The following is a 57,671-nucleotide window of genomic DNA, read 5'->3' as shown; positions in this document are numbered from 1 at the left end:
CCTTGATCCATGCGCCGAAAGGCGGTCGTACATAAGAAGGGTAAATTCCGGAAGCTTCATAGATTCTGTTATTTGTTTTTTCAATTTCCAGTCTGGCTTTCTCCGCCGGTATCTTGTCAAGCTGTACATGATCCCAGGTGTGATTTCCGATAAGATGTCCGTCTTTTCGCATTTGCAGGAGTATGTCTTCGTTTCCTTCAATGTTCTCGCCTATCAGAAAGAAAGATGCCCTGATGTTTCTTTTTTTTAATCCATCCAGAAGCATGGGGGTATACCGGGCATTAGGACCGTCATCGAAGGTCAGTGCGATTCTGGGAGGTTCTTCGACGGGAAGCCCGGCGGTGGTGTCAGTTGAAAAATTCTCAGAAGCTGTAGCTTTTGCAGATGCCTGTTTTACAAGGGAAAGCATACCGGGACCTGCCAGTGAAGTAAGGAACTGTGTGCGTCTGTAAACAGAAGAAAAGAGCAGAAAAAAAATCATGCATAATATTTCAAAAAATATTAAAGTCCGCTTCATGCAAAGATACTCCTCATAAAAATATCTTTCTGATTCCGGAACACAGAGTATGAATATCTGTGTCAGAACGAAAGAAACAGCAGGTGGCAGATGTAATCATTACAGTATATGAAAAAAAGAAAGCAATTCATACCGATTTATTGTATAATAGATTCTGCAAAATATAGAAGAAAGAATTTACGGAGATTGAGATGAAAAAGAAACGGACAAAACTGCTGGTTTTCTTTGCACTGGCAGGCATTTTAGTGCTTTTTTATATGATAGGAGAGTCTTATTGTGAGGGACTGTCCGGGGGGAGTAGTCTGGAAGAGAAGAATGAGGTGATGTGTAAATATAAATACGATATGATCGTAGACAGTCCGAATTCTTCTTTCTGGCAAGCGGTTTATGATTGTGCACAGGAATGGGCGCAGAAGAATGATGCAATTCTTGAACTGAGAGGCAGTGGAAGAGAGAGCGATTACAGTAAGCTTGATTATATGAATATGAGTATTGCTTCAAATTCAGATGGGATTATCCTGCAGTACAGTGGGGAACAGGGCCTGGAAGAGAAGATAAATGAGGCTGTTCAGAAAGGAATTCCGGTTGTTACTGTAATGGGAGATGCAGTTCACAGCAAGCGTCAGAGTTTCGTGGGTGTCAGTGATTATCAGCTTGGAAGTGTCTATGGCGAAAAGGTAGCGGAATATGTGACTGAGGATACGGAAAGTATTCTTATTCTGTTGAAGAAAAATATTGATGATATGAACCAGAGCCAGATATATACACAGATCAGCAATGCAGCCCAGGCAAAGGCAGGCTCTTTGCAAAATATCCAGATAACAGGAAAAAATCTTCGCTTAACTGGAACCTTTGAGACAGAAGAAGCGGTAACAGATATTTTTCAGCAGAGAGATAAAGTACCCGATATTCTTGTGTGTATGGATGAAGAGACTACAGAATGTGCACGTCAGGCAGTGCTGGACTTTAATCTTGCAGGAAAGGTTACAATCATAGGATATTACAGTTCCGAAGATATTCTTACAGCAGTGGAAAAGGGAGTAATCTCTGTTACCTGTGATGTGGATACAGAGCAGCTTGGCAGATACAGTATAGAGGCTCTGACAGCATATCAGAAAGATGGAAGGACCAATTCTTATTATAATGTGGATATTAATTTTCTGGACAAGGATGTAGTACGGGAAATGAGAAGGAAGGGGGTGTCCGGATGAAGCAGCTGCGCTGGAAAGATTTTTCACTGGTCAGTAAAATCGTTATAGAGGTGGGTATGATCGCAGTCCTTCTTTTTGCCATGAATATGCTTTTTTATGTGCGGATCAATAATTCCATGCAAAAGATGGATAATGTTTATGCCAGTAATGCAGAGCTTACCGAACTTTCACAGGTATTTGAGAAGGTACAGGATAATATGTATAAGTATCTTAAGGTTAAGAGTTCTCAGACACTTCTTGATTATTATCAGAATGAGGCAAAATACAGAAATGAACTTGAGAAACTTAATGAAGATAATATCAATGATCCCGTAAAGCTTCTGGAACGGAATATCCGGAAAATGTCGGAAACATATCTGGACTGTACTGCGGAAACGGTATCTGCCAAACGAGGAAGGAACGTTGAGCAGTATAAGCGTAAATATGATGATGCAACAAAGCTTTACAGATATATCCAGTCATCTATTGACGAACTGAATAACCTGATGTTTCAGGAGAACTCCAGTACTTATGCAGTACTTCGTGCAGTGATGAGATATCTGGAGATAAGCAATTCAGTTATTATGATCATAATTGTAGCCGGTGGAATGCTTCTGCTCATCCAGGCCACCAGAAATATGTTTGTTCCCCTTTCCAATATGGCAGAGACAGCACAACTGGTAGGTCAGGGAAATTTCCATGTAAAGATGCACGATACAGATGCACAGGATGAACTGGGAACAGTAACCAGAGCGTTTAATACAATGGTAGAGAATCTTGATCTGTATATGGCAAGGACGAAAGCAAGTATGGAGAAAGAGCAGCAGATGATGGAGAGGGAGCTTCTTATGGAAAATCATCTGAAAGAAGCACAGCTGAAATATCTTCAGTCACAGATCAATCCGCACTTTCTGTTTAATTCCCTGAATGCAGGAGCACAGCTTGCAATGATGGAGGATGCAGAGCGGACCGGGATTTTTGTAGAGAAAATGGCGGATTTTTTTCGCTATAATGTAAAAAAAGGACAGGAAGACGCCACATTGGGAGAAGAACTGGAGGCTGTTGATAACTATATTTATATTCTGAATGTCCGGTTCGCCGGAGATATCCATTTCAGCAAGGAGGTGGATGAATCACTGGAGAATGTGCGTATGCCAAGTATGATCTTGCAGCCGGTTGTGGAAAATGCAGTCAATCATGGAATACGTGACATTGAATGGGAAGGAAAAATACATCTCACAGTTACAGGAGATGCAGATTATATACGTATCAGCGTGAAAGATAATGGAAAGGGAATGACGCAGGAACAGATAGAGGGTGTTCTGTCAGGAAACAGAGAGCGCAGAAATGAAGAAGGTGATTCTACAGGAATCGGTATGAATAATGTGATCAGTCGTCTGGAACTTTATTATGAGGAATCAGGGCTTATGGAGATTAACAGTGAAGGTGAAGGAAAAGGCACAGAAGCAGTAATCTATATACCTGTGCATGAAAACTAAGAGAAGTATTATGGGAGTGAGAGAAGATGTATAGAATTTTGCTGGCAGATGATGAAGGTATCATGCTGGAATCATTAAAGAAAATTATTGAAACTGAATATGGAAATGAATGTGAGATCCACTGTGCAAAGTCAGGCAGAGTTGTGGTGGAGATGGCACAGGCATATCCGCCGGATATCTGTTTTATGGATATCCAGATGCCGGGAATAAGCGGAATCCAGGCAATCAGGGAAATTCAGAAATTTAACAGCTCAGCAGTTTTTGTGATCATAACTGCATATGATAAGTTTAATTATGCAAAAGAAGCAGTGAACCTGGGAGTTCAGGAGTTTCTCACAAAGCCTGTAAATAAGAAAGTAATTCTGGAAACCTGCGCGAAGATGATGACAAAGGTAGATCAGATACGGCAGAAGAGAAGCGATGATCTCCTGATCAGAGAGAAACTGGAGACAGTGGTACCTATGATTGAGAGTGGATATATCAATAATATTCTTCTGCAGGATGATTTTGTTACTTATCAGGATAATTATACACAGCTTCTTGATATCCGTCAGAAATACGGTTATATGATGGTCATAGAATTTGGAGATTCTATGGAAAATGGGGTGCTCAGTAATGCAGTAGGTGCAAGTGTAAAGGCAAACAAATTTTATTCTACTTTTCGTGAAATCGCACAGGGATTCTTTGAATGCCTTGTAGGTCCTATTATGGGAAACAGGATCGTACTGCTTGTTCCTTATGAAAATGCGAAAGAAGATTACGAAGACAGAGTTGCAATTGTCACAAGAGCCAGAAATATGGTACATAAATTTGAAAACCGGATCGACAGTATGTTCCGCTGTGGAATAGGAAGGGTCAAAGAACTTGGAAGCGTGAAGGAATCTTTTAAGGAAGCGGTGGTCGCACTGAGAGAGAGCATCAGTCATGTAGTGCATATTGAGGATGTACCGGCGGCACAGAAATATGACGGGGAATATCCAAGAGACCTGGAAATCAGATATCAGAAGAGGATCCTTGAGAAGGATGCTGCGGGAGCGATGAACTGCGCAGAGGGATTTTTTGAATGGATGCACAGTCAGCAGACAGTCACAAGAGAAGACATTGAGATTAAAATCCTGGAGATGGTGATGAATGCGGAACGCAGGGCATTCTTTGCAGGAACTTTGAAATATAATGTTAACAGCAGGAGAAGCTATATCCGGGAGCTTCAGTCCTGTACGGATATAGAAAATCTGAAGAAGTGGTTTCTGGATAAGACGAGAGAAATCTGTACGAAACTGGAGAATTCCAAGGAAAAAGAAGCTGGCAGTATTATTGACAGAGCAAAGGAATATATCAATGAAAATTTCCGCAGGGATATTTCTCTGGATGATGTTTCAAGAGAGGTAGATATCAGTCCATATTATTTCAGTAAACTTTTTAAACAGGAAACAGGTAAGAACTTTATTGAATATCTTACAGAAATACGTCTGAAAAATGCCAGAGAACTTCTGCAGGATTCCAGACTTTCCATTAAGGAAATATGTGCACAGTCAGGATACAGTGATCCCAATTACTTCAGCAGGATTTTCAAGAAGTATGAAGGAGTTACGCCTAGTGAGTTCAGAGAGAGGTTAGGCTGATGAAATTATATAAGACAAAAAAGAATTGCGGAAAGCTGCTGCTTGGAATACTGGCATTTTGTACAGGGATGATACTGCTGACAGGATGTGGTTCCTCTTCAGAACAAAAACAGAATAAGAATGAAGAAACAGCAGAAGAGAATAAGGAAGAGGATAAGGTTCAGATCGGACTTACAGTGGATTCTTTTGTTATAGAAAGATGGATCCGCGACAGAGATGTATTTGTGGCGACTGCCAGAGAACTGGGAGCAGAGGTAAATGTGCAGGATGCAGGTGCAGATGTCAAAGAGCAGATCAGTCAGATTGAATACTTTATAAATAAGCAGGTGGATGTGATCGTTGTGATCGCAAGAGACTGTGGAGCACTTTCAGATGCCATACAGAAGGCACAGAGTGCGGGAATTCCGGTTATTTCCTATGACAGAATGGTCAATAATGCCAATACAGATTTGTACATTTCCTTTGATAACCGTAAGGTGGGTGAGATCATGGCACAGGCACTTGTCAATGCACTTCCTCAGGGAGGAGATGTCTTTATGATACAGGGATCCTCTTCAGATAATAATGTCCAGATGGTGAAACAGGGGTTTGATGATATGCTTGCAGACACAGATCTGCATGTGGTTTATGAAGCTAACTGTGATGGCTGGACAGCAGAACTGGCTGCCGGATATGTGGAGGAAGCCCTGGAAAAATATCCTCATGTTAAGGGAATTATGTGCGGAAATGATGACATTGCCAGTCAGGTCGTACAGGTACTGGCAGAGAATCAGCTTGCCGGAAATGTGGTTGTTGTAGGTCAGGATGGAGATCTTGCAGCTTGTCAGAGAATAGTAGAAGGAACACAGTATATGACTGCTTTTAAACCAATTGAAGATCTGGCAAGAAAAGCAGCGAAATATGCAGTGGAAATGGGTAGTGGAAAGGGAGTTGCAGAACTGGAAGATGTGACAGAAACAGTAAATGACGGAACTTATGAGATTCCTTCCTGCATCCTTGAACCAACTGCAGTGACAAAAGAGAATATAGATAAGGTGATCATTGAAGGAGGTTTCCACCGCAGAGATGAAGTTTATCTGAATGCGGATTACAGTTAAATAAAATATTCAGAGATTATCCGGCTGCTTTTACAGATGTAAGAGTAAATCAGTATATAGCATTATCTTGCAACAAAAATGTCCTGTCCTGTGCAGGGCATTTTTTGTTTTTCTTAAAATGTCTTGTTTCTTGCCAACCATGTCCAGATTGCCCTGTGCTATAGTAACGTTATCAAGAAAACGTGAGAAACGTAAAAAGAAATGGAGGATTTTTACAATGAGAAAGAAAGTCGTATCTGCAATTCTTTGTGCATCAATGGTAGCTGGAATGGTAGTTATCCCGGGAGTAGCTGTTAAAGCGGATGACAAGAAACTGATCGGTGTTACAATGCCTACAAAAGATCTTCAGAGATGGAATCAGGATGGCGAGAACATGAAGAAAGAGCTGGAAGCAGCCGGCTATGAAGTAGACCTTCAGTATGCATCCAACGATGTAAGCACACAGGTTTCACAGCTTGAGAATCAGGTTGCAAACGGATGTGATCTTCTGGTTGTGGCATCTATCGACGGAAGCAGTCTTGGTGAGCCACTGAAACAGGCTAAAGAAGCAGGAATCCCGGTTATTTCCTATGACCGTCTGCTTATGAACTCAGATGCAGTTACTTATTATGCAACATTTGATAATTACAAGGTAGGTCAGAAACAGGGCGAATATTTAGTAGATGCACTTGATCTCGACAATCAGGACGGACCGTTTAATATTGAGCTGTTCACAGGTGATCCTGGTGACAATAACTGTAACTTCTTCTTCGGCGGAGCAATGGATGTACTTCAGAAATATATTGACGAAGGTAAGCTGGTAGTTAAATCCGGACAGACAGAATTTGAGCAGGTTGCAACTGCTAACTGGGACAGTGCAAAGGCTCAGGACAGAATGGATACAATTATCGCAGGTAACTACTCAGACGGTTCAAATCTTGATGCAGTTCTCTGCTCCAATGACTCTACAGCACTTGGCGTAGAAAATGCTCTTGCAGCTTCCTACACAGGAGAATATCCGATCATCACAGGTCAGGACTGTGATACACCAAATGTTAAGAACCTTGTAGCAGGAAAACAGGCTATGTCCGTATTCAAGGATACACGTGCTCTTGCAACAGCAGTTGTTGGAATGGTTGATTCCATCATGAAAGGTGAAGAACCGGAAGTTAATGATACAGAATCCTATGATAACGGCACAGGTGTTATCCCGACATACCTTTGTGATCCGGTTGTTGTCACGGTTGACAATTACAAAGAAATGCTGATCGATTCCGGATATTATACAGAAGATCAGATTAAGTAATAAAAATTGATCATACAGGCGGGAATACCACCCGCCTGTGTTAATCTATAGCAATCCCAGAAAATAATGTAATTCAGTATTTCCTGGGATTGCTATAGGGCTGCCCGCCGCAGGCATGATTTATAAAAGGGAGGGAAACAAAATTGGCTAAGATACTTCTGGAAATGAAAAATATTACCAAAACTTTCCCAGGTGTAAAAGCACTGGATAACGTTAATCTTCAGGTGGAAGAGGGCGAGATCCACGCTCTGGTCGGTGAAAATGGAGCCGGTAAATCTACCCTGATGAATGTATTAAGTGGTATTTATCCGTATGGAACATACGATGGTAATATTATTTATAACGGTGAAATCTGTAAATTCAATACAATTAAAGACAGTGAAGAAAAAGGAATTGTAATCATTCACCAGGAACTGGCGCTGATCCCATATATGACGATCGGTGAAAATATGTATCTGGGTAATGAAAGAGGAAGTTCATTATCTATTAACTGGAATGAAACTTACGGAGAAGCAGATAAATATCTGAAAATAGTAGGACTTGAAGAATCCTCCAGAACTTTGATCAAGGATATTGGTGTAGGTAAACAGCAGCTGGTAGAAATCGCCAAGGCACTGGCAAAAAATGCCAAGCTTCTGATCCTGGACGAGCCGACAGCATCTTTAAATGAGGATGATTCTCAGGCTCTGCTGGAATTGCTTCTGAAGTTCAAAAAACAGGGAATGACATCTATTATCATTTCCCATAAACTAAATGAAATTTCCTATGTTGCGGATAAGATTACAGTTATCCGTGATGGATCTACTATCGAGACTTTGGATAAGAAAAAAGATGACTTTTCCGAGCAGCGTATTATTCAGGGTATGGTAGGTCGTGAGATGACAGATCGATTCCCGAAACGTCCGGATGTAAAGATCGGGGATGTTTCCATGGAGGTTAAGAACTGGAATGTCTATCATCCGCTGTACTCAGAGCGAAAAGTAGTAGATAATGTATCATTTAAGGTGCATAAGGGAGAAGTAGTAGGTATCTCCGGACTTATGGGTGCAGGACGTACAGAGCTTGCAATGAGTATTTTCGGAAAAAGTTATGGAACTAAGATTTCCGGTCAGGTATTCATGAACGGAAAAGAAGTGAAGCTGAATACTGTACAGGAAGCAATCGATAACAAGCTTGCTTATGTTACAGAGGACAGAAAAGGAAATGGTCTGATACTTTCCAAATCCATTAAGATGAATACTTCTCTTGCAAATATGAAGGGAGTCAGTAATGGAAAGGTTATTGACGCAGATAAAGAATATGCGGTGGCAGAGGATTACAGAAAGAAGTTGAAAACAAAATGTCCGTCTGTCGAGCAGAATGTAGGCAACTTAAGTGGTGGTAACCAGCAGAAAGTCCTTCTTGCAAAATGGATGTTTACAGAACCGGATATTCTGATCCTTGATGAGCCTACCCGTGGTATTGACGTAGGTGCGAAATACGAAATTTACTGTATTATCAACGATCTGGTAGCAGCAGGAAAATCTGTCATCATGATTTCTTCTGAACTTCCGGAAGTACTTGGAATGTCAGACAGAATCTATATCATGAATGAGGGCAAGTTCGTAGGTGAGGTCGGCAAAGAAGAGGCCACATCAGAACTGATCATGTCCAAGATCGTAAAATCAGGAAAAGGAGCGTAAAGAAGATGGAAAAAAAGATTAGTTTTTCAGAGATATTAAAGAAATATACCATGGTGCTTGTTCTTGTTCTGGTAGTCATCATGTTTGCTGTAAATACAAAGGGGGTTATGCTTCTTCCTCAGAATGTGAATAACCTTGTAGCCCAGAATGCGTATGTATTTATCCTTGCAACAGGTATGTTGTTCTGTATTCTGACTGGTGGTAATATTGACCTTTCTGTTGGTTCTGTTGTATGTTTTGTAGCAGCAGTTGGCGGTAAGATGATGGTTCTCAACAGTATGAACCCATATCTTACAATGCTGGTTATGTTGCTTACAGGTATTGCCATCGGTGCATGGCAGGGATTCTGGATTGCATATGTAAGAATCCCACCGTTTATTGTAACTCTGGCTGGTATGCTTGCGTTCCGTGGTCTTTCAAACGTAGTTTTACAGGGACAGACACTGGCACCAATGCCTGATTCTTACCTGGCACTGTTTAACAATTATATTCCGGATCCATTTGGAAAAGAGGGATTTAATCTTATCTGTTTTGTAGTTGGTATTATTGTCTGTATTGTATATGTGTTGCTTGTTCTGAAGAATCGTGCAGATCGTGTGAAGAAAGGGTACAGTGTAGATGCTTTTGGTGGCGTTGCAGTTAAGATGATTCTGATCTGTGCAGTTGTTATTGCTTTTATGTTCCGTCTGGCTCAGTATAAAGGTATTCCGAATTCTCTGATCTGGGTAGCTGTGATTATTGCAATCTATACATATATTGCTTCCAAGACAACTACAGGACGTTATTTCTATGCAGTTGGCGGTAATGAGAAGGCTACAAAGCTTTCCGGTATTAATACAAATAAGGTTTATTTCCTTGCTTATCTGAATATGGGTCTTCTGGCTGCTATTGCAGGTATGGTTACTATGGCCCGTCTGAATTCTGCCAATCCTCAGGCAGGTACAAACTTTGAGATGGATGCTATCGGTGCTTGTTTTATTGGTGGTGCTTCTGCTTATGGCGGAACCGGTACAGTTCCGGGGGTTATCATTGGTGCATTACTGATGGGTGTTCTGAACTTAGGTATGAGTATCATGGGTATTGACCAGAACCTGCAGAAGGTTGTTAAAGGTCTGGTTCTGCTGGCAGCGGTTATCTTTGATGTTGTTAGTAAGAGAAAATCTTTTATCGTAAAATAAAAATTGTATATTCATTCTTAAATGGAAATTTTTTGCAGGGCTTGCAGGGTGCAGGCCCTGTTTTTTTACCGAATCAAGTAAGTCTCCTGCTTTAATTGCGAATATCTGTTTGACTTGACAGGGGACGCGCAGAAAAATAGTGTGTTTGATGTGCGGTTTCGGCATCTAAGATATTCTAAGGCCAAGAAAATCTGCTAAAGGCATGAGCCGGCTTCTCAAACTCGCTCCGTCGCAGACTCCGCTCAGACAGTGATACAGCCGGCTCATAACGCAGATTTTTTTGACCTAAGAATATCTAAGATACCTGCAAATGCACATCAAACACACTATTTTTCTGCGCTGGCTGCTGGCGATTTTTGGGGTGTTGGATTGAGTAAAAATGGACGATAAAAATGGGTGGACGGAAAATTTGCTTGTGGAGGTAGAAGGATGGTCGTATAATGAGGGGGAATATTGTACGAAGTGAGGAGTGGGTTGTTATGAGATATAGTTCTGTGTTGGATTTGCATACACATACTTTGGTGAGTGGTCATGCATATTGTTCTCTGAGGGAGATGGCGAAAGCGGCCGCAGATAAGGGACTGGAGGTTCTGGGGATTACGGAGCATGCGCCTGCTATGCCGGGGACCTGTCATAAGTATTATTTTGAGAATCTGAAAATTGTGCCCAGGGAGATGTATGGGATTCAGTTGCTTCTGGGGTCTGAGGTGAATATTCTGGATGCACAGGGGACTGTGGATCTGGCGCAGCGGACGTTGGAGAGGATGGATGTGGTGATCGCCAGTCTGCATATGCCATGCATGAAGCCGGGATCTAAGCTGGAGAATACAGAAAGCTATCTGAATGTAATGAAGAATCCGTATGTAAATATTATCGGACATCCGGATGATGGGAGATATGAAATCGATTATGAGGCACTGGTTCAGGGTGCGAAGGAATATGGGAAGGTTTTGGAACTGAATAATCATTCTATGGATCCGGACTGTAACCGGCAGAATGCTGTGGAGAATGATACTGTGATGCTGAATCTGTGTAAGAAATATCAGGTTCCGGTGGTGATGGATAGTGATGCTCATTTTGACTTGCTGATTGGGGAGTTTGATCTGGCGAGAGATCTGCTGGAGAAACTGGATTTTCCGGAAGAGCTGGTTCTTAATCGGTCTGCGGATGCAATAAGGAAGTATGTGAATCGTAAGTTCTGATAAACTGAGAAGCAGTTATTTGGTGTAGAGCTGCGTCACAAAGAGGATGATTTTATCTGCCTTACTCTTCGAAAGAGGTTTTTGTGAGAAAATAAAAAAATCTGTAATTTCTTTTAGGTTAAAGGCTTGCTTCCTATAATTTAACGTGGTAAAATATCACTGTTAGAAATATAACACGGACATTTTAAAGACAAATGTCCGTCCAGTGAAGTACAGAGTTCTAAAAGGAGCATGAAAATGAGTAAAAAAATCAGAACAGAGGCTGTAGATCAGCTTTTTGAAGCGATTTTATGCCTGAAGGATAAAGAAGAGTGCTATACTTTTTTTGAGGATGTATGCACGATCAATGAACTTCTTTCCTTATCACAGCGTTTTGAGGTTGCCAAGATGCTGATGGACAAGAGAACCTATCTTGATATTTCGGAGAAAACCGGAGCTTCCACAGCAACGATCAGTCGTGTGAATCGTTCATTGAATTATGGAAATGACGGATATGAGATGGTTTTTTCAAGAATGGCAGAGAAGGAAACTAAAGGGGAATAAGATAGCGGAAGGCTGAATAAATGCAGTGCTATTGTGGGGCAGGTGAAGATCACCTGCCTTTTTTGTATAGGGAGTTTTCGGATAAAAGAGAAGTCCGATTATTCCTCTTCTGGGAGAGTGTTGTGCAGGCTGAGAAAATGCTGCGAAGGATCAATCTATAAAAGTCGAAAATGAATATTATATAGTCAAATATGCAAACTATGCGGATTGGTATAATGTTATAATTTTGTTTATGAAAGATAACTGGCTGTTGGCAATATCGTATAAGATATTTTTATGAAAAAAGTCATATATAAAGTATTTTGCTGGAAGTATTTTACAAATGCATGGCGAAATGTAATATTGCAGGCAGAGAGAACAGTTATAAAAAACAAATCATGAGGAGAACATAAGAGTATGAAGGCATTTGATTATTCACTGGTAAAAGATCCACAGTATTTCTGCGATAACCGAATGGAAGCTCATTCAGATCATGTATATTATAGAGATGGGAATGAAATGCAGGCTGCTGTGCAGGATGGGACAGAAACTTCTTTCCGTTACAGTCTGAACGGTTTATGGAAGTTTCATTATGCGCGTAATTACAAAAGTACAGTTCAGGGATTTGAGAAAGAGGACTACTGCTGTTATGACTGGGATGACATTCATGTACCTGCACATATCCAGATGGAAGGGTATGATGCACCGCAGTATGCCAATGTCCAGTATCCATGGGAAGGACATGAGGAAATTTATCCGGGTCAGATTCCTGAGAGATTTAATCCGGTTGCAAGCTATGTGAAATATTTTACAGTGCCGGAACATATGAAGGGAAAGAGGTTGTTTATTTCTTTCCAGGGAGCAGAGAGCGGGCTTGCATTGTGGCTGAATGGAGCCTTTGTTGGCTACAGTGAGGATTCTTTCACCCCATCTGAATTTGAACTGACAGATTATCTTAAAGATGGACAGAATAAGCTGGCAGCACAGGTATTCAAATGGACCTCTAGCAGCTGGTGCGAAGATCAGGACTTCTTCCGTTTCTCCGGAATTTACAGAGATGTGTATCTTTATACAGTTCCGGATACCCATGCATATGATCTCCAGATCCGTGCAATCCCGGAAGAGAATCTGGATGTAGCAGATCTTGAAATTAAGGTAAAGACATGGGGAAAAGGAAGCATTGCTTTCAGACTTGAGAAAGATGGAGAATGTGTGCTGGAAGAGAAAAAATCTCTTACAGAAGCTGGAAATGAAGAAGCCGATGCAGAGGCATTTTATATTCAGAAAACAAATAGCAGCAAGACTGTACAGAACAGTTTTGCATGGAAAATCAATAATCCAAAATTATGGAGTGCAGAAGATCCGCAGCTCTATGATCTTACAATTGAACTTTATGACGAAGCAGGAAATATTCAGGAAGTGATTCCTCAGAAGGTTGGATTCCGCCGTTTCGAGATGAAGAACGGCATTATGACTCTGAACGGAAAGCGTATCGTGTTTAAGGGCGTAAACCGTCATGAATTCAGTTCTGTCAGCGGCAGACATGTATCAGAGGAAGAACTCCGCAAGGATCTTCGCATTATGAAGCAGAATAATATCAATGCCATCCGTACCTGTCATTATCCGGATACATCACTGATCTATCAGCTTTGTGATGAATATGGTATTTATATGATCGATGAGACAAACCTGGAATCCCATGGTTCCTGGGATGTGGCGGAATTTACAAAGGATTATACTCATGTTGTTCCTCACAACAAACCGGAATGGCTGGATATGATGCTTGACCGTGCCAACTCCATGTATCAGAGAGACAAGAATCATCCGGCAATCCTGATCTGGTCCTGTGGAAATGAATCTTTTGGCGGAAAAGATATCTATGAAATGTCTCAGCTTTTCCGTAAGAATGACTCTACCCGTCTGGTACATTATGAGGGACTTTTCCATGACCGCAGTTATAATGATACCAGTGATATGGAAAGCCAGATGTATCCGTCTGTAGAAGCAATCAAAGAGTTTCTGGCAAAGGATGACAGTAAACCGTTTATCTGCTGTGAGTACACACATGCCATGGGAAATTCCTGCGGTGCCATGCACAAATATACTGACCTGACAGATACAGAGCCCAAATATCAGGGTGGATTTATCTGGGATTATATTGACCAGTCTATTTATAAGAAAGACCGCTATGGAAAAGAGTTCCAGGCATACGGCGGCGATTTCGGAGAACGCCCTACAGACTATAATTTCAGTGGTAACGGAATCGCATATGGCGGTGACAGAGAACCATCTCCGAAGATGCAGGAAGTGAAATTCAATTATCAGAATATTACAGCAGAGGTGACAGCTGATACAGTAAAAGTGCTTAACAAGAACCTCTTTGTAAATACAGATACTTTTGACTGTAAGGTAACACTTGCAAAGAATGGAAAAGTGATCCGTACAGAAGCACTGGAAACAGCAGTTGAGCCATTGAGTACGAAAGAATATAAACTGCCTTTTGGAAAGGCTGAAGCAGTCGGAGAATATACAGTTACTGTTTCCTTCCATCTGAAAGAGGAAAAAGTGTGGGCATCTGCAGGCCATGAGATCGCGTTTGGACAGTATGTATATCAGGTGAAAGAGGCTGTTTCGAATGGAAAATCAGATTCAGCAGAAACAGCAATTATAGCGGAAAAAGATGTATGTGTATCAGATGCGTTTGTAAAGAAACCACAGATCATCCGAAGCACACACAATATTGGTGTCCGCGGCGAGCACTTCGAAGTAATGTTCTCCGTCCTCAATGGTGGTCTGGTCTCCTACAAATATGCGGGCAAAGAGATGATCGAGGCAATCCCGAAACCAAACTTCTGGCGCGCACCAACAGACAATGACTGTGGAAATCTTATGCAGATGCGCTACGCACAGTGGAAAGTCGCCAGTATGTATTTAAGTCATAAAGAATACAGAAAAGGTGCATACGGTCCATCCAATTCACCACAGACAGAAGAAACAGACCACTCTGTAAAAGTAACTTTTACCTATCTGATGCCAACCACACCAGCCAGTGAGTGTCAGCTCACCTACGAAGTATTCGGAGATGGAAAAGTGAAGACAACTTTAACTTATGATCCTGTAAAAGAACTTGGTGATACGCCGGAATTTGGGGTGATTTTCAAATTCAATGCAGATTACGACAATGTTCAGTGGTATGGACTGGGCGAAGCTGAGACCTATGCAGACCGCAAAAAAGGTGCAAAACTGGGCATTTACCAGAATAAAGTTGTGGACAACATAGCAAGATACATGGTACCGCAGGAATGTGGAGCAAAAGAGGAAGTACGTTGGGCGAAAGTCACAGACCGCAAGGGCAGAGGAATGTACTTTGAAATGGATGGAGAATCAATGATGTTCTCTGCACTCCCATACACTCCACATGAGATGGAAAATGCTATGCATCCATACGAACTCCCACAGATTCATTACACAGTAGTACGCGTAGCCAAAGGCCAGATGGGAATCGGCGGTGACGACAGCTGGGGAGCATATACCCATCCGGAATATCTGCTGAATGCAGACGGAAAGATGGAATTCTCCTTTAGCTTTAAAGGAATTTAATATAGTTTATTAAAAAAGCCATTTTCAGTCAGAAGGTGGCTTTTTTAAATAATGCTAATAACATTTATTGAAAATAATTGGAACAGGATGTATGATTACAGAGAAAGAGTAAATCAAGTACATTGTTGCGTAAATAACTATGTTAATTGCGTAGACGAGCGAGTGGCACAGTTATTTCGATAGAGAATGATAACAATAATATTCGGATTCGACATACTGTACGAAGAGGGAGGAATTATCTTATGTATCAGGCAGATGAAAAACGTTATGAAACTATGAAATACCACCGCTGTGGTGCCAGTGGGCTGATGCTGCCGGAGTTATCTCTGGGGTTATGGCATAATTTCGGAGACACCGGTGTTTATGAGAATATGAAGCAGATGTGCTTCACAGCATTTGATAATGGAATTACACATTTTGACCTTGCAAACAACTATGGCCCACAGCCTGGAAGTGCGGAGGAAAATTTTGGGAAAATCCTGAGAGAGGAATTTTCTGCATACAGAGATGAGCTGATCGTCAGCACAAAGGCAGGCTATGATATGTGGCCGGGACCTTATGGAAACTGGGGAAGCCGCAAGTATCTGATCGCCAGTCTTGACCAGAGCCTGAAACGCCTTGGTCTGGATTATGTAGATATCTTCTATCATCACAGAATGGATCCGGAGACTCCTCTTGAGGAGACCATGGAGGCTCTTGCACAAATTGTCAGAAGCGGAAAGGCATTGTATGTTGGAATCTCCAACTATGATGGTGAGACAATGAAACGCGCTGCAGATATTCTGGAAGAACTGCATTGTCCGTTTATCATTAATCAGAACAGATATAATATCTTTAACCGTACCATCGAGACAAATGGCCTGAAACAGGCTGCAGCAGAGAGGAAAAAGGGAATTATTGCATTTAGCCCGTTATCCCAGGGAATGCTCACAGACCGATATCTGAATGGAATTCCAAAGGACAGCCGCGTCAACACAGACGGACGTTTTCTCCATGCAGATCAGTTCAGTGAGGAACGTCTTAACAGTATCCGCAGTCTGAATGCAATTGCAGCAGAGAGAGGGGAAAGTCTTGCTCAGATGGCACTGAAATGGATTCTCCGCGACGGAATCGTAACCAGCGTTCTCATCGGGGCATCCCGTCCACAGCAGATTCTTGAGAACCTGAAAGTGCTTGACAGTGCACCGTTTAGTGAAGAGGAATTAAAGAAGATTGATGAGTGTTCATTGGCATTATAATAAACATCCACTTGACAGACTGTTTTCTTAAATGATATGAAAGAGTAATGTAATCTGAATTGCATTATTTTCTGGAATTATCAGCGAATAACAGATATGCGGAAAGGAAAAATTATGATTATTTATCACGAAAGTTCAAAGACATTCCATTTATACAACAATGAAATCAGTTATATTATGTGTGTGCTTCCAAATGGACATCTTGGAAATCTCTATTTTGGGAAAAGAATCCATGACAGAGAAGATTTTTCACATCTTCTTGAGATGAAGCAGAGACCAATGACAGCCTGTGTTTATGAGGGAAACCGCAAATTTTCGCTGGAGCATCTGAAACTGGAATATCCGGTGTATGGCAGTTCTGATTACCGTTATCCGGCAGTGGAGATCCTTCAGGAAAACGGCAGCAGGATTTCTGATTTTACTTATGTAAGTTATACAATTGCAGCTGGAAAACCAAAACTTCAGGGACTTCCGGCTACATATACTGAGAAAGACGAAGAAGCCCAGACCTTATGTGTAAAATTGAAAGATGAAGTAATAGGAATTGTATTGGAATTGCTTTATACTATTTTTACACAGAGGGGAATCATCACCAGAAGTGCCAGATTTACAAACGAGGGTACATCATCAATACATCTGTTAAATGCAATGAGCCTCAATCTTGATCTACCGGACAAGGATTATGTGTGGATGCAGTTTTCAGGTGCATGGTCCAGAGAACGTCATGTGAAAGAACGCAGATTAGAGCAGGGAATCCAGTCTGTGGGAAGCATCAGAGGAAATTCTTCCCATGAACATAATCCCTTTATTGTGCTCCGACGTCCGTCGGCAACAGAAAATGCAGGAGAAGTGATGGGATTCAGCCTGATCTACAGCGGAAATCACAGAATGCAGGCAGAGGTGGATACTCATGATACAACCCGTATCACTGTGGGAATCAATCCGCAGAATTTTGACTGGAAGCTGGACTGTGGTGAGAGCTTTCAGACTCCGGAAGCAGTAGTAGTATTTTCTGATAAGGGTCTGAATGGAATGAGCCAGACTTTCCATAAATTATATCAGAAGAGACTGGCAAGAGGTTACTGGAGAGACCGTCCTAGGCCAATCCTTAACAATAACTGGGAAGCTACTTATTTTGATTTTACAGAGGACCGTCTGGTGGAAATTGCTGCAAAGGCGAAGGAATGTGGTGTTGAATTATTTGTGCTGGATGACGGATGGTTCGGTGCACGAAGCAACGATTATGCAGGACTTGGTGACTGGGCGGCAAACAGAGAGCGTCTTCCGCAGGGAATCAAGGGAATCGCAGACAGGATCGAAGAGATGGGTATGAAATTTGGTCTGTGGTTTGAGCCGGAGATGGTGAATAAGGATTCCGACCTTTACCGTGCACATCCGGACTGGATCCTGCAGACACCTCAGAGGCATTCCTGTCATGGCAGAAATCAGTATGTGCTGGACTTCTCCAGAAAAGAAGTGGTGGACTGTATTTATGAGATGATGTACAAAATCCTCTCAGAAGCAAAGGTTTCCTACATCAAATGGGATATGAACAGAAGTATTACGGAATGTTATTCAGCTGCACTTCCAGCAGACCGTCAGGGAGAAGTGTTCCACAGATATATTCTCGGAGTTTATGATCTGTATGAGCGGTTAAATACTGCATTTCCGCAGATTCTCTTTGAGTCCTGCGCAAGCGGTGGCGGACGTTTTGATCCGGGAATCCTTTATTATGCGCCACAGGGATGGACCAGTGATGATACAGATGCGGCAGAGCGTGTGAAAATCCAGTACGGCACAAGCATGTGTTATCCGGTAAGCTCCATGGGAAGTCATGTTTCTGTAGTACCAAACCATCAGTTAAACCGCAAAACTCCGTTACATACAAGAGCAAATGTAGCTTATTTTGGAACTTTCGGATATGAGCTGGATCTGAATAAACTGTCTGATGAGGAAATCAGTGAAGTAAAACAGCAGATTACCTTTATGAAAGAATATAGAGAACTGATCCAGTTTGGAACTTTTTACAGACTGAAGAGTCCTTTTGAGGGCAATGAAACTGTGTGGATGACAGTCAGCGAGGACAAAAAAACAGCGCTGGTATTCTGGTACAGGGAAAGAAATGTAGTAAACGCAGATTTTACCAGAGTGCGGCTTCATGGACTGGATCCGGATCTTATCTACAGAAATGAGTATAATGAAACAGAAAACTACGGGGATGAGCTGATGAATCTGGGACTGCTCACCACAGACTGTACAGCAGGTGAACCTACAAGTGAAGACGAACCATGCACAGACTATGAGTCCAGAATTTATGTTTTAACTGCAAAATAATAACCGAATCAGGTAAGCTCCTTATGGAGGTTGCGAAAAGCAATAGACAGAAATAAAAAATCAACAAAAAGCAGGCAGAACGATCACACGGGATCGTCTACCTGCTTTTCGTTAAATTTATCCATCATTTCTTTATGGGTCTTATAATTCTTCGGACTCATTCCAAACTTCTTCTTAAAAGCCTTGGAAAAAACAAGCTGGTCTTCATAGCCCACATTATTAGCAATCTCTTTAACAGACAGACTGGTACTGACCAGAAGACTGGCTGCTTTATGCATCTTATAATCAATGAGGAAGGTCTGTGCGGACATTCCAAGCTCTTTCTGAAAGGAACTGTTCAGATAGGCACGGCTGATTCCGATATTATCTGCAATATCAGAAATCCCGATTCCCTTTTGATACATATCTTTAATATATTCAATGGCAAGCTCCACGTAGACACTGGTGCTGTAGGCATATTTGGCATTTTTTTTGTTCTGTGCAGACTGCTTTTCATGAAAGCCGGCAAGCTCGGCTAACAACAGAATCAGATAAGCCTGGCGCCTTAGATCATTGGCTTTGGAAAGCTGCTTATGATTCAGCATATAATCGATGTGTTTCAGGATTATTTTCTGATCCGGTGCAGGAAGTACTAATTGATTTTTGGAAAATCCACATTCTTTTACCATTGAGTGAGCTCGGATTCCGCGAAAACCAATCCAGGCATAAGTCCAGGGATTGGTTTCATCAGCACCGTATGTGACTGGTTCATTTGGATAAATTACAAACATCTGTCCGGGAGTAAGGCTCCAGGTCTGACCTCTGGCAGAATAGAATCCGGTACCGTCCAGCACAAAATGGATGATGAACTCATCTCTTGGCATGGAACAGATATGTCCGGGCGGGCAGTGTTCTTTGCCCGTATGGATCAGACTGATATCAAGGGAGCCCTCTTTCAGGTTTTCAAGACAGCGGAAAGTAGCGCTGTCCGTATATTTTACATTTGGCATTTGGGTAATTCCTTTTTCTATTTTCTTTGATTGCAGATATTGTTGATATAAAGACATAAGGACTGATATCCTGCAAATACGCATAAATTCAAGTCGTTGTTGACATTTTACCATAAATTCAGCGCTTTTTCCATAACGATTATGACATAAATTCATTTCATTAGTCCATTTAAAAAAATAGACAAAAACGTATAATAAGAATCACAAGGAACACGTCGAAACGACGAATAAAGGAGGATGTATATGAGAAAAAACATGAAAAAACTCACAGTCGCAACAGTGATCGGTGCTATGACAGTTACTGCACTTGCACCAGTAAGCGCACAGGCGAAAGACAAAACTCTGACAGTTGCAATCTGGGATAACGGACAGAAAGCCGGACTTCAGGAGATCATGGATGAGTTTACAAAAGAGACCGGAATCAAAACTGAACTTCAGGTAGTAGAGTGGAGCAGCTACTGGACACTTCTTGAAGCAGGTGCATCAGGCGGAGACATGCCGGACGTATTCTGGATGCATTCCAATGAAGCTGTAAGATACATGTCCAATGATATCTTACTTGATCTGACAGACAAGATTGCAGACAGCGACAAACTGGAAATGGACAAATTCCCGAAAGATATCAAAGAAATGTATCAGTGGGACGGAAAAACATACGCAGTACCGAAGGACATCGATACAATTGCTATGTGGTACAACAAAGATATGTTTGATGAAGCAGGAATCGATTATCCGGACGGAAGCTGGACATGGGATGAATTCTATGACATTGCAGAAAAACTTACAAAAGAAGACGGAAGCCAGTATGGTTTCGCAGCAAACCCGTCTAACGAGCAGGATACATGGATGAATATTGTTTACTCCATGGGCGGACGTGTACTGACAGATGACAACAAATCCGGTTTTGATGATCCAAACACTATCAAAGCAATGGAATTCGTTGACAAATGCGTTAAAAATGTAATGCCTCCTGCATCTACAATGTCCGAAACAGGTACAGACGTACTCTTCGGATCTGGCAAGGTAGCTATGATTTCTCAGGGATCCTGGATGGTATCTGCTTTCAAAGACAACGATTACATCAAAGAGCACTGTGATGTGGCAAGACTTCCGAAAGATGCTGAAACAGGAGAGAGCGTATCTATTTACAATGGTCTTGGATGGGCAGCATCTGCAAACACAGATATGCCGGACGAAGCTTTCCAGCTTATTGAGTGGTTCGGTACAAAAGATATGCAGCAGAAACAGGCTGACCTTGGTGTAACAATGGCAGCTTACGAAGGAATGTCCGATGGATGGGTTAACAGTGTTGACTGCTTCAACTTACAGCCATACATGGATGCAATGGACAATATCGTATTCAGACCACACACAAATGCAACACTTGCATGGTGGAACCCAATGTGCGAAGAACTGAAGAAACCATGGAATGATGAAGAAAGCATGGATGATGCATGCAAGAATATCGTTACTATTATGAACGATGCCATCGCAGAAGAGTCCTATTAATTAATATTCAGCAAAACCATTCATAAAAAATAAGAAACAGGAAAGCTGCCGCAGAAAAGATTCCGATCATGTGGTAACCGCAGAAGTCACAACAGGTATGCAGATGTGCGGCAGTTTTCCGTTCAAATCAGCAACAGAATTTTACGATAAGAAGGAGTGAGAACCGTGGCAAATCCAAAAAAAGGTACCAGTCAGGCGCGGAATGAATTCATCTGGGGATGGGCGTTCATTCTTCCTACAATGCTTGGTCTGATCATCTTAAATATCTATCCGATTTTTAAGACCATTTATGAGAGCTTTTTCAAGACCGGAGATTTCGGTAAGGGAAATATCTTCATTGGTTTTGACAACTATGTAAAGCTGTTCCACGATGCGGAAGTATGGCAGGCATTATTAAATACATTTAAATATGCCATTGTGGAAGTTCCGTTTTCCATTGCTATCGCACTTGTACTGGCAGTTTTATTAAACCGTAAAATGAAAGGCCGTGCTGTTTACAGAACTATTTTCTTCCTGCCCATGGTTGCTGCTCCGGCTGCGATCGCCATGGTATGGAGATGGCTGTTTAACTCAGAATTCGGTCTTCTCAATCACATTTTTCACACAAAGATCAACTGGATCTCTGATCCGAAGATCGCAGTTTATGCGATCGCAGTGATCGGTGTATGGTCTATCATCGGCTACAATATGGTACTTTTCCTGTCAGGTCTGCAGGAAATCTCAAGAGATTATTATGAAGCAGCAAGCATTGACGGAGCAACCGGAATCAAACAGTTCTTCCACATTACAATCCCGCTGCTTTCACCGACCATCTTCTTTGTAATGGTTACCCGTGTCATCGGTGCCATGCAGGTATTCGACCTGATCTTCATGGTTATGGATAGAAACAGTCCTGCACTTTACAAAACACAGTCACTTGTTTACCTGTTCTACCAGAATTCCTTTGTACAGAATAACAAAGGTTATGGTTCAACAATCGTCGTACTTCTTCTGGTTGTAATTATGATCATGACAGTATTCCAGAATATTGCGCAGAAGAAGTGGGTTCATTATAACTAAGGAGGGATAATTATGTCAGCAAGAGATAAAGCAAACAGAGTTCTGATCCATGTTATCCTGATACTGGTATCTATTACCATGCTGGTTCCTTTCTTATGGATGATCCTGACAGCTTTCAAAACTATGACAGAGGCAACCTCTGTCAACCCGTTCGTAATCCTCCCGTCTACATGGAGATGGGACAGTTTTAGAGAAGTAAGCGCAAATATGGATTTCTTACATCTGTATATCAATACCTTACTTCTGATCCTGGGTCGTGTTGTATGTGCGGTTCTGACAGCAACACTGGCAGGCTATGCATTTGGACGTCTGAACTTCAGAGGTAAAAACCTGATGTTCTCTCTGGTACTTTTCCAGATGATGGTGCCTGGACAGATCTTTATTATCCCGCAGTACTTAATGGTAAGTAAAATGGGAATGCTCAATACCATTTTTGCCCTGGTATTTCCCGGTATTGTTACTGCATTTGGTACATTTCTCCTCAAACAGGCTTATATGGGACTTCCGAAAGATCTGGAAGAGGCAGCACGTCTTGACGGATGTAACATCGGTCAGACCTTCCTGTTCATCATGGCTCCTCTGACACGTTCTTCTATGGTGGCACTGGGAATCTTCACAGCAGTATTTGCATACAAAGATCTGATGTGGCCTCTGATCTGTAACAAAGATGTAATGCCTCTGTCAGCAGCACTTGCAAAAATGCAGGGACAGTACACCAACAATTATCCGCAGCTGATGGCAGCATCTCTGCTTGCATGTATCCCGATGATCGTACTGTATCTGATCTTCCAGAAGCAGTTCATCGAAGGTATTGCAACATCCGGTGGTAAGCTGTAAGTTAAAAAAATAAAAAGAAGAATCCGGGAGGTTCGGGACATTTCCCCTGAACTATACAGGCAGAATTTTGTTATACAACTGGAAAGAGAAGAATAACAGAAGGCTGCCTGAAACTGGATATCTGATTGCTGAATTATCTGTAAAGGTGAAAGTCAGGACAAAATCATTAAGATAGAAAAAGGAAGGGGTAATAAAAAATGAAACCAGGAAGTCTTTATGACAGGATATTTGGATTTTTAGGTCGGTTAATTGCATTGAATTTACTATGGATCGTGTGCTCTCTTCCTGTTATTACAGCAGGGGCATCCACCACTGCTTTGTATTATTGTACATTAAAACTCCACAAGGATGGAGATATCCGGGTATTTCATGATTTTTTTAAAAGCTTTAAGCAGAACTTCAAACAGTCAACTTTGATCTGGATCCTGATGGCAGCAGTTGCAGTATTTCTTTATATGGAGAAAGAATCGTTGGTAACTATGCCTGGTTCCATGCCACAGATTTTCAATTACGTGATTCTGGCGGTATGTATTCCGCTGATTGCCATTGCACTGTACATATTCCCGACAGTTGCAGCATTTGAAAACAAAACAATGACTTTGATCACAAACGCATTTTATTTTGCGGTTAAACATATAGGTTATGCGATAGCAGTGGCAGTGATCACGATACTGCCAATGACCATGACACTTGTAGATGCAAAACTTTTTCCGGTATATCTGCTGATTTGGCTGATGGTGGGATTTTCCCTGACAGCCTATGCAGATTCCTGGTTTATGTGGAAACTGTTCAAACCGTATTTCAAAGAGGACGAAGAAGAACATCACTATGTAGATACAGAACCGGATCAGTATGCTTTTTAACAAAAAAACAACAAAGAAATGAGAGGTACAGAGTATGGAATGGATTAAGTATCATGAGGCAGAAAAAGTATTTGACCTGAGAACAGAAAACAGCACCTATCAGATGCAGGTAAGAGAGTATGATACTCTGGTTCATCTGTATTATGGATGCCCGGTAGGGGATTCCCTGATTACGGACAGGATTGTATGTGTGGACAGAGGATTCTCCGGAAATCCGTATGAAGCAGGAAAAGACAAAACATTTTCCCTGGATACTCTGCCGCAGGAATATACAGCTTACGGAAACGGAGATTATCGTATCAATGGTCTGGAAGTAGAGCAGGCAGACGGCAGCGACACTGCAAATCTGAAATTTGAATCCTATGAGATCACAAAAGGAAAATACAGCCTGAAAGGTCTCCCTGCAATGTTTGCAAAAGAAGATGAGGCAGAGACATTGGAGATTGTCCTGGCAGACCGTGTCAGCGGACTGAAAGCACATCTTCTCTACAGTGTATTCCCACATCTGGATGTGATCACCAGAGCAGTTCGTCTGGAACAGACTGGTGAGACACCTGTTACAGTAAAGAAAGCAATGTCTATGGAAATGGATTTTGAATATAGAGAAATGGATGCAGTTCATTTCTATGGCAGACATAACGTAGAACGTCAGATGGAAAGAACACATCTGGGTCATGCAAACTGGTCTGTAGGAAGTATTCGCGGCACTTCCAGTCATCATCATAACCCATTTGTAATCCTCTGCGACAGAAGCACAGAAGAAACATATGGAAACTGCTATGGATATGCACTGGCTTACAGTGGAAACTTTACATTTGAGACAGAGGTAGATCAGGTAGGACATACCCGTGTGGTAATGGGAATCCATCCATATCATTTCGCATGGACACTGGAAAAAGGTGACACATTTGAAACTCCGGAAGTGATTATGTCATATTCCGCAGAAGGATTTGGAAAACTTTCTCGCATTTATCATGATGCATACAGAAACAACCTGATCCGCAGCAAATACGTAGAACAGCCAAGACCAATCCTCGTAAACAACTGGGAAGCTACCTATTTTGATTTTGATGCAGACAAACTGTATCATATTGCAGAAGAAGCCAGGAACATCGGCTTGGATATGTTTGTTCTGGACGATGGATGGTTTGGCAAAAGAGATAATGACTGGTGCGCACTTGGTGACTGGGAAGTAAATGAAGAGAAGATCAAAGGTGGACTTCCTGCACTTGCAGAGAGAATCCACGGACTTGGACTGAAATTCGGTCTCTGGGTAGAGCCGGAGATGATTTCCGAGGACAGTGATCTCTACAGAGAATATCCGGACTGGGCATTGAAGATTCCGGGACGTGCTATGAATCGGAGCAGACATCAGCTCAATCTGGACATTACCAGAAAAGAAGTCCGTGACCATATCATGAACCAGATTTTCAAAGTTCTGGATGCATGCAAGGCAGATTATGTAAAATGGGATATGAACCGCAGTGTAGACAACGTATTCTCCGCAGCACTTCCAAAAGAACGCCAGGGAGAGGTTTATCACAGATATGTACTTGCAGTATATGAAATGATGGAAAGCCTTGTGCAGAGATATCCAAATCTCCTGTTTGAATCCTGCTCAGGTGGCGGCGGAAGATTTGATGCAGGAATGCTCTATTATTCTCCGCAGATCTGGTGCAGCGATAACACTGATGCTATTGACAGACTGAAAATCCAGTACGGTACTTCTTTCGGATATCCGGTAAGTGCAATGGGGGCTCATGTCAGCGTATGCCCGAACCACCAGTCCGGCAGGATCACACCATTCGAGACAAGAGGAACGGTTGCATCATCCGGTACATTTGGCTATGAACTGGATCTGATGAAGATGTCCGAAGAAGACAAAAAGACAGCCAGAGAGCAGATTCTGAAATACAAAGAAATCGAGCATCTGGTACAGTCCGGAGATTACTATCGTCTGATAAATCCATTTGAAAACAACAACCATGTACTCTGGCAGTTCGTATCCAAGGACAAAAAAGAGACAGTTGTATGTGGCGTAAGACTCCACAGCGAAGCTAATCCGTATATCTATCTTTTCTATCCTCAGGGACTGGATGCAGATCTGCATTACGAAGACATTGCAACCGGAAAAGTATACACAGGCGCAGCACTGATGAAAGCAGGACTGCCATTACCACTGACAACAGGTGATTACCAGCCAATCAGATTTACATTTAAGGCAGTGGAGAAATAATTACCGAATCAAATAAGTTATCTGATTCAATTGTAGGTGACTGTTTGAACATAATAAAAAGATGAAAACCAGTAATTAAGTTTATTAATAGCAGATAAGCTTAGTTACTGGCTTTTTTTGTCCTTTGCCATCTATAGATATCAATCAATAAATAATCACAAAATTTTATATGATATATCTTTATAAGATGTTGTAGAATGATGTAAAATAGTCGTAGAATTATAAAAAACGAGGCAGGTAAAGAAAAATGAAAGAGAAAATCAAAAAAATGCCGGGAAGAATCAGAAATTATTTTTGCTCACATATGAGTGCGCAGGTTACAGTAACAGTAGTATTACTTCTGATTCTGGCAGGTCTGGTCCTTCAGATTTACGTAAAAAATCAATATTTTAATTATCTGCTCAGGAATACCAGATCAATGGAAGAATCCATGATTGAAACATCGACGATTAATATTGATGCAAATCTGAAGGATATCATCAGTGCTGCATGCAATGTAGGAGTTAATGAGACATTAAGAGTTCTGGTAGAAAACACGGAAGCAGACGGAATACTTCTGGCAAAAGAAAAACTGACATTGGGCAGCAGAATGGATGATATTGCTCATCAGATTGGAAGTGTTGTATCTATTGCGATTGTATCAGATGAAGGTCTGTGGCAGGAGTATGGGGTTTATTGGTACCAGACATCTTCAAAAGGAGTATGGGAAGATGGCAATCTGGATAAACTTCAGGAAATATATGAAAAGACCATGGCACTTCAGAAAGAGAAAGCAAATGTCAGGTACTATGTAGAGACAGATCCTGCTGTTCACAGTCAGTGGCCGCAGATAAGAATGGTACATATTGCAGTTCCGCTGATTGGAAAAACTTACAGTTATTCTCATGTGAAAAATGTAGCGGTCGTATCTTTCGATATGGGAGATATTCTGGAAAAAAGTGCTTTTGACAGAGTAGCTGATAAACCTCTTTCGATTGGATATATTGCAGATGAAAATAACAGAATCATTTACCATCCAAATGAAGAGTACGATGGAATGACAGTGGAAAGTTACAGAAAAACGCTGGACAGTACCGAGAATATCAGCAGATCATTAAAATATTTTGGATGGACAGCATATATTACCACGGATCTTGGAAAAATGCGTGCACAGGTTAACCAGATGTATACCAGAAGCATTTATGTATATCTGTTTTTGTTGTGTATCTGTGGATTTTTATGGCAGTTTACAATACGAAGAGTATTAAAACCAATTGATATTATACGGGATTCTATGCGAAATATTAAACTTTCCAAGAATCTTCCGAAGATAGAAGTAAAGGGAACCAATGAGATATGGCAGTTGGCTGGTTATTATAACGAAATGGCGGAAACTCTGGAACGACAGTACAAGGAAATACGTAGATATTATCGTGAAAAGAATCTTTCTATCCGTCAGAAAAATAAGGCAGAGAAAGAAGCTCTGGAATCACAGATCAATGCACATTTTCTCTGCAATACACTGACTGCGATCAATTATAATGCGATAGATAATGAAGATTATGAGGTAGCAGATCTTCTGAAAAAGCTTTCCAATATGCTTTCATATACATTCTCAAGGAAGCTTGTGTCAGTAAGTCTGGGGCAGGAACTGAGATGGGTAGAGCAGTATCTATATCTGCAGAAGTTCAGGCTTATGGATGTGTTTGACTACGAGATTGAATTTCAGGAAGAATACGGCGAATGGCCATGCTGTAAACTGTTTATTCAGCCATTTGTGGAGAATTCTATCCTTCATGGTTTTGAAGGAAGAGAAAGCGGGGGAATGATCCGTATTACGGGTCACATTGATGGATCCAGATTCCGTCTTTGCATTGAAGATAATGGATGTGGAATGAATGAAGATACAGAGAAACTGATGCAGCAGATTCTTATGGAAAAGCATACTTTGGATTTGGCAGGAACAGGAATCGGGATTCAGAATGTAGTGACAAGACTGCGAATGTATTATGGAGAAGAACTTTCTGTAGTTTTGGAATCAGAACCTGAAAAGGGGACAAAATTTACTTTCTGGCTTCCAATACCAGAGAATCCGGAGAAAGATATAGAGTAAATAAATGTAGCAAAAAAAGTAACAGAGGAGGTCTTTATACATTGAGAATTTTAATTGCAGAAGATGAGCAGAGAACCAGACAGGGATTAGTAAGGGTTTTGCAGAGCCTGGGGGATGAGTATGAGATTGTGGCACAGGCATCTAATGGAAAAGCAGCGCTGGAAATGATTCTGGAACAGAAGCCGGATGTGGTTTTTATTGACATTAAGATGCCATTTATGGATGGGCTTTCAGTAATAGAAGCTGCCAGAGCACAGGGAGTTAAGACTGAATTTGTAATTGTAAGTGCATATGCAGACTTTGATTTTGCCAAGCAGTCAATCTCTCTTGGTGTAACAGAGTATCTTTTGAAACCTCTTACAAGAGATGAGGCAGAGGCAGTACTGAAGAAAATTGAGAATAAGATCAGTGGAAAAAACAGTTATTCCCGCAGAAAATCCAGAAATCTGAGAGATAAGTATCCAGATGCGCATCCTATGATCCTGCAGGCTCTTGATATCATACAGAGTGGATTCGCCGGAAAAATAAGCCAGAAGAAACTGGCCGAAGATCTTGGACTGAGCCAGGAATATTTCAGTTATCTTTTTGGGAAAAATATCGGAGAAAATTTCAGTACTTTTCTCAGGGAGTATAGAATTGAACAGGCACAATATATGCTGAGGGAAGAAATCTGTGATCAGAGGGATGTTCCTTATCAGGTAGGATTTTCCGATTCCAAATACTTCAAAAAAGTCTTTCGCGAAGTGACTGGAAAGAGTCCGTCTGAATATCTGATGGAAATAAAAGAGTAAAAAGATAAGAAAAAGGAGTAAAAAATTAACAAACAAAAAGTAAAAAAACGGAAATATATGGAAAAAATTTAAAAAATCTTAAAATATTTCCTGAATCTTAAAATATTATCCGTGCAAATTTCCTTTTTCCGTAAAATCTTGGGTTATGCGCTGGAAAAAGTAATGGTAAAATATATACAACAAAACAACAGAGAGACGACTAAAAATTGTGCAACTAACCAAAACAAAATCCAACTAAGAAGGAAAAGGGAGGAAAAAACATGAAAAAAACATTATTTGCAGCAACAGTATTGGCGGCTTCGCTGATGGCAGCATCAACTGTACAGGCAGCTCCGCAGGAAGTTACAATGTGGCATTACTTTGATCAGAAACCAGAGCAGGAAATGCTTGCAGACATGGTTGAAGAATACAACTCTTTACAGGATGATATTCATATCAATGCAACATTTGTATCCAGAACAGAGTTAATGAACCAGTACACAGTTGGAGCACTTTCAGGAGAACTTCCTGATATCGGACAGGTAGACTCACCGGATATGGCATCTTATGTATCTCTTGGAGTATTTGAAGATATCACGGATGAACTTGACGCATGGGGAGAATTGGATCAGTTTTATGATGGACCATTAAGCTCCTGTAAAGACCCAGACGGAAAAGTTTATGGACTTCCTCAGAACAGCAACTGTCTTGCACTTGCATGCAATATGGACCTTCTGAAGGCTGCCGGATACGATCATATGCCAGAGAGCCTTGACGAGTTCAAAGAAATGGTTGCAGCAACAACGGATTCATCCAATGATGTATATGGATTTGCAATGTGTGCAGTATCTACAGAAGAGGGAACATTCCAGATTCTTCCATGGCTGAGATCTGTACAGAATGGAACAGGCGTAAATGTTGATGACATTACAGCTGATTCAGCAGTAAATGGATTACAGACACTCGGTGATTTTGTAGCAAACGGATATATGAGCAAAGAGTGTGTAAACTGGACTCAGGCAGATGCATGGAATCAGTTCTGCGCAGGAAAAGCGGCATTTGCAGAATGCGGAACATGGCATCTGGCACAGACAGATGCAATTAATGGAGCATTTGAATATGACTTTACGCTTCTGCCAACCGGTGACAAAGGAACATCTACATCTACAATCGGTGGTGAGAACTTTGGTATCTGTAAAGGAACAGAAAACAAAGAAGCATGCGTTAAATTTCTTGAGTGGCTCTGCTCACAGGAAAATGAAGCAAAATGGGCAGCTGTAGGCGGAAAGATTCCTACAAGACAGGATGCAACAGCAGAATACACATTTGAACAGGATGGATTCAAGGTATTTACAGATGAAATGAACTATGCTCAGGCGCGTGGACCGCACGCTGAATGGCCATCTATCTCTGAAGCAGTTTATACAGCAACACAGTCTGTGATCGTAGACGGAACATCTGCAAAAGACGCTCTTGAAACAGCAGCAGCTAAAATTAATCCAATCGTAGAAGAAACTCCTCTTCCTGAAAGCAACTAAAACTAACAAACAGAGAAGGATGTGGCTTTAATGGCAGCAAAGTCTAGGACTATGGCGCAGCAAAAGACAAAAGAAGCATACTGTTTCATTGTACCTGCATTTATTTATATGATCCTTGTGCTGGGATACCCGATCGTTTATAACATTATTCTCAGTCTTAAGGATGTAAATGTAAAGAACCTGAAATCAGGAACTTCCGTATTTGTCGGATTACAGAACTATATTGATTTATTCCATGATCCGACATTTCTTCTGGTTCTGCGCAATACATTTATTTTTACAATAGCTTGTCTTATTTTCCAGTTTACCATCGGATTTGCATTTGCGATGTTTTTCAATCAGAAATTTAAACTCGCAGGTCCGATCAGAGGTCTGATTCTTGTCAGCTATATGATGCCAATGGCAGTAACTGGTCTTCTTGGTAAAAATATCTTTTCCAATGCAGGTCTTATCAATGACCTGCTTGGAAAAATCGGAATCAGCGGTCCGGAATGGCTGGTTAACACCAGCACAGCTCTGATTGCAGTAATTATTATGAACTGCTGGGTAGGTATTCCGTTTAATATGCTCCTTCTTGTATCAGGACTTACAAGTATTTCACCGGATGTATACGAGAGCGCATCCATGGATGGAGCAAACTGGGGACAACGTTTTCTTTTTATAACTCTTCCCCTGATGAAAGAGTCAATTCTTGCAGTACTGATGTTAGGATTTATCTATACATTCCGTGCATTTGACCTGATGTATATCATGACAGCCGGAGGTCCGTTGAATTCAACAGATGTGCTGGGAACATATTCTTATATGTTATCATTTACACAGTTTAACTTTTCAAAAGGTGCGGCAGTTGCAATGGTACTGTTTGCATGCCTGTTCCTTATTGGTCTGTTCTATCTGAAACTGTTATCAAAAGAAGAGGAGGAAGGCTGATATGGATAATATGACAGGTGCTGAAAAGGCAAAAGAGATCAGAAATTCGATATTTGCACTTCTTATTGCATTTATCTTCTTATTTCCGATTTACTGGCTGATACAGATTTCATTTAAGTCAGATGCAGAAACATTTGGAAAGGTTCTTACCTATTTTCCACATGATTTCACCTTTGAACCGTGGCTGGAAAACTTAACAGATAAAACGTTTCTGATATCTTTGAAAAACAGTTTTCTTAATGGACTTTTGACAATGGCAATTGCTCTGGTACTCGGTGTCCCGGCAGCATATGGAATGGGAAGATACAGAGTAAAAGGTGGAAATGTTTTCCTTCTTACATTTCTGATTTCACAGATGCTTCCTCCATCCCTGACATTGACCCCAATGTATCTGATTTTCAGTAAATTGGGCTTTCTTGGAAATCATCTGACAGCTCCGGTTGCGATTGCAGCCAGTTCTATACCGTTTGTAATCGTAACATTGAGACCTTATTTCAGAAGTATTCCGGTATCATTGGATGAGGCCGCAAGACTGGATGGATGCGGATCGGTAAAAGCATTTCTTATGGTTATGCTTCCGGCAGTAAAAACAGGAATTATTACTATTATGGTTATTTCATTCCTGAACGGCTGGAATGATCTGGTATATTCAATGACATTTAATGTTGCAGAGATAATGAGACCTTTGACAGCGAATATTTATAAATTCCAGAGTGCATATGGTACAAGATGGAACTGTATCATGGCTTATGGTGCAATACTGGTACTTCCGGTAATTCTGATGTTTATTTTCTTACAGAAATATATTGTAGGCGGTCTTGTCGCAGGTGCGGTAAAAGACTGATAAAATAAAGCTATTATTTATATTATAAACAAGTTCAGCGGATTAGAACAAAACAGATAAAACTGCAGTTCCAATTCGCTGAAACTCCATTAAGAATGAAAAGGAGAAGGCAGAAATGGCAAATCAGGAAGAAGTAAGAGACGTATATGGGTATTTTGAGCAAAAAGGAAATGCGCTGTGCTACCGTTATGAGGCTGAACGGGTAAGAATTGAGCCGTGGGGTGCTGACAGCCTTCGTGTACGTGCATGGAAAACCGCAGAGATGGATCCGGCAGACTGGGCATTGATCAAACCAGAGAAGGAAATCACACCGGAAATCGAAGTTCGCGAAGACGGAGCAACGATCCGTAATGGTAAGATCCGTGCAGAGATTAATCTGATCGGTAAAATTGCATTTTATAATCAGAAAGGAGAACTTTTACTGGATGAGTATGTCCGCAACAGAAAAGATATGTTCGGAAATACCTGCAGTTCTCTTGAAGTAGAAGCCAGAGAATTTAAGCCTATCACAGGTGGGGATTACAGACTGACAATGCGTTTTGTTTCCACACCGGAGGAGAAAATATATGGTATGGGCCAGTATCAGCAGCCATACCTTGATGTAAAGGGAGCTGATCTTGAACTGGCACACAGAAATTCACAGGCAAGTGTTCCGTTCATGCTTTCTAGTCTTGGATATGGATTCTTGTGGAATAATCCGGCTGTAGGACGTGTAAATTTTGGCAAAAATATTACAACATGGGAAGCATTTTCTTCCAAGAAACTGGATTATTGGATCACAGCAGGTGACACACCGGCCGAAATCGAAGAAGCTTATGCAAATGCAACAGGCAAAGTTCCGATGATGCCGGAATATGCAATGGGATTCTGGCAGTGCAAACTTCGTTATCAGACACAGGAAGAACTTCTTGAAGTAGCAAGAGAATATAAACGCCGTAACCTCCCGATTTCTGTAATAGTTGTTGACTTCTTTCACTGGCCAATGCAGGGCGAATGGAAATTTGACCCGACATACTGGCCGGATCCGGATGCAATGATCAAAGAACTGAAAGATATGGGAATTGAACTGATGGTTTCCATCTGGCCGACAGTAGATTACAGAAGCGAGAATTTCAATGAAATGAAGAGTAAAGGTCTTCTGATCCGCGTAGATTCCGGATATCCGATATCCATGGATTTTCAGGGAAATACACTTCATTACGATGCAACTAATCCGGAAGCACGTGAATATGTATGGGAAAAAGCAAAGAAGAATTATTATGATAAAGGTGTAAAAGTATTCTGGCTGGATGAAGCAGAACCGGAATATACAGTTTATGATTTCGAGAATTATCGTTATCATCTCGGACCGGATATTCAGGTTGGAAATATTTATCCTGTTATGTATGCAAAGACATTTTTTGATGGAATGAAAGCAGAAGGACAGGAGAACATTATCAATCTTCTCCGCTGCGCATGGGCCGGTTCACAGAAATATGGTGCACTGGTCTGGTCCGGAGACATCAAATCTTCCTTCCCGAGTATGAAAAATCAGGTTGCAGCAGGTCTTAATATGGGAATTGCAGGTATTCCGTGGTGGACAACAGATATCGGCGGATTTTTCGGAGCAAATATAAATGATCCGGAATTCCATGAACTTCTGGTCCGTTGGTTTGAATATGGATGCTTCTGTCCGGTTATGAGACTTCACGGATATCGCTGGCCGCTTCAGCCTCAGTATGGTACAACTGGTGGAGCTACATGTGTATCAGGAGCACCAAATGAGGTATGGAGTTACACAGATCAGGTTTGTGAGATTCTGTCAGATTATTTGAGATTAAGAGAGCGCATGCTTCCATATATTACAGAATTGATGGAGGAGGCTCATGAAAAAGGAACTCCTGTTATGCGTCCGCTGTTCTATGACTTCCCGGAAGACAAAGAAAGTTGGAATGTAGAGACAGAGTATATGTTTGGACCAAAAGTTCTGGTAAAACCGATCACAGATGCAGATGCACGTGAGACAGATGTATATCTTCCTGGTGGAGCCTCCTGGACAAATGCATGGACAGGTGAAACCTTTGAAGGTGGACAGAAAGTACATGTGGCAGCACCGATCGAGCAGATTCCATTGTTTACAAGAGATGGTTACAAACTGCCGATGAAATAAAGAAGTTTAAAGATCAGGAGGGTGTCGCAGAATTATCGAGGGATAATTTTCGACACCCTTTTAAAGAACATTTAACGGTGTCACCGCTGATCCAAATGGATGATAAAGGAGAAGAAAAAATGGGAAAAGCAGCAAATTCAAGTATTTCTCTTAAACAGATTCATGTTACAGATAATTTTTGGAATAAATATGTGCATCTGGTAAAGGATGTGATTATTCCTTATCAGTGGGATATTCTGAATGATAAACTGGAAGATGTAGAAACCAGTCATTGTATAGAAAATTTCAAAATTGCAGCAGGAGAAAAAGAGGGAGAATTTCAGGGCGCCGTATTTCAGGATACGGATGTTGCAAAATGGCTGGAAGCAGTTGGTTTTGTGTTAAATTATGAAAGAGATGAAAAGCTGGAAGAATTGGCTGATGAGACGATTGAACTGATCGGACGTGCACAGCAGCCGGATGGATATTTAAATACATATTTTACGATCAAAGAACCGGATGGACGATGGAGTAATCTTATGGAAGGTCATGAGCTTTATACAGCAGGGCATATGATCGAGGCAGCAGTAGCATACTATGAAGCAACCGGAAAACGTAGATTCCTGGAAATTGTATCAAAATTTGCAGATCTTGTCTGCCAGACTTTCGGACCGGAAGAGGGAAAAATCCATGGATATCCGGGACATCAGGAAATAGAACTGGCACTTGTAAAGCTTTACCGTGTAACACGTGAGAAAAAATATCTGGATCTGGCAAAATATTTCATAGATCTGAGAGGTACTGGCAAAAATTATTTTCTGGAGGAGGAAAAGAGACCGGGACATAAGCGTATTTTTCCGGATTTTGTAAATTATGATACCATGTATGCGCAGGCACATAAACCGGTAAGAAAACAGAGGACAGCAGAAGGACACGCTGTAAGAGCAAACTATATGTATTCTGCAATGGCAGACCTGGCATATGAATATCAGGATAAAGAATTACAGCAGGCATGCCGAAACTTGTGGGATAATATGGTGCACAAAAGAATGTATATTACAGGAAGTGTTGGATCTTCTGGATTCTTGGAACGATTTACAACAGATTATGATCTGCCAAATGACAGCAATTATTCTGAGACATGTGCTACGATTGCACTTGCTATGTTTGGAAAGAGAATGGCAGATATGGAGAAGGATGCTTCTTATATGGATGTAGTGGAACGGGCTTTATATAATACACTTTTATCAGGCATAGCTATGGATGGAAAAAGCTTTTTTTATGTAAATCCTCTGGAAGTATGGCCGGTAAGCTGTATGCCGAGAACTTCACGCGAACATGTGAAACCTGTCAGGCAGAAATGGTTTGGTGTTGCATGCTGCCCGCCAAACATTACCAGAACATTGGCATCTCTTGGACAATACATCTATTTCCAAGAAGAAAATGAAATTTACGTAAATCTGTATGTTGCAAATGAAACAGAAGTTACACTTAATGGAGTTCCGTTCAAAATTACGTTAAAAGGAAATTTCCCATGGGAAAACAAGATGACAGTTTCTGTAGATGGTGTGCAAGAAACTGAGGCGATGATCGCATTCAGGGTTCCGGCATATGCAGAGAATTTCAAAATTTTGAGAAACGGTAAAGAAGAGAATCTGACAGAAGACCATGGATATATTAAAATTTCCGGAAAAATGTATAAAGAAACATTTGAAATAAGTTTTGATGCAGAGCCAGTATTTGTTCATGCAAATCCACAGGTAAGAGTTGACAGTGCAAAAGTGGCAGTAGTAAAGGGACCTCTGGTTTACTGTGTGGAAGAAGCGGATAACGGGGAGAATCTTTCTTCTGTTATGGTTAATACTGATCAGAAGATTGAAGAAACATATGATGACGAACTTCTGGAAGGATGCAGTGTACTCCATATAACCGGCAAAAAAATTTCAGAGAAGGGTTGGAATGAAGGAATATTGTATCAGAACAGAAAAGTAGAACTGGAAGATGTTAAATTGACACTGGTACCATATTGTTATTGGGGAAATCGTGAAAATGGAGAAATGCTTGTGTGGATGAAGGAACTTTTTTATATGTAATTCGCTGATAAAATAAAGGAAAAATAAAAGGAGATCACAGAAAAATATGTGGTCTCCTTTTGGTCTGTTCAGTATTTGTTTGATTATAGGCTGACAATTATTTTTTCTTTTTGGAATTATGCTCCGGTTCCGGATTCATCCCGTCGATTATATGCTCAATCATCATCTTTTTTACATAAACATCAAAGCTTAACAGACAGATAAAGGAAAATCTTTTCAGGTTCGCCTGATCTTCTTCATCTGCGTCCCCGAAAGTATCCTGTGCTGTTTTGTATTTGCGCAGAAGGTCTTTTTTCAGGGATTCAATCTGTTCCTTTTCCATGCTGAAAACTTCATTATAAATATAAGTCATATCTTTCTCAGTCATGGATTTAAAATATTTCTGCGTGATCGGTGTGAGCAGAGTCTGGATATCATTGATGGAAAGAATATTCTTGAAATAGTAAATAAAAATCAGCATCAGCACATGTTCTTTGGAATAACGTTTCTTCTCAGGCGGGGGAAGGAGCTTATTCTTTGCATAATTGTTGATCATAGTCTTGGTGAGAATCTTGTCGTCTGCGTAACGTTTGGAAGAAACGAGCTGTTCTTCCATAAAGGTTGTTACCTGATCCATATATAAATCAATATTTGGGATGTCTTCCGGTTTAATATAGTCAATCCTGGATACACTTTCCAGAATGCTGTTTATCATGTCTTTATCATCGATTGTCATCTTTTATCACCTCTGTTCCTTATTATATAGTTTTAAATACTACTTGTAAATGTTTTTTTTACTCATTACAGAATTTATATCCGCTTGAATAACTGCGCGTCGCATTCTCGTTACTTTAGCCTGCAAATAAAAAGTCAATACTAAAATTGAAGAAAGTTAAAAAACTTTACAGGTTAAAAATTAGGCATTAAAATAAGGCCACCACAACCAGTGCTGGTCTGAAAGTAAAAGTTTTGAATTAGCTTGGATCAGGAAGAACAGAAAGATATTCTTTCACTCGTCCATAGTATATTCTGAGAAATTTATTAGCACCTGCAGTCATATAAACATAGTAAGGCTTACCCTGGGTGCGTTTTCTGTCCGTGAATTGATATACAGGATCATCCTGAGGCATGGTTTTGATAAGAACATCCATTACTTGAAAAAGAGTCTTTCTTAAATGTGAAGATCCACGTTTGGATGTTGGGACGCTTTTTTGTGCATAGGAACCAGATTCGTTTACCCCAGGATCAACTCCGGCGAATGCAGTAAGGGCTCCTTTATGCGTGAATCTGGTTACATCACCGATCTCAGCCATAAGCTGTGGACCGAGAGATGGACCAATCCCTTTAAACTGCATGACAATTGAGTATTCAGGAAGCTTTGAGGCAGTCTCGTTCATGAGAGTGCGTATTGTTTCGACAGTAACGGAAGTACTGTTGAGCTGATCGATAGCTTATCTGATGATATGTTTGGTTATTTCATTCTTAGGAAATACTGGAACAAGTTCCTTTGTTTTGGTGTAAATTTCTTCCGCTTTTGATTTATTGAAGGCATATTTTTTGCGCTTGCACCAGTTCTGATAATGTTCAACAAAAGCGTTTAGAGACATTTTACGAATGCAATCTACATGCCAGTATGTAGAGACAAAATCAACTCATTTCTGGGAACCATCACTGCGGGTGGGACTATTGAAATAAGTATTTGCATTTGGATAGGTCTGGTCAATGAGGCCAATAAGATTATTTTTCATAGCCGTTTTTTGTTTCACATAGAAATGGAACTGACGATTCATGACCTTTAGCTGAGCGCGTAATTCATCTGTAATACTATACGGTTCAAGACTTTGCCATTTGTCAAGAGCGTAGCGGGCAATCTTGACAGAATCAGCTTTGTCGGACTTGATCTTGCGAAGAGAATCGTTATTAAAATCTTTGACCAACTTGGGATTAACAGCACTGACAAAGAGATCTGCTGCTGAAAGCTGGTGAGCAAGTGCTTCGTAGTAGCGGCCGGTATGTTCCATTACAACCCGGGATTCACCTTCGATAGAATGAATAAGTTTAATAAGTGAATGGATATCACTGGATGTGTGCTTAATCTCAAAAGGAGAGGATACAATCTCCCCAAATGGTCTCAGAATTGTAACCATACTTTTACCTTTTGAAACATCGATACCTACTGCGTTCATAAATTTATCACTCCTTAAAAAATATTACAATGGATAAATACCAGTTTTACTCATTACCTGTTCAAACTACTGTGTGTGACACGAATGCACCTAATGTGATTCAACCTGCATAAAACGAGCACTGTGAATGAGGAGCCGGTTATCAGTCTAAAGTACGGACGCGAGGTCCAAGTGATGAAGTCGATATACCATTGCATCCTACATTCTAACAGTTTAAGTAATGAGATGGATAAATCCTTACTGGAAGTAAGGGGATTACCCATAAATATATTGTAGTAGTGATGAGTTAGACGGGCAAATTTTTTACTCAAAGAAAGAACGCATGTTTACTTCTGGCACTATATGTGCTAAAATATAGACATGGGTAATAGAAAAAATAAAACAACAGAATCTGAGAAAAGAGTTATCAGGGAGAAATAAAAATGCAGATAATATCCAGTTATGGTGTAGAATTACGAAAACAGAATATCCCGATCCGCCAGACACTGGAGATCTACCGTTCTGCTGTCAGTTATCTGATTGGAATTTATGTGCAGGTATGGGAAAAATTAGCAGAAATCCCGGATGCAAAGAGGCGTTTTAATGCTGCAGAACATCTGGTACATACTACGAAGAAAAACCATGCCTGTTTTGATTTTGATATCCGATTCTCAAAGATGCCTTCCTATCTGCGCAGATCTGCCATCCGGCATGCACTGGGGACAGTATCCTCTTATAAAACACGGCTGGATCTATGGGAAAAGACAGACAGAAAGAGCGGGAAACCAAAGCTTGTATATGAAAACCACGCCATGCCGGTCTTCTACCGTGATGTCATGTACCGTGAAGGAGCGGAAGGGAAAGACGAAGCATACCTGAAACTCTATGACGGCCATGACTGGAAATGGTTCTGTGTACGTCTGGAGCATACGGATATGGAATATCTGAGAAAATGCTGGTCAGGAAAAAAGGCATCTGCCCCGACTCTGGAAAAGAGACACCGGAAGTACTTTTTGCGTTTTTCCTATAAAGAGGAAGTAACACTTACCAAAACACCTGTGAAAGAACAGATCATCTGCAGCGTGGACTTAGGGATCAATACCGATGCAGTCTGTACCATCATGCAGGCAGACGGAACTGTCCTGGGAAGAAAATTCATAGATCATCCCAGTGAAAAAGACCGGATGTACCGCACACTGAGACGGATCCGCAGATCCCAGAGGGAACATGGTTCTGCGCAGACACAGGGAAGATGGGCATATACGAAACGTCTGAATACAGAACTGGGCAAAAAGATTGCAGGTGCGATTGTAAGATATGCGGAAGAAAACCATGCAGATGTGATCGTGTTTGAGTATCTGGAGATGCAGGGGAAGATATCGGGAAAGAAAAAACAGAAACTGCACCTGTGGAGAAAGCGGGATATCCAGAGGCGCTGTGGACATCAGGCACACAGGAAAGGGATGCGGGTATCCAGGATCTGCGCATGGAATACCAGCAGGCTGGCTTATGATGGTTCCGGGGCGGTAATACGCGACTGGGAAAATCACAGCCTCTGTACTTTCCAGACAGGAAAACGATATAATTGTGACCTGTCAGCATCCTATAATATAGGAGCGAGATATTTTGTCAGAGAACTTTTAAAACCCCTTCCGGCAACGGAAAGGTCTTTACTGGAGGCAAAAGTCCCTCCTGTAAAGCGTAGAACCTCATGTGTCTATGCGGATCTGAGAAAACTCCATTCAGAAATGGAACTCTTAAAAGCAGCATAGATACAGGCAGATATACAACGGACTACCTGTAATGTGGGAACCAGCCATATCCGGCATGGGAAATGCGCATAACTGCGCACCTAAATTACAGGCGTATCCGCCGATATTCAGTCTGACGCCTAAAGCGTCTGGAAGCACGTGACTTTAGTCATGTGAGGTTTACTTTACAGGAATCAGTTGTAGGCGAACAGATTTTTGTGTATAATCATAAAGATATATGCCTGTTCAGGCACAAAAAATATTTCGAGAGATGTAAACGGTAACCGGTACATATTTTGAATCTGAAAGATTGTTGCAGAAATCAACTTGTTGATCAGCATGGTTGTTTGTAAAATAATGTACCGTACAGGAAGAAGACAGGAGAAAATATGAGCGATATTTATAGTACATTAAATCCTCAGCAGCAGGAAGCGGTTTACCATACAGAAGGTCCACTGCTGATCCTTGCGGGAGCGGGTTCGGGAAAGACAAGAGTACTTACCCACCGCATTGCTTACCTGATAGATAAAAAGGGAATCAATCCCTGGAACATTCTGGCTATCACATTTACAAATAAAGCAGCCAGTGAGATGAGAGAACGTGTAGATAAAATAGTGGGATTTGGTTCCGAGAGCGTATGGGTTTCCACATTCCATTCTACCTGTGTGCGTATTCTGCGTCGTTATATTGATCGTCTTGGATATGATACCAGATTTGCTATTTATGACACAGAAGATCAGAAAACTCTGATGAAAGAAGTATGCAGAAAACTGAATATTGACACCAAGAAAACAAAGGAACGTTCTCTTCTGGCACAGATTTCCCATGCAAAAGATGAACTGATCACACCGGATGAGATGGAACTGAATGCAGGTGGGGACTTTGTTAAAAAGAAGGTTGCTGAGGTATATCGGGAATATCAGGCTGCTTTGCGCAGAAATAATGCGCTGGATTTTGATGATCTGATCGTAAAGACCGTAGAGCTTTTTCAGAACTGCGGAGATGTTCTGGAAAATTATCAGGAACGTTTCAGATATATCATGGTGGATGAGTATCAGGATACCAATACTGCACAGTTTAAATTTATAAGCCTGTTGGCCTCTAAATATGAAAACCTCTGTGTAGTCGGTGATGATGACCAGTCTATCTATAAATTCCGCGGTGCAAATATTGGAAATATTCTTGGGTTTGAGCATGTTTTTCCAGATGCAAAAGTTATCCGTCTGGAACAGAATTACCGTTCCACAAAGAATATTCTGAATGCAGCCAATGCGGTGATCGCAAACAATACCTCACGTAAATCAAAAACACTCTGGACTGAGAATTCGGAGGGGGAACGAATCCATTTCCGCCAGTTCATGAACGGATATGAGGAAGCAGAGTATGTGGTAGGTGAGATTTCCAGAGTTCACAGAGAGAATGGTGCGAAGTATAAAGACTGTGCAGTTCTGTACAGGACCAATGCACAGTCACGACTCTTTGAAGAGAAGTGTCTTCTTGCGAATATCCCTTACAAGATTGTAGGCGGTGTGAATTTCTATGCGCGTAAAGAAATCAAAGACCTGTTATGTTATCTGAAGACAATTGACAATTCCAGAGATGATCTGGCAGTCCGCCGTATCATCAATGTACCGAAGCGTGGAATCGGAGCCACAACTCTTGGCAGAATACAGGATTATGCGGATAAAATGAGTGTGAGTTTCTATGATGCCTTGCGTGTGGCAGAGGAAGTTCCGTCTATCGGAAGAAGTCTTTCAAAGATTGATGGGTTTGTAACCTTTATCCAGAGTTTAAAGAGCAAGGCAGAGTCCTATACAGTACGTGAACTTCTGGAAGAAGTGATTGAACTTACCGGATATGTGGCAGAGCTGCAGGCTGAAGATACAGATGAATCGAAGGCAAGAATCGAGAATATTGATGAACTTATTTCCAAGACAGAATCCTATCAGGAAGCAATGGAAGAACAGGGACAGACTGCCACACTTTCAGGTTTTCTCGAGGAGATTGCACTGATCGCAGACATTGACAGCGTGGATCCGGATCAGGATTATGTGCTTCTTATGACACTACATAGTGCCAAAGGTCTGGAGTTTCCGAGAGTATTTCTCGCAGGAATGGAAGATGGGATGTTTCCGTCTTATATGTCCATTATATCAGATGACAGATCTGATCTGGAAGAAGAGAGAAGGCTCTGTTATGTGGGTATCACAAGAGCTATGGAGGATTTGACGCTGACAAGTGTCAGACAGCGGATGCTCCGGGGAGAAGTACAGTATAATAAAGTATCCAGATTTGTACGTGAAATTCCGCGGGAGCTTGTGGATCTGGGACAGGAAGCTCAGGAAAAGAAGAAAAAGATTGAAGAGATGATTCAGGCAGACAGAAACCTTGCAAAAATGAAAATGGCTTTTGAGACGAAAACATTCAAGCCCAGAGAATTTAAGGTGACGAAGGCTGCTGCACTGGATTACGAAGTGGGAGACACTGTCCGCCACATTAAATTTGGTGTAGGAATTGTTAAAGACATTGTAGACGGCGGAAGAGATTATGAAGTCACTGTTGATTTTGACAAAGTGGGAATAAAGAAAATGTTCGCAGGATTTGCAAAGCTGAAAAAACTATAATAATTTCAGAATCAGGATGATGCAGGCAAGTCACGCCTGCCGTCTGTTAACCGGGCGATTGGGGCAGGTGACTTAAGTCACCTGCGGAGGCTGCGAAAAGCAATAAGCAGTAAGGCGAACGATTTTATCCGCTTTATATATGAGACAGGAGTTCAGGAAGTTTCATAAGACTGTCAAATTCATGATCAGGGATGATTTCTGAAGTCTTCTCATGGCTGGGATTAAACCAGATCGTGCGGATTCCGGCATTGATGCCGCCCTGGATATCAGAGGTCAGGCTGTCCCCGATGATTACTGCTGTTTCCTTATGGAAATCAGGGATTCTGGAGAAGCAGCAGTCAAAGTATTCCCTGCCCGGTTTATTGTATCCCAGTTCTTCGGAGATAAAAATACTCTCAAAGTAACGGGAAATTCCGGAACTTTTAAGCCGTCCCTTCTGGACACTTAAGGTACCGTTTGTAACCAGATACATCCGGTATTGACCGTAAAGAGTTTCGAGCAATTCTTCTGCACCATCTATGAAATAGTGTCCCTGGGCCAGAAGAGTTTCATAGGTATGTGCAGCTTCTTTTGCAGGTACATCCACATTCAGCTCTGCAAAAAGAAGCCGGAATCTCCGAAGCTTTACCTGGTCTCTGGTGATCTTGCCCTGTTCAAGAAGCTTCCACTGGGCGAGGTTGAGCTCACTGTAACGCTTCAGAACTGAAGGCTCGGGAGCAATGTGAAAACTTTTCAGAGTTTTTGCGATAGCTGCTCTTTCTGCCCGGTTAAAATCAAGTAATGTATTATCAAGATCAAAAAAAAGTGTTTCTACCATAAGTATTTATCCTCTCTTATCAGATCGTTGCTGTCGGCATATTTTTAAGTCAGGGGCAAAATTCATTCCAGATTGCCTGTGGCAATGGAATTTTGGCTTGTATGTCTCGGGATTGTGTGAATAGTAACCCCCTGATATCATTATAATAAAGAAACTAACAAAAGTATAGAATAAATGCAGATATCTTATGGTAAAATTACAGAGAAAGTGTTATAATAATTTCATTAAACAGCAGACGGCAGAAGTGTTAAGTGTCAGCTGATGAATTATTGAGAGGATGGTGCGATTATGAATATCAAAATTGAAGAATTATTATCAGCATTAAACAGAAAAGAAGAAGAGAAAGAAAAAAATACAGTCCTCTGGGTACTGGCAATCATTGGCGCAGTTGCAGCAGTAGCAGGTATCGCATTTGCTGTATATCATTTCTTTGCTCCGGATTATCTGGAAGATTTTGAAGAGGATTTTGACGATGACTTCGACGATTATTTCGAAGATGAAGAAGAATAATTACCTGTAATATGAAAATGAAAGAATAGCTCCGGCTTATACCGGGGCTATTTTTATGGAGGTTATATGAAAAAAGGCGAAATTTATGAAGGCGTGATTGAGAAAGTAGATTTTCCCAATAAGGGAATTGTGATAACAGACGGACAAAAAGTTACCGTAAAGAACGGAATGCCCGGACAGAAAGTCCGTTTTATGATCAATAAGAAGCGTTCCGGACGTGCAGAGGGAAGACTTCTGGAAGTATTGGAGAAGTCTCCGCTTGAAACAAGAGAACCGGTCTGCAGCATTTTTCCGGAATGTGGAGGATGCATGTATCAGACCATGTCCTATGAAAACCAGCTCAAAATGAAAGAATGTCAGGTTCGTGAACTGTTGGATGGTGCATTGAACGGCACTGATTACCAGTGGGAGGGAATTCATGGAAGTCCCATTGAATTCAGATATCGAAATAAAATGGAATTCTCCTTTGGTGATGCATATAAGGATGGTCCGTTGACGCTGGGTCTGCACAAAAAAGGCAGTACCTATGATGTTCTTACAGCAGATGACTGTCAACTGGTTCATGAAGATATGACGAAAATCCTGACTTGTGTGCATGAATACTTCCTGAAACGAAACGTTTCCTATTATAAAAAGATGCAGCATACAGGATATCTGCGCCATCTGCTTCTCCGCCGCGGTGTGACTACAGGAGAGATTCTGGTCCATGTGATTACCACCAGTCAGGAAGAACATGATCTGGAATCTCTGAAAGAAGAACTTCTTGCACTTCCGCTGGAGGGTAAAATTGTGGGAATCATGCATATTATCAATGATTCTCTTTCTGATGTGGTGCAGAGTGATGAGACACGTATCCTTTACGGTCAGGATTTCTTTTATGAAACGCTTCTGGGACTGCGATTTAAGATCAGTACATTTTCATTTTTCCAGCCTAATTCACTGGCTGCGGAAGTGCTTTATTCTATTGTACGTGAGTATATCGGAGATACGAAGGATAAAGTAGTGTTCGACCTTTACAGCGGAACCGGAACGATCGCCCAGCTTGCAGCCTCCGTAGCGGACGAAGTGATAGGCGTGGAAATTGTGGAAGAGGCAGTAGAAGCTGCAAAACAGAATGCAGCACTGAATAACCTGAGTAATTGTAAATTTATTGCAGGAGATGTCCTTAAAGTTCTGGATGATCTGACGGAGAAACCGGATGTGGTAATTCTGGATCCGCCAAGAGATGGAATCCATCCCAAAGCATTGCCGAAGATTCTTTCTTATGGGGTAGACCATATTGTATATATTTCCTGCAAAGCGACCAGCCTGGCAAGAGATCTTCCAGCATTTCTGGCGGCAGGGTATAAGCTGGAAAAAGCCTGCTGCGTTGATCAATTTTGTCAGACTGTTCATGTGGAGACTGTGGTGTTGCTACAAAGGAAGAATATGTAGAAATCCTTGAATTTACGCACTTTGCAGAGTTTTTTAGCTTCAACAGGATTGCTGAAAATCACAAGGAAAAAGAGCTTGTGAGGAAGGTGACTGTTGTTGTAGCGTTAGACCTCGGTTGTGGGAATACAAAGAATTCTGAATATGAAAGTAAATAGAGAACTATCAGATATATTGATAGAACGTAGGGATACTTGAAAGAGTGTCCCTATTTTTTATATTAGGGCATTCCATTAGGAGTGCCTTTTTCAATTCAATTTAAAAGGAGGTTCACTATGAACAACACAGCGTTAGGAGCAGAAAACAAAAAGGAACAGACAATCAATTTTATCAGCGAAGCACATGAAAAATTCTACTATGAAAAATTAAAAGAGGTACGCTATCAGGATGTGTACCACAAGGCACTTTGCTATTGCCTTGGTATCAGCGATGATACAAGAAGAAATGTTGATAGCATCTATGATTTTAAGACGGGATGTGTAAAAACTGAGTGTCTGCATGAAGGCTGGCAGACCAGTGGCAGTATGAAGGTGGTGCGAATGGCATTTAACCTGTATTGCAACGGCACACCGAGTGTAGATGATTACGCAAAAACAGAGGAACAGGTAAACGAGTGCAGGCAGTATACAGTGGAGGACTTGTTTTGCTGTGCCTATGCACCTTTCTTTTGGCCGGCGATACAGATCCGCTATCCGGAGTATGCGACTTATAACCGGGAACTGTATGCCTTATTTGGAGGAGCTGACTAATGTTAAAAGTCAGATTGATGGGAACGAAGAATGACATTGTGTGGTTTCAGAAAATCTTACAGCGTCATCCAAAAGTAGAAGTTCTGGAGATATCAGAGCTTTATAGCAATAAAAGGACAAACAAATATTATAGAGCTTATGCGGAAGTACAGAAAAGCAACGTGAACTCTCCAAACTTTCATAACAGGGATAGATACTCCATTTGCGGAGGGAGGAACGGCGTTTCTTCGCCGCACCTTCCTCCGCTTTTTCTTTTTGTCTGTATCCTTGTCTTTTGCCTGTCCGCACCGGATAATATGAGTAGAATAAGAAGCGTAGCAAAGGAGTGAAAACAGATGCTGACCTTTGAAAAGGTGCTGGAGATTTTTGCGGATTATCTGACCGCAGACGAGACCATAGAAGTTTATATCAGCCGCCATGGATGTGTAAGAGTTGAATTTGATCAAGATTTTCACTATTGCTCTGGCGAGGTGTGCCATACTCCCAAGGAACTGTTCGACCTCTTAGCCGATGATTACCGGACTTATCTGGAGATTGAACTGACCAAAGGAAAACGGGAAGTGACGGAAGATGATGAGAGAGAAGCGGATGCCCTGTGCAAACGGCATCTGGAGCGTTGGAAGGAGGAACAGGAATGAAGATTTTGAAATGTCTGCTGATGATCGTAACTGCACCGGTCGTTTTGGTGTTGACGCTTTTTGTCTGGCTCTGCACGGGGCTGATCTACATATCCGGTCTGGTGCTTGGTCTACTAAGCACGGTAATTGCTCTGCTTGGCGTGGCTGTGCTGATTACCTATTCCCCGCAGAATGGTGTGATTTTGCTGGTTATGGCATTTTTGATTAGCCCGATGGGGCTGCCGCTGGCTGAGATCTGGCTGCTGGGAAAGGTGCAGAGTTTGAAATTTGCGATCCAGGATTGGATGTATGGGTAAATGATGTGAATATAATCTGGAATGAAAAGAAGCAGGACAATGGGAGATGAGACCCAATGCCCTGCTTCTCTGTTTATTCGGAACGAACTGTAATATATTTTTGATTGCGACTTTTAGGTTTATCGGGAATAGTCATTTCTAATTGCCCGGATTCTAAAAGCGGATTGATATGCTTCAAAGTGAAGTTTCTTAAATCTTTGAAGCCACAAAATACTGCAAGCTCTTTCTTGGATTTTGGTGTTGTGCAAAAAGCCAAAATCTGTTTGGACACCGTTGATAGTTCAATAACTTGGTGGGTAACTTGGTGGATAACTTGGTGGGCGTCACCCTCTAAGTTGTAGTTTACATTTTTCAAGATGACTCTGAAATCTGTCGCTGTTGAGGAAAATTCGGGCTTATATGCCTCTGTGTATCCAGGCAGCTTTTCGGTTTCACTGACGATTTTGCGCAGGCCACTTCCACGGCGTTCCATGTACTTCATGCGGTGGAACAAATCAGCAATCACAGGGTTTCGTCGCATCGAACGAATACTGTAAATATCGTATTCCTGAATTGAGCCGCCGCCAAACATACCGCCCGGAGATGTGATTTCCACCCGATCATCAAACATATCAATGTGGACTTCGCTGCCAAGCACAATATAATCACGATGGATGAGAGCGTTGACAAGAGCCTCTGTTACAGCTCGTTCAGCATAATCCGGCTTGTCTACCCGATACTGAGCTTCTTTGACAAAACGGACTTTGGAATTATTGCGAATAAATTCACTGCCGCTTTTCAGTAAATAAATCAAATTCCCCTCGTATTCCTTATCGTCCAGCGCATCATCAAAGATAGAGCCTTTTTCCAAGCCATTCCACCGGGTACAGAACATACGGGAGTTATAAACTGTGTGCTGATCGGTCATGAGCTTTCCGGCATTGGTCAAGAACCCATTTTTGTCAGCCAAACCGAAGGAGACATAATCGGATGGCTCGAAGCGGAGGCCGGTTCGTTCCAGATAGGTTGCCTCCAGGAGTGTGAAGCTGTAATCCTTTTTCACAGCTTCTGTTGTTAAGGTGTCAAAGGACTGATTGGTTCCCTTTAAGATCAGTTCATTCACAATGTAATCCGGTGCAATTACGCTTTCATTTCCAACACGGATGTATGCCTCCATCACGCCGTCTGCCTTGTAATAGTATGGGGTGCTGCGGCCAGGAGAAACCTCCAGAGCCAACAGGTTTTTACCATCTTCCTGCAATGGCTTTAAGATAAACTGTGGTAATGGTGTGATACGTTTTTTGATTAAGCGGCTGATCGCTTCAGCATCCTTTTGAACATCGGACAAGCCGATAGGCTCCCGGTCATCGGAGACTCCGAAAAACAGAGTGCCGCCGATTCCATTGGAAAAGGCACTGACACTTTTTAACCAGCTTTTTGGCTTTTTTGTTTCGAGAGCAACTTTGAAATCACATTCGGTTGCTTCAGCAATGAGCTGTTCTATCATAGAAATCCCTCCTTTGAGGTATTGGTAGTTTCTTTATATTATACCCATAAGAAGAGTTTATTTCAACGATAGGCACAAAGAGTTCAGAGAAAATATTTTGAGAGGAGGGCTTTTTATGGCAACTACAAGAATCATGCCGCTTCATGTCGGCAAAGGCCGCACAGAGAGTCGGGCGATCAGGCAAAGCCCTCTCACCGAGAGCTGCTTCGTGTGGTGATTGACAACGCATTATCACAAAGTCCTGCTGACTTTGAAGAACTGCTGAAGCTGTTGCAAGAGTATGGTTGTGAAGTCTCAAAGCGCGGAAAATCGTATCGACTGAAGCTCTCTGGTTGGGAGAAAGCCGCCCGCATGGACAGCCTGGGTGAAGGATATGGATTGGAAGATTTGCGGGCAGTTCTCTTAGGGAAGAAAGCACATACCCCGCGAAAGAAAACAGTCACACAGGCAGAGCCGCCGAAGGTCAATCTGCTGGTGGACATTCAGGCAAAATTGCAGGCTGGAAAAGGTGCTGGCTATGCGCGATGGGCTAAAGTTTTTAATCTGAAACAAATGGCGCAGACCATGAATTACCTGTCAGAGAACAATCTGCTGGAGTATGCGGTTTTGGAAGAAAAGGCTACGGCTGCCACGGCACATCACAATGAACTTTCGGCGCAGATCAAAGCGGCTGAAAAGAGCATGGCAGAGATCGCTGTTCTGCGTACTCACATCGTAAATTATGCCAAGACCCGTGAGGTCTATGTGGCATACCGCAAGGCGGGTTACTCTAAGAAATTCCGGGGGGAATATGAGGAAGAAATTTTGCTCCACCAGGCTGCTAAGAATGCCTTTGATGAGATGGGAGTCAAGAAGCTTCCCAAGGTCAAAGAGTTGCAGACGGAGTACGCGAAATTGCTGGAAGAAAAGAAAAAGACCTATGCCGAGTACCGGCGTTCCCGTGAGGAAATGCGGGAGCTTTTAACGGCAAAGGCAAATGTAGATCGAGTGCTGAAAATGGAGGTAGAACAGGATGTTGAAAAAGAAAAAGAAAAAGACCACGGCCAGCGGTAAGCTGGTCCTGATCAAAAGTGTTCGCAGGCACTGGACATCCGGGGGATGTCCGTTTAGTGCCGACCGGAGTGGAACGGAGACCGCGCAGCCACAGAATGAAATTCTGTGTTCAAAGGGGCTTGGGGGCGCTGCCCTCAACAAGCAAGCAGAGAGGAAAATCACAAAGGGATTTTCTTCTCTGCGGGCCTGTGTGTATTAACACAGGCATTGCTTGCCTCTTTTCTCCGAAAATGAAAAGAACCAGTGAGAGAATCGTTAAATTTCACTCACTGGCTCAATTCGTTTCAAATTTCTCGGACAACTCTGTCAGTTCTTTCACCGTTTCCTGGGTGTGATGCAACAGGGTGTCACGCATTTCTGGCGGACAGCTGGAATAAAGCATTTTCATCTGATTGACACCCTCATCCTCCAGAGAAACATCTGGATTTATAAGTGTATCTAAAGAGATGTGCAGGACCTTTGCCAATGTTCTTAAAATCAAATAGGAAGGATTCATTTTTCCCTTTTCGATATTGGCGATTTGCTTTACAGAAACATGGCTCAGATCAGATAGCTCCTGTTGTGTTAGCTCTTTATTCTTTCGGGCTTCTCGCATTTTTAGCCCTAAAGCAGTTAAATCATCAATCGGCATAATCATTCACCTCAAGTATATTCTATCGTGCCGATTTGCACAAAGGAATAATCTTATTATGCCGGTTGATAGGAATGATTATACTGATTTTTGGTAGAACGAGAGCCAAAGACTATTTTTAATATTTGTTTTTCAAGTATAATTACAGTATAATAAATGACCCATCTGAATTTAGAGAGGATTTTCAAAATTCGCAATAATTATTAAAACAATCTTTTTTGATTTTGTTATTATGCTTGATGGAAAGGAGGGAACATAAATGGGCAATCAATCAGTCATCAGCATAGAGGCAGTCATTGACTATATCGAAAGTCATCTTGACGGAAAGCTGGAATTAGAAACGGTTGCGGAGGCTGTTCACTATTCAAAATATCACTTACACCGACTATTTACCGAAACCGTAGGAATGACAATTTATGATTATGTGCAACGCCGCCAGCTTACAGAGGCGGCAAAGCTTCTGGTCTTTTCGGATAAACCTATTATCGAAATTGCTTTTATCTGCGGATACGAGAGCCAGCAATCGTTTTCATTAGCTTTTAAGGCTATGTATAAATCGCCGCCTGCGGAGTATCGTGAAGAACGGAGCTTTTATCCTTTGCAGTTGCGGTTCATTTTACATCGAAGAACGACGGCTATGGAATTTACAATACAGGATATTCGGTTAGCAGAAAAGAAAGATATTGCCGATTGGATGAACTTAATGCGGCTTGTTATTGATGGGTATCCTGTAATGGATGAAGATGACTACTTAGCTAAGCTGGAAGAAAGTATTGACGAAAAGCGTGCGCTTGTGCTAAGGGAGGGAGATATTCTCATTGGAGCGATGGCATTTACCTATTCTCCAGGCAGTATAGAATTTCTTGGCGTACATCCGCAATATCGAAATCGCGGACTTCAAAAGTTATTCTTGGATGCCTTATTGGAAACATATCTTCCAGGGCAGGAAATCAGCACAACAACCTTTCGAGAACAGGACAAGGCCGATACAGGGCATCGAGATATGCTATTGCAACTTGGTTTTGCCGAAAAAGAATTGCTGACAGAGTTTGGCTATCCCACGCAGCGCTTTGTGCTCCCTCCTAAAAAACAGGAGGATATACAACATGGATGACACGCAACGCACCGGCTGGCAGAAAAGAATACTCCTTTTCTTAACCAGTCAATGTATCACACTCTTTGGCTCTACGCTTGTTCAAATGGCGCTCGTTTGGTATGCAACCATGCAAACATCCAGCGGCGTGTGGGTGGCTGCATTTACAGTCTGTTCCTATCTGCCGCAATTTCTCATTTCATTTATAGGCGGCGTATGGGCAGACCGATACCACAGGAAAAAATTGATTATAGGCGCAGATCTGCTGATTGCATTTGTCACTTTCGTAATGGTATTGGCAATTCCGCATATTTCATCGGAGCCTGCTTTGCTCGGCGGTTTGCTTGTTATGTCGGTCATACGATCCTTGGGGGCAGGAATACAAACTCCAGCAGTCAATGCCGTTATCCCACAGCTTGTCCCGGAAGATCAGCTTATGCGGTACAACGGCATCAATGCAACAATGCAGTCTATTGTTAATTTTGCGGCTCCAGCGGCGGCAGGTGCAGTTTTTGCAATCAGCACATTGAGAATGACGCTTATGATAGACATTGTAACGGCGATCTTGGGAACGGGCCTATTGTCCTGTTTGGCACTTCCGAAACAAAATACTTCCATTGAGAAGGCCAGCGTCTTTTCTGACATGAAAATTGGCGTCAAATACGCTTTTGCAGACAAACTAATTGGAAAGCTTTTAATCATCTACGGACTATTCACTTTCTTTTGTGTTCCAGCAGGCTATCTTGCAGGACTTCTTGTTCGGCGAGTATTCGGTGATACTTACTGGTATCTTACCGCAGTGGAAGTAGTAGGGTTCGCAGGTATGATGGCAGGCGGAGTTATTATGAGTATATGGGGAGGTTTTAAGCACCGAGGAAAAACTTTGGCAGTTGGACTTTTTGCGTTTGGCTCTTTTGCAATCGGAATGGGCTTTTCAAAGAATTTTATTTTTTACCTTGGCCTAATGGTATGTTATGGAGTCGCATTAACAATGGTGCAAACAGCAATTACCACTATGTTACAAGAAAAAACGGACACCTCTATGCAGGGGCGTGTATTTGGATTACTTGGCACGATGTATGCTGGCTTTTTACCGATTGGTATGGCTATGTTTGGTCCTTTGGCTGATATTCTTCCCTTGCAGTGGATTATGATTGGATCAGGTATAGCCCTTATTGTAATTGCAGGTATAGCTTATTATAGTCGGGAACTCAAAACAATCTAAAAGAAAAAAGTCGCCCAACGGGAATAAAAAAAACCGTTGTTTCGGCGGCTGGGTATTTATGCGCCAAAACAAAATACAGTGGCCTTACGGCGGTTTTGAAATAACATATTTCAGAGCCGCCGTTTCTTTTTCGACGATGCTCATGCGATCAGGAGGGCGGTATATAGGAGGATACCGCCATGTCAATTTTCGTCATTCACAATAGCCATGAGTTACACCAACTAAAAAAAGCCTTGCCCCTCCTCCGGGGAGGTATGACTACCTATCGGCATTATCATTCCAACTAAAACAGAAGAATCATAGTCATTTTTGTTGCGCCAGTTTCCCATTGCGGGGAGCTGGCGTTTTTTGCTGTCGATTTTTTGGGAAAGCTCCCGAAGTATGTCACTGTCGATCCCCTCCTCCTTTCGATTCGCTCATCAATCGCCCGTGAATCGAAATGGAGGTACATAATGAAGAAAGTCAATCTTAGGGACTTATATCCCGATGTTTACAAAAATGATTACTTGGTAGAAGTAACTGAAGATGTGCTGGAGACGATCCGAGCCGCTGAGCGTGCAGAGGCCGCCTATGACCGGAGGATGTATCGCTATAAGGCGAACTACTCCCTGGACTGCGACAACGGCATTGAAAATGCGATCCTGATGAAGCCCCAGACACCGGAAATGCTTCTGGAGGAAAAGCAGCTGCGGGAGCAGCTCTATGCCGCTGTGATGGCTCTGCCGGAGAAGCAGGCCAAGCGGATCTATGCCCGGTATTACCTGGGTATGCGTGTGAGCGAGATAGCAGTAGCGGAGGGTGTAGACTCAAGCCGTGTCAGTGACAGCATCCGGCGTGGTCTGAAGCAACTGGCAAAGTATTTTTAGGATAGAATTACAAGGGGGGCAAGGTCTCAAAGTGCTTCTGGCACAGGGCCTTGCGCCCTATCTACGCACTTGTATTCTTCGAACAAATGAAATATAATAGAGAGGATTGTCGGAGGTATGAATATGGATTATATGACGCTCAGAGAGGCAAGTGAAAAATGGGGCATTTCCACCCGTCAGATAAACTATTATTGCACGGAGGATCGTATTCTCGGTGCTGTAAAAATGGCCGGTGTCTGGTTGATTCCTAAAACTGCGGGGAAACCACATGACAGGAGAAGAAAAGATGAAAAATGAATACAAGATTTTAATTATAGAAGACGATATGTTGCTCAATGACATGACAAAACGACTTCTTACTCAACATGGCTACTGCGCAACATCTGCATATTCTGGAAGTGAGGCGCTTTTATTGATTGAGAGAAGTAGTTTTGATTTGATTTTACTTGATCTGATGCTTCCCGGAATATCAGGAGAAATAGTATTAGAGAAGATAAAGAATATCATAGACATCCCGATTATAGGTGTTTCCGCTAAAACAGATATAGACAGCAAAGTGAATCTTATAAGAAATGGCGCTGATGATTACATCACAAAGCCTTTTGATAATCAAGAATTACTGGTGCGGATTGAAGCAGTGCTCCGGCGATTTCAGAAGTCTACCACCCCCAACAATAGCAAAATACTTCGCTTTAAGGATTTGTCCCTTGATACAGAAGCTATGGAGGCTAAAATCAGGAATACCCCCATTACTTTGACACGGTATGAATACCTGATTTTGCAACTTCTGATGTCCTCGCCCTCAAAGGTATTCACAAAGAACAATATTTTTGAAAGCGTGTGGAATGAAAATTTTATCGGGGACGATAATGCAATCAATGTCCACATTGGAAATCTCCGCAAGAAGTTTGCCAAGGTCAATCCAGAGGAAAAGTATATTCAGACGGTTTGGGGTCTCGGTTTCAAAATGCAGGGTTAATCCTTAGAGAAATCTTATGAAGTTTACACATTAGTCTGCTACAATAAGACAGTATGGAAAGGGGATGATTATTTTGGAGACTGCTTTGGAAACAGCCGGGTTGACCTATGTTTTCCCGGATGGAAATGGAATTAAAAATATCGCGTTTCAGGTAAAACGCGGAGAAATCTATGCACTGTATGGCGGCCATCACGCCGGGAAATCTGTACTGTTGCAAACCATTATAGGTACACTTAGATCTCAAGCTGGTACGCTCAAATTATTTGGCAATATAGACTATCAGAAGGAGCGCCGCCGGATTGGGTTTGTACCACAAAAGCCTGTGACAATCGGCTCTCTGTCACCTGCTGATATGCTGCGTTATTTTTCTTCCGTTTTTGGAACCACAGAAATCCATATTTTAGATATACTGCATTTGAACCTGAAAGAGAAAAAGGCGGTACGGCGATTGCCATTATCTACCCAGCGTTTAGTGAATTTGGCTGTTGCCCTTTTGGGAAATCCAGATATGATAATTTTGGACGATCCTTTTTCCGGGCTAGATAAGGGAGAATGTGAACACCTGCTTTCTGTTCTGAACTATCTGCATGAAATCAACCATACCACACTTTTAATCTCTGGACAGGATTATACGCTGCTTTCCCGGCTTGCATCCAAATATGGCGTGATGGCAGATGGCAAGTTGCTTTGTGAGCTTACGGCTGGGGAATTGAAAGAGAGCTGCCAGCGGTGCATAAAGATAAGAACTCCACAATTAGAACGGGCTATTACGATTTTAAGCCAGCAGTTCCCGGATTTTGAAGTGTTGGGTCATGACCTGATTAGAATTTTTCATTGTAATGAGCAATCCGGGGAAATCAATACGCTGCTGGTTCATTCCGGGATAGAGGTATCAGAAATCTGGCTTGCCGGTATGGAGCCGACCGACTATCTTTTGAAAATGACAGGAGGTGCAAAGAGTGATTCAGACGATGCAAAGTGAGTTGTTCCGTATCCGCAAAAGCCGCCTGTTTTGGGTCTGCCTCGTATTGGCTGCGTTTTTTGTCTTTGCGCTTGCCCTGACCTTTTATCACAATTCGGTAAATGGTATGCTTCCGGTTATATCACTGGTTTCGTTCACGGAGTTTCTGTTTTCAGATTACAGTCTGATTTTTCCATTGACGCTCTTTTTGTGCCTATACTTTACAGAAGATTTTCATACCGGTACATACAGTATCACACTTTCTAAAGGGACAAGCAGAGTACACCTATTCTTTGGAAAACTGCTGGCCTCATGGGGTGGCGTTTTATTTTTTCTGTTTGTATGCTTTGATGTTGCGTATTTGTCAATTCTGATGATGGGAGCATCCCGGTATGACATAGAGTATTCGTTTTCTGCAATCGGAGTCTTTCTTTTGTTTCAATGCCTGTGCTTTTTAGGTTACACTGCATTTCTCAATTTGTTAAGTTACCTGCTCCGGCATCGGATCATTGTTACGATTACCGCATTTTTTATGCTGGGGGTTTTGTATTTATATCTCACAAAGATAAGTACAGCACTGGATATGGATTATTCCCTCTACAAATATTGGGTTGTAGGGCTATCTCATAGCTTGCAGATCAAAGCCTTTGGGGAGGATTTAATACCTATTTGTTTGACACTGTTAGCATATCTGTTTTTACCAACAGCCATTTCGCTCTCCCTGTTTCTAAGGTTGGACTTGCGCGATTTGGAAAGGCGGTGATGGCTACATGATGGTGTTATGTATCTTGCTTGCAATGCTTTCCCTGTTTTTGTCCCTGAAACTGATTTATCAGCGAAAGTTGGTTCAGAAAGTAAAAAAACAGATTGACTTTCTGATTGACCGTGATACGCAAACCGAAATTATGGTGGAAAAAACGGATGGGACAATACAGGATTTGGCTGCAAGTATCAATCATCTTCTGAAAAAATATCGTAGCATGGGGCAGGAAATTGAACGGAGCGATACACTGTTCCGAGATACCATTACCAGTCTTTCACATGACTTGCGAACGCCGCTGGCAACAGCAAATGGCTATATCCAGCTCTTACAGGAACAGGATTTAACAGGAGAGCAAAAAGAATATGTGACGATTGCGGGAGAAAGAATTTCCGCTGTAAAGTTGCTTCTCGACCAACTGTTTGAATTTGCAAGGATTGAGGCCGACGAACTGAAATTGAATTGCAGAAATACGGATATACACAGTGTGCTTCGGGATGTTGTCGCCTCATACTACGGCGATTTTGAACAGAAAAAATGTGTCCCCTATATCGTTATCCCAAATCCACCAGCTATCATTTGGGGCGATCCAAATGCCTTGACCCGGATTTTCTCCAATGTGGTTTATAATGCACTTGTTCATGGGGAGGGAAATTATCAAATCACCGCAGCGATAGAAGAAGCTCAAACGGTCATAACCATTAAAAATGCGTCGAGCAGTATTCAGCAAGAAGATATTCCTCATTTGTTTGACCGTTTTTACACCACCGACCAGTCGCGAACAAAAAAGACAACCGGGCTGG

Annotated in this window: 46 protein-coding genes and 2 pseudogenes (2 of these 48 only partly in view); 41 read left to right on the top strand and 7 right to left on the bottom strand. The window is 41.7% G+C overall.

The features are described 5' to 3' along the window. A protein-coding gene (locus NQ550_RS16810) for a polysaccharide deacetylase family protein (RefSeq protein ID WP_243282982.1) crosses the window boundary here: on the bottom strand, positions 1 to 481 show its 5' portion. The gene continues 236 nt to the left of window position 1, outside the view; the window shows 481 of its 717 coding nt (coding positions 1–481); its start codon is at positions 479 to 481; its stop codon lies beyond the left edge, outside the window. Between the two features lie 227 nt (positions 482 to 708). On the opposite strand from NQ550_RS16810, the gene NQ550_RS16805 reads away from it, so the two are divergent. The 12 genes from NQ550_RS16805 (at position 709) to NQ550_RS16750 (ending at position 18,966) form a co-directional block, all read left to right on the top strand. Beyond that, on the top strand, positions 709 to 1,728 hold the full coding sequence (locus NQ550_RS16805) for a sugar ABC transporter substrate-binding protein (RefSeq protein ID WP_008706543.1): 1,020 nt from the start codon (positions 709 to 711) through the stop codon (positions 1,726 to 1,728). Continuing rightward, positions 1,725 to 3,206: a sensor histidine kinase gene (locus NQ550_RS16800; RefSeq protein WP_025578091.1), complete on the top strand. Its 1,482-nt coding sequence runs from the start codon at positions 1,725 to 1,727 to the stop codon at positions 3,204 to 3,206. Before NQ550_RS16805 ends, NQ550_RS16800 begins: the two co-directional genes overlap by 4 nt. A 26-nt stretch (positions 3,207 to 3,232) precedes the next feature. Beyond that, positions 3,233 to 4,828, top strand: coding sequence for a helix-turn-helix domain-containing protein (locus NQ550_RS16795; RefSeq protein ID WP_008706547.1), 1,596 nt, complete (start codon positions 3,233 to 3,235; stop codon positions 4,826 to 4,828). Beyond that, positions 4,828 to 5,925, top strand: coding sequence for a sugar ABC transporter substrate-binding protein (locus tag NQ550_RS16790; protein WP_020993603.1), 1,098 nt, complete (start codon positions 4,828 to 4,830; stop codon positions 5,923 to 5,925). Before NQ550_RS16795 ends, NQ550_RS16790 begins: the two co-directional genes overlap by 1 nt. 268 nt (positions 5,926 to 6,193) lie before the next feature. Then, on the top strand, positions 6,194 to 7,210 hold the full coding sequence (gene chvE, locus NQ550_RS16785) for a multiple monosaccharide ABC transporter substrate-binding protein (RefSeq protein WP_416386313.1): 1,017 nt from the start codon (positions 6,194 to 6,196) through the stop codon (positions 7,208 to 7,210). Between the two features lie 143 nt (positions 7,211 to 7,353). Then, positions 7,354 to 8,892, top strand: a complete 1,539-nt coding sequence (gene mmsA, locus NQ550_RS16780; protein WP_025578092.1) for a multiple monosaccharide ABC transporter ATP-binding protein — start codon at positions 7,354 to 7,356, stop codon at positions 8,890 to 8,892. Positions 8,893 to 8,897: 5 nt separating this feature from the next. Next, positions 8,898 to 10,070 (top strand): multiple monosaccharide ABC transporter permease, encoded by a 1,173-nt coding sequence (gene mmsB, locus NQ550_RS16775; RefSeq protein WP_025578094.1) that lies wholly within the window; start codon positions 8,898 to 8,900, stop codon positions 10,068 to 10,070. Between the two features lie 479 nt (positions 10,071 to 10,549). Next, positions 10,550 to 11,272 carry a phosphatase gene (locus tag NQ550_RS16770; protein ID WP_025578096.1) on the top strand — a complete coding sequence of 241 codons (723 nt, stop codon included), beginning with the start codon at positions 10,550 to 10,552 and terminating at the stop codon, positions 11,270 to 11,272. 237 nt (positions 11,273 to 11,509) lie between these two features. Further along, the gene (locus NQ550_RS16765) at positions 11,510 to 11,815 is read left to right on the top strand and encodes a YerC/YecD family TrpR-related protein (protein ID WP_008706557.1); all 306 of its coding nucleotides are present in this window, start codon (positions 11,510 to 11,512) and stop codon (positions 11,813 to 11,815) included. A 396-nt stretch (positions 11,816 to 12,211) separates the two neighbouring features. After that, positions 12,212 to 15,394 (top strand): beta-galactosidase, LacZ type, encoded by a 3,183-nt coding sequence (gene lacZ / locus NQ550_RS16760; RefSeq protein ID WP_025578097.1) that lies wholly within the window; start codon positions 12,212 to 12,214, stop codon positions 15,392 to 15,394. A 242-nt stretch (positions 15,395 to 15,636) separates the two neighbouring features. Continuing rightward, positions 15,637 to 16,632 (top strand): L-glyceraldehyde 3-phosphate reductase, encoded by a 996-nt coding sequence (gene mgrA / locus NQ550_RS16755; protein WP_025578098.1) that lies wholly within the window; start codon positions 15,637 to 15,639, stop codon positions 16,630 to 16,632. 111 nt (positions 16,633 to 16,743) lie between these two features. After that, positions 16,744 to 18,966, top strand: coding sequence for an alpha-galactosidase (locus NQ550_RS16750; RefSeq protein WP_025578100.1), 2,223 nt, complete (start codon positions 16,744 to 16,746; stop codon positions 18,964 to 18,966). A gap of 83 nt (positions 18,967 to 19,049) precedes the next feature. Here NQ550_RS16750 and NQ550_RS16745 read toward each other — a convergent pair whose 3' ends face one another. Then, a complete protein-coding gene (locus tag NQ550_RS16745; RefSeq protein WP_022381157.1) occupies positions 19,050 to 19,955 on the bottom strand; it encodes an AraC family transcriptional regulator in 906 nt (301 codons plus the stop codon). A 243-nt stretch (positions 19,956 to 20,198) separates the two neighbouring features. Between NQ550_RS16745 and NQ550_RS16740 the strand changes: the two genes are divergently transcribed. The 12 genes from NQ550_RS16740 (at position 20,199) to NQ550_RS16685 (ending at position 36,854) form a co-directional block, all read left to right on the top strand. After that, positions 20,199 to 21,464 (top strand): ABC transporter substrate-binding protein, encoded by a 1,266-nt coding sequence (locus tag NQ550_RS16740; RefSeq protein WP_022381158.1) that lies wholly within the window; start codon positions 20,199 to 20,201, stop codon positions 21,462 to 21,464. Positions 21,465 to 21,629: 165 nt separating this feature from the next. Further along, the gene (locus NQ550_RS16735) at positions 21,630 to 22,523 is read left to right on the top strand and encodes a carbohydrate ABC transporter permease (protein WP_259838151.1); all 894 of its coding nucleotides are present in this window, start codon (positions 21,630 to 21,632) and stop codon (positions 22,521 to 22,523) included. Between the two features lie 12 nt (positions 22,524 to 22,535). Further along, positions 22,536 to 23,360: a carbohydrate ABC transporter permease gene (locus tag NQ550_RS16730; protein ID WP_008706570.1), complete on the top strand. Its 825-nt coding sequence runs from the start codon at positions 22,536 to 22,538 to the stop codon at positions 23,358 to 23,360. A gap of 197 nt (positions 23,361 to 23,557) precedes the next feature. Further along, a complete protein-coding gene (locus NQ550_RS16725; protein WP_025578104.1) occupies positions 23,558 to 24,223 on the top strand; it encodes a YesL family protein in 666 nt (221 codons plus the stop codon). 34 nt (positions 24,224 to 24,257) lie between these two features. Then, positions 24,258 to 26,459, top strand: a complete 2,202-nt coding sequence (locus NQ550_RS16720) for an alpha-galactosidase (RefSeq protein ID WP_025578106.1) — start codon at positions 24,258 to 24,260, stop codon at positions 26,457 to 26,459. 247 nt (positions 26,460 to 26,706) lie between these two features. Then, entirely contained in the window at positions 26,707 to 28,551 is a 1,845-nt protein-coding gene (locus tag NQ550_RS16715) for a sensor histidine kinase (RefSeq protein WP_025578107.1), read from the top strand. Positions 28,552 to 28,592: 41 nt separating this feature from the next. Then, positions 28,593 to 29,342, top strand: coding sequence for a response regulator transcription factor (locus tag NQ550_RS16710; RefSeq protein WP_025578109.1), 750 nt, complete (start codon positions 28,593 to 28,595; stop codon positions 29,340 to 29,342). A gap of 260 nt (positions 29,343 to 29,602) precedes the next feature. Continuing rightward, on the top strand, positions 29,603 to 30,859 hold the full coding sequence (locus tag NQ550_RS16705; RefSeq protein WP_025578111.1) for an extracellular solute-binding protein: 1,257 nt from the start codon (positions 29,603 to 29,605) through the stop codon (positions 30,857 to 30,859). Positions 30,860 to 30,889: 30 nt separating this feature from the next. Continuing rightward, entirely contained in the window at positions 30,890 to 31,789 is a 900-nt protein-coding gene (locus NQ550_RS16700; RefSeq protein WP_025578113.1) for a carbohydrate ABC transporter permease, read from the top strand. 1 nt (position 31,790) lies between these two features. Next, positions 31,791 to 32,633 (top strand): carbohydrate ABC transporter permease, encoded by an 843-nt coding sequence (locus NQ550_RS16695; protein WP_025578115.1) that lies wholly within the window; start codon positions 31,791 to 31,793, stop codon positions 32,631 to 32,633. Positions 32,634 to 32,748: 115 nt separating this feature from the next. Next, the gene (locus tag NQ550_RS16690) at positions 32,749 to 34,782 is read left to right on the top strand and encodes a glycoside hydrolase family 31 protein (RefSeq protein WP_025578117.1); all 2,034 of its coding nucleotides are present in this window, start codon (positions 32,749 to 32,751) and stop codon (positions 34,780 to 34,782) included. Between the two features lie 119 nt (positions 34,783 to 34,901). Continuing rightward, positions 34,902 to 36,854, top strand: coding sequence for a glycoside hydrolase family 127 protein (locus tag NQ550_RS16685; protein WP_025578119.1), 1,953 nt, complete (start codon positions 34,902 to 34,904; stop codon positions 36,852 to 36,854). A gap of 97 nt (positions 36,855 to 36,951) precedes the next feature. Here NQ550_RS16685 and NQ550_RS16680 read toward each other — a convergent pair whose 3' ends face one another. Both NQ550_RS16680 and NQ550_RS16675 read right to left on the bottom strand, forming a co-directional pair. Further along, positions 36,952 to 37,569, bottom strand: a complete 618-nt coding sequence (locus tag NQ550_RS16680) for a DUF1836 domain-containing protein (protein ID WP_025578120.1) — start codon at positions 37,567 to 37,569, stop codon at positions 36,952 to 36,954. A 238-nt stretch (positions 37,570 to 37,807) separates the two neighbouring features. Next, positions 37,808 to 39,019: pseudogene (locus tag NQ550_RS16675) on the bottom strand (IS110 family RNA-guided transposase). 422 nt (positions 39,020 to 39,441) lie between these two features. On the opposite strand from NQ550_RS16675, the gene NQ550_RS16670 reads away from it, so the two are divergent. Continuing rightward, complete coding sequence (locus NQ550_RS16670; protein ID WP_055153825.1) at positions 39,442 to 40,770, top strand: IS200/IS605 family element transposase accessory protein TnpB; 1,329 nt, start codon at positions 39,442 to 39,444, stop codon at positions 40,768 to 40,770. Between the two features lie 368 nt (positions 40,771 to 41,138). Continuing rightward, positions 41,139 to 43,373 carry a DNA helicase PcrA gene (gene pcrA, locus NQ550_RS16665; RefSeq protein WP_025581102.1) on the top strand — a complete coding sequence of 745 codons (2,235 nt, stop codon included), beginning with the start codon at positions 41,139 to 41,141 and terminating at the stop codon, positions 43,371 to 43,373. Between the two features lie 133 nt (positions 43,374 to 43,506). On the opposite strand, the gene NQ550_RS16660 is transcribed toward pcrA, so the two are convergent. After that, positions 43,507 to 44,190, bottom strand: a complete 684-nt coding sequence (locus NQ550_RS16660; protein WP_025581101.1) for a YjjG family noncanonical pyrimidine nucleotidase — start codon at positions 44,188 to 44,190, stop codon at positions 43,507 to 43,509. Between the two features lie 288 nt (positions 44,191 to 44,478). Here NQ550_RS16660 and NQ550_RS16655 point away from each other — a divergent pair, with 288 nt between their 5' ends. The 5 genes from NQ550_RS16655 (at position 44,479) to NQ550_RS16635 (ending at position 47,814) form a co-directional block, all read left to right on the top strand. Continuing rightward, positions 44,479 to 44,700, top strand: a complete 222-nt coding sequence (locus NQ550_RS16655; RefSeq protein ID WP_008706577.1) for a hypothetical protein — start codon at positions 44,479 to 44,481, stop codon at positions 44,698 to 44,700. 66 nt (positions 44,701 to 44,766) lie between these two features. Further along, positions 44,767 to 46,134: a 23S rRNA (uracil(1939)-C(5))-methyltransferase RlmD gene (gene rlmD, locus NQ550_RS16650; protein ID WP_025581100.1), complete on the top strand. Its 1,368-nt coding sequence runs from the start codon at positions 44,767 to 44,769 to the stop codon at positions 46,132 to 46,134. 272 nt (positions 46,135 to 46,406) lie between these two features. Further along, positions 46,407 to 46,880: a DUF6075 family protein gene (locus tag NQ550_RS16645; protein ID WP_025581099.1), complete on the top strand. Its 474-nt coding sequence runs from the start codon at positions 46,407 to 46,409 to the stop codon at positions 46,878 to 46,880. 335 nt (positions 46,881 to 47,215) lie between these two features. Further along, a complete protein-coding gene (locus NQ550_RS16640) occupies positions 47,216 to 47,518 on the top strand; it encodes a hypothetical protein (protein WP_007045794.1) in 303 nt (100 codons plus the stop codon). Next, a complete protein-coding gene (locus tag NQ550_RS16635) occupies positions 47,515 to 47,814 on the top strand; it encodes a CD1845 family protein (protein ID WP_025581090.1) in 300 nt (99 codons plus the stop codon). Before NQ550_RS16640 ends, NQ550_RS16635 begins: the two co-directional genes overlap by 4 nt. Positions 47,815 to 47,887: 73 nt before the next feature. Here NQ550_RS16635 and NQ550_RS16630 read toward each other — a convergent pair whose 3' ends face one another. Then, positions 47,888 to 49,300 (bottom strand): ATP-binding protein, encoded by a 1,413-nt coding sequence (locus NQ550_RS16630; RefSeq protein WP_259838125.1) that lies wholly within the window; start codon positions 49,298 to 49,300, stop codon positions 47,888 to 47,890. A gap of 171 nt (positions 49,301 to 49,471) precedes the next feature. On the opposite strand from NQ550_RS16630, the pseudogene NQ550_RS16625 reads away from it, so the two are divergent. Continuing rightward, positions 49,472 to 50,353, top strand: a pseudogene (locus NQ550_RS16625) (relaxase/mobilization nuclease domain-containing protein); the annotation flags it as partial. Continuing rightward, the gene (locus tag NQ550_RS16620; protein ID WP_025581304.1) at positions 50,313 to 50,552 is read left to right on the top strand and encodes a hypothetical protein; all 240 of its coding nucleotides are present in this window, start codon (positions 50,313 to 50,315) and stop codon (positions 50,550 to 50,552) included. The pseudogene NQ550_RS16625 and the gene NQ550_RS16620, both read left to right, overlap by 41 nt. A gap of 75 nt (positions 50,553 to 50,627) precedes the next feature. Here NQ550_RS16620 and NQ550_RS16615 read toward each other — a convergent pair whose 3' ends face one another. Continuing rightward, positions 50,628 to 50,984, bottom strand: coding sequence for a helix-turn-helix domain-containing protein (locus NQ550_RS16615; protein ID WP_195481506.1), 357 nt, complete (start codon positions 50,982 to 50,984; stop codon positions 50,628 to 50,630). Between the two features lie 259 nt (positions 50,985 to 51,243). Between NQ550_RS16615 and NQ550_RS16610 the strand changes: the two genes are divergently transcribed. The 8 genes from NQ550_RS16610 to NQ550_RS16575 all read left to right on the top strand — a co-directional run. Then, complete coding sequence (locus NQ550_RS16610) at positions 51,244 to 52,098, top strand: GNAT family N-acetyltransferase (protein ID WP_025580937.1); 855 nt, start codon at positions 51,244 to 51,246, stop codon at positions 52,096 to 52,098. Next, positions 52,091 to 53,302, top strand: coding sequence for an MFS transporter (locus NQ550_RS16605; RefSeq protein WP_025580936.1), 1,212 nt, complete (start codon positions 52,091 to 52,093; stop codon positions 53,300 to 53,302). Before NQ550_RS16610 ends, NQ550_RS16605 begins: the two co-directional genes overlap by 8 nt. 452 nt (positions 53,303 to 53,754) lie before the next feature. Beyond that, entirely contained in the window at positions 53,755 to 54,168 is a 414-nt protein-coding gene (locus NQ550_RS16600) for a sigma factor-like helix-turn-helix DNA-binding protein (RefSeq protein ID WP_025580933.1), read from the top strand. Positions 54,169 to 54,291: 123 nt separating this feature from the next. After that, positions 54,292 to 54,465, top strand: coding sequence for a hypothetical protein (locus NQ550_RS16595; protein WP_005341175.1), 174 nt, complete (start codon positions 54,292 to 54,294; stop codon positions 54,463 to 54,465). After that, positions 54,455 to 55,147: a response regulator transcription factor gene (locus NQ550_RS16590; RefSeq protein WP_025580931.1), complete on the top strand. Its 693-nt coding sequence runs from the start codon at positions 54,455 to 54,457 to the stop codon at positions 55,145 to 55,147. The genes NQ550_RS16595 and NQ550_RS16590 overlap by 11 nt, the downstream gene beginning before the upstream one ends. A gap of 73 nt (positions 55,148 to 55,220) precedes the next feature. Next, positions 55,221 to 56,129, top strand: a complete 909-nt coding sequence (locus NQ550_RS16585) for an ABC transporter ATP-binding protein (RefSeq protein ID WP_330366539.1) — start codon at positions 55,221 to 55,223, stop codon at positions 56,127 to 56,129. Further along, a complete protein-coding gene (locus NQ550_RS16580) occupies positions 56,107 to 56,871 on the top strand; it encodes an ABC transporter permease (protein WP_025580929.1) in 765 nt (254 codons plus the stop codon). Before NQ550_RS16585 ends, NQ550_RS16580 begins: the two co-directional genes overlap by 23 nt. A 7-nt stretch (positions 56,872 to 56,878) precedes the next feature. Continuing rightward, positions 56,879 to 57,671: the 5' portion of a sensor histidine kinase gene (locus NQ550_RS16575; protein ID WP_005341179.1), read on the top strand. It continues 110 nt past the right edge of the window; the window shows 793 of its 903 coding nt (coding positions 1–793); the start codon lies at positions 56,879 to 56,881; its stop codon lies off the right edge, out of view.

Origin of the sequence: Blautia wexlerae DSM 19850, assembly GCF_025148125.1 — a bacterium.
Lineage (GTDB): Bacteria > Bacillota > Clostridia > Lachnospirales > Lachnospiraceae > Blautia_A > Blautia_A wexlerae.
Note: the sequence above shows the minus strand (reverse complement) of the source record. Positions and strands in the feature narration are given on the sequence as shown.

Coding starts and splice junctions, on each gene's coding strand:
- NQ550_RS16660 (WP_025581101.1), bottom strand. CDS start 44,190: ATGGTAGAAACACTTTTTTTTGATCTTGATAATACATTACTTGATTTT.
- NQ550_RS16740 (WP_022381158.1), top strand. CDS start 20,199: ATGAGAAAAAACATGAAAAAACTCACAGTCGCAACAGTGATCGGTGCT.
- pcrA (WP_025581102.1), top strand. CDS start 41,139: ATGAGCGATATTTATAGTACATTAAATCCTCAGCAGCAGGAAGCGGTT.
- NQ550_RS16700 (WP_025578113.1), top strand. CDS start 30,890: ATGGCAGCAAAGTCTAGGACTATGGCGCAGCAAAAGACAAAAGAAGCA.
- NQ550_RS16720 (WP_025578106.1), top strand. CDS start 24,258: ATGGAATGGATTAAGTATCATGAGGCAGAAAAAGTATTTGACCTGAGA.
- NQ550_RS16620 (WP_025581304.1), top strand. CDS start 50,313: ATGTTGAAAAAGAAAAAGAAAAAGACCACGGCCAGCGGTAAGCTGGTC.
- NQ550_RS16765 (WP_008706557.1), top strand. CDS start 11,510: ATGAGTAAAAAAATCAGAACAGAGGCTGTAGATCAGCTTTTTGAAGCG.
- NQ550_RS16695 (WP_025578115.1), top strand. CDS start 31,791: ATGGATAATATGACAGGTGCTGAAAAGGCAAAAGAGATCAGAAATTCG.
- NQ550_RS16770 (WP_025578096.1), top strand. CDS start 10,550: ATGAGATATAGTTCTGTGTTGGATTTGCATACACATACTTTGGTGAGT.
- NQ550_RS16690 (WP_025578117.1), top strand. CDS start 32,749: ATGGCAAATCAGGAAGAAGTAAGAGACGTATATGGGTATTTTGAGCAA.
- NQ550_RS16605 (WP_025580936.1), top strand. CDS start 52,091: ATGGATGACACGCAACGCACCGGCTGGCAGAAAAGAATACTCCTTTTC.
- NQ550_RS16790 (WP_020993603.1), top strand. CDS start 4,828: ATGAAATTATATAAGACAAAAAAGAATTGCGGAAAGCTGCTGCTTGGA.
- NQ550_RS16645 (WP_025581099.1), top strand. CDS start 46,407: ATGAACAACACAGCGTTAGGAGCAGAAAACAAAAAGGAACAGACAATC.
- NQ550_RS16595 (WP_005341175.1), top strand. CDS start 54,292: ATGGATTATATGACGCTCAGAGAGGCAAGTGAAAAATGGGGCATTTCC.
- NQ550_RS16635 (WP_025581090.1), top strand. CDS start 47,515: ATGAAGATTTTGAAATGTCTGCTGATGATCGTAACTGCACCGGTCGTT.
- chvE (WP_416386313.1), top strand. CDS start 6,194: ATGGTAGTTATCCCGGGAGTAGCTGTTAAAGCGGATGACAAGAAACTG.
- NQ550_RS16705 (WP_025578111.1), top strand. CDS start 29,603: ATGAAAAAAACATTATTTGCAGCAACAGTATTGGCGGCTTCGCTGATG.
- mgrA (WP_025578098.1), top strand. CDS start 15,637: ATGTATCAGGCAGATGAAAAACGTTATGAAACTATGAAATACCACCGC.
- NQ550_RS16800 (WP_025578091.1), top strand. CDS start 1,725: ATGAAGCAGCTGCGCTGGAAAGATTTTTCACTGGTCAGTAAAATCGTT.
- NQ550_RS16670 (WP_055153825.1), top strand. CDS start 39,442: ATGCAGATAATATCCAGTTATGGTGTAGAATTACGAAAACAGAATATC.
- NQ550_RS16590 (WP_025580931.1), top strand. CDS start 54,455: ATGAAAAATGAATACAAGATTTTAATTATAGAAGACGATATGTTGCTC.
- NQ550_RS16745 (WP_022381157.1), bottom strand. CDS start 19,955: ATGCCAAATGTAAAATATACGGACAGCGCTACTTTCCGCTGTCTTGAA.
- NQ550_RS16610 (WP_025580937.1), top strand. CDS start 51,244: ATGGGCAATCAATCAGTCATCAGCATAGAGGCAGTCATTGACTATATC.
- NQ550_RS16730 (WP_008706570.1), top strand. CDS start 22,536: ATGTCAGCAAGAGATAAAGCAAACAGAGTTCTGATCCATGTTATCCTG.
- NQ550_RS16795 (WP_008706547.1), top strand. CDS start 3,233: ATGTATAGAATTTTGCTGGCAGATGATGAAGGTATCATGCTGGAATCA.
- NQ550_RS16725 (WP_025578104.1), top strand. CDS start 23,558: ATGAAACCAGGAAGTCTTTATGACAGGATATTTGGATTTTTAGGTCGG.
- NQ550_RS16680 (WP_025578120.1), bottom strand. CDS start 37,569: ATGACAATCGATGATAAAGACATGATAAACAGCATTCTGGAAAGTGTA.
- NQ550_RS16640 (WP_007045794.1), top strand. CDS start 47,216: ATGCTGACCTTTGAAAAGGTGCTGGAGATTTTTGCGGATTATCTGACC.
- NQ550_RS16685 (WP_025578119.1), top strand. CDS start 34,902: ATGGGAAAAGCAGCAAATTCAAGTATTTCTCTTAAACAGATTCATGTT.
- NQ550_RS16615 (WP_195481506.1), bottom strand. CDS start 50,984: ATGCCGATTGATGATTTAACTGCTTTAGGGCTAAAAATGCGAGAAGCC.
- NQ550_RS16715 (WP_025578107.1), top strand. CDS start 26,707: ATGAAAGAGAAAATCAAAAAAATGCCGGGAAGAATCAGAAATTATTTT.
- NQ550_RS16630 (WP_259838125.1), bottom strand. CDS start 49,300: ATGATAGAACAGCTCATTGCTGAAGCAACCGAATGTGATTTCAAAGTT.
- lacZ (WP_025578097.1), top strand. CDS start 12,212: ATGAAGGCATTTGATTATTCACTGGTAAAAGATCCACAGTATTTCTGC.
- rlmD (WP_025581100.1), top strand. CDS start 44,767: ATGAAAAAAGGCGAAATTTATGAAGGCGTGATTGAGAAAGTAGATTTT.
- NQ550_RS16655 (WP_008706577.1), top strand. CDS start 44,479: ATGAATATCAAAATTGAAGAATTATTATCAGCATTAAACAGAAAAGAA.
- NQ550_RS16805 (WP_008706543.1), top strand. CDS start 709: ATGAAAAAGAAACGGACAAAACTGCTGGTTTTCTTTGCACTGGCAGGC.
- NQ550_RS16600 (WP_025580933.1), top strand. CDS start 53,755: ATGAAGAAAGTCAATCTTAGGGACTTATATCCCGATGTTTACAAAAAT.
- mmsB (WP_025578094.1), top strand. CDS start 8,898: ATGGAAAAAAAGATTAGTTTTTCAGAGATATTAAAGAAATATACCATG.